Raw genomic sequence first — 55778 nt, 5'->3', positions numbered from 1 at the left:
ACTTCCGCCAGCGCGTGGGCGTGGGGCCTGCGCCGTCAGTGCAACCAGTGCCGGCCGTGACCACGCTGATGTTTTTGCAGGCCCGATGCCGTGCTATGGGCGACGGCTTCCTTATTCAGCGTCCGTGGACAGCGCCGCGACGAAGGCCTCCTGCGGCACCGAAACAGAACCGATGGACTTCATGCGCTTCTTACCGGCCTTCTGCTTCTCCAGCAGCTTGCGCTTACGGGAAATATCGCCGCCGTAGCACTTGGCCAACACGTCCTTGCGCATCGCTCGGATATTTTCACGCGCGATGATCTTCGAACCAATCGCCGCCTGGACGGGCACCTCGAATTGCTGGCGTGGGATGAGCTCCTTGAGCTTCTTCGTCATCTTATTGCCATACCATTGCGCGGAATCGCGGTGCACAATCGCAGAGAAGGCATCCACCGGATCACCGTTAAGCAGGATATCCACCTTCACCAGGTCCGCCAGCTGCTCGCCGGCCTCCTCATAGTTGAGGGAAGCATAGCCCTTGGTGCGGGACTTCAACATGTCGAAGAAGTCGAAGATGATTTCACCCAGCGGCATGGTGTAGCGCAGCTCCACGCGGTCCTCAGACAGGTAGTCCATGCCGCCCATTTGGCCGCGCTTGGACTGGCACAGCTCCATCGTCGAGCCCACAAATTCCTCCGGCACGATGATGGTCATCTTCACAATCGGCTCATAAACCTCACGCAGCTTGCCACTGGGCCAGTCCGACGGATTGTGCACCATGGACTCCTCGCCATCCTCCGCCACCACGCGGTAGGTCACCGACGGGGCGGTGGAAATCAAGTCCAAGCCAAACTCGCGCTCCAAACGGTCGCGCGTGATTTCCATGTGCAGCAGGCCTAAAAAGCCACAGCGGAAGCCGAAGCCTAGGGCGACGGAGGTCTCGGGCTCGAAGGTGAGGGAGGCGTCGTTAAGCTGCAGTTTCTCCAGCGCATCACGCAGGTCCGGGAAGTCTGCCTGGGAGATGGGGAACAGGCCGGAGTAGACCATAGGGTTCGGGTCGGCATAGCCCTTGAGCGGCTCGCTCGCGCCATTCGACGCCCACGTAATCGTGTCACCCACCTTGGTCTCACGCACGTTCTTCACGCCAGTAATCAGGTAGCCCACCTCACCCGGGCCCAGCCCCTTACACTTCTGCATGGTCGGGCTGACAATGCCCACCTCCAGCAGCTCATGGTTGGTACCCGTGGCCATCATGGTGACCTTCTGGCGCGGGGTCAGCTTGCCGTCCATCATGCGGATATAGGTCACCACGCCACGGTAGGTGTCGTAAACGGAGTCGAAGACCATCGCGCGGGCCGGGGCATCCTCGCCGAACTCGGACGTCGGTGCCGGGATAAGCTCCGCCACCTTATCCAGCAGCTCCGGCACGCCCTCGCCGGTCTTGCCGGAAACGCGCAACACCTCTTCCGGCTCACAGCCGATGATGTGGGCAATCTCCAGGGCGTACTTCTCCGGATCGGCTGCCGGCAGGTCAATCTTGTTGAGGACCGGGATGATCTCCAGGTCATTTTCCATGGCCAGGTAGAGGTTGGCCAGGGTTTGGGCTTCGATGCCTTGGGCGGCGTCGACAAGCAGGATGGCGCCCTCACAGGCTTCGAGCGCGCGCGAGACCTCGTAGGTAAAGTCCACGTGGCCGGGAGTGTCGATCATCTGCATGACGATCTCCTCCCCCTTCATGGCACCAGATTGAGGAATCCAGGGCAGGCGCACGTTCTGCGCCTTAATGGTGATGCCGCGCTCACGCTCGATATCCATGTTGTCGAGGTATTGGTCGCGCATGTCGCGCTCCTCCACCACCTGCGACAACTGCAGGATGCGATCAGCCAGCGTCGACTTGCCGTGGTCGATGTGGGCGATAATGCAAAAGTTTCGGATCTTGGACGGATCCGTAAACGTAGTGGCCGCGAAGTTTGTAGACATGTGTTTAGAATAGACGACATGTCTAGGTTGGCACGCATTCTCGGTATCGGAGGCCCTGAGCCTGTCGACGTCGGTCTCGAGCGCATCACCGAAGGCCTAGGACTAAACCAGAATGATTCCGTGACGGAACCCCGCAAAGCCGCCGACATTCGCGTCGAGTGTGCCGACGCCCACCCGCGCAGCGTCTTCTTCACCCCCGACATGGACGGGCAGGCAGACTCCGGGGAAGTCGTGTGGGTATGGGCGCCCTCGGATGGCAAGCAATCCCCGCCGCGCGAGCGCGCCGTGCTGATTGTCTCGCGCACGCGCACCACCGTGCTGGGCCTGCTCATCTCCTCCAACCCGGGCCACGCCAACAAGGAGGAATGGCTCGATATCGGCACCGGCGAATGGGACGAATCCGGCCGGCAGTGCTGGGTGCGGATGGACCGCGTGCTGGAAATCTCCGAGGAACAATGCCGCCGGCAAGGCACACTCTTCCCAGAACGCCGCTTCGAACGCATTGCCAACCGGCTACGCTCGCGTTATCACTGGGCCTGATTTGGGGATTCGGCCCGCGCCCTGCTAAATTTTTTGGGATGCCGGGGCACGCTGGCGGTCAGGACCTTGGGTCCGCCTTCCTCGGTTGCACATTCCTACGACTCTAAGAGGTATAAAGATGGCAAACATCAAGTCCAAGCAGAAGCGCATCCTAACCAACGAGAAGGCTCGTCAGCGCAACAAGTCCGTACGCTCCGCCGTGCGTACCGAGATCCGCAAGTTCCGTGAGGCCGTCGCCGCTGGCGACAAGGCTGCAGCCGAGAAGCAGCTGCGCGTTGCCTCCCGCGCACTGGACAAGTCCGTGTCTAAGGGCGTCTTCCACCGCAACACCGCGGCTAACAAGAAGTCCGGCATGGCCACCGCCTTCAACAAGATGGCCTAAATGAAACCGCTCCTGAAGTGGGTCGGGGGAAAGCGTCAACTGCTGCCCGTTATCCACTCCGTGCTGCCCGAGAGCTTCGACACTTATGTCGAGCCTTTCTTGGGCGGCGGAGCGGTCCTTTTTTCTTTGGCGCCCGAGCGCGCCCGGGTTAATGACCTGAACACCGAGCTCATCACCGTCTACGAGGTGGTCCGCGATAACGTGGACGAGCTCATCGCCCTGTTAAAGGGCTATCCGAATGATTCGGATTTCTTCTACGAGATGCGCGCCCGCGACCGTGAGCCGGGTTTTGCGCACTTAAGCCCTGTCGAACGGGCTGCCCGCACGATTTATTTGAATAAGACCTGCTACAACGGGCTTTACCGGGTGAATAACGCCGGCCAGTTCAATGCCCCGTTTGGCCGCTATGCCAACCCGAAGATTTGCGATGAGCCCAATCTGCGCGCAGTCTCGGAGTACTTGTCCACCCACGACGTGACGTTTTATAACGGCGACTACGCTGCGGTGGAGGCCAACGAGGGGGATTTCGTCTACTTCGATCCGCCCTATGATCCGGTCAACCCCACGAGTAATTTCACCGGCTACCAGTCGGGTGGTTTTGGCCGCGCGGACCAGATTCGGCTGAAGGAAACCTGCGACGACCTCAACGCCCGCGGGGTGAAGTTCCTGCTGTCGAATTCGGCGACGGACTTCATCAAGGAGTTGTACGCGGACTACCGCATCGACATTGTGGGTGCCACGCGCGCGGTCAATTCCGTGGCCTCGAAGCGCGGCAAGGTCGATGAGGTGCTCGTGCGCAATTATGCTTAACGACGCCGCTTGGGACCTCGTCTACCCTCACATCGCCGCCGACATCGCGGACCAGGGTTTCGCGATATTGCCCGCCGCGAAGATTAAGGAGCTATCGGGCCGCGAGCCACGGTTGATGGCCAAGCATGACTTTTCGGCAGCGCGCCCCGAGGTCTTTCGAGAGCACGGGTTATCCATGCTGCCAATTCGCCGCGATGCCTATCTCATTGGCCGCTTTGACCTGTACCAGCCTTTCCCGGAGCAAGCCGGGCCGCTGAAGTCAATGCCGGTTCCCCGCCACATTAAGTCCATTGACTTCGAGAACCTGACCTCGGAGGCCGCCGCACTCACCGCGGCGAGCTTAAGCGGCATGCTCGATGATTTTCTGGGCGGTGAGCTGGTGCCGACGGTCAGCGGGCGCATGTCGACGCTCACTCTGCCCATGCGTATCGGCGGGCGCGACGTGGTGGTGGACCGCGCCCAGATGGAGATTGATGCCGGCTTCGAGTCCGCCGAGCACCTCGTGCTCGTGGAGGCGAAGAACCACCTCTCCCCCGACTTCAACATCCGCCAGCTCTACTTCCCTTTCCGGCGCTTCTCGCTGGCCTTGGAGAAGGAAGTGGTGCCGGTCTACGTGGTCTACTCCAACGGCATCTTCCACTTCTACCGCTACGCGTTTAGGCAGCCGGAGGACTTCCGCAGCATCGAGCTGGTCAGCGCGGCGCGCTATGTTTTGGGCGAGTCTGGCGTAACTGAGGCGACGGTGCGCGCGGTGCTGGCGCGCACGCAGGTCGAGGGCACTCGCGTTCCTTTCCCGCAGGCGGACTCCTTCGCGCGGGTCATCAGCCTGCTGGAGAACCCAGTGGACAAAGCAGAGATGCCCGAGGAATTTGGTTTTACCCCGCGCCAGGCGGATTATTACACCAACGCCGCCCGCTACTTAGGCCTAAGCAAACTGAGCGGCACGCGCGATGAACGCAACCTCACCCTCATCGAGGCGCTGGCCTCCCGGCCGGTGCTCCGGGACATGGTGCAGCACGTCGTGACTACCCGCCGAGCGGTGAATAAAGAAGAGGCAATGGTCTTCATGCGCGCGGCTAATCTGGGGCTCAACGATACGACCCTGCGCCGCCGCTCCGGCACGGTCGCGGCGTGGTCGCAGTGGCTGGCGGAGCTCCTCAACCAGGCCTAGGCGGCCTGGATGCCGGCCCACACCAGGGCGCAGCCAGCCACCACGAAGAAAACGCCAGAGGCGATGTCGATCCACGGGCCTGCGACGAGGAGGCGGCGGCGAATCGCGCGGGTAGAAATGACCGTCGAGAGGAAGACGAAGAGCAGGTAGCTCGACAACGACAAGCTCAGCACCAGCGCCACCGATACCCACACCGGCGGGTGCGGCGGCAACAGCGGGGCGACCATAGCGGCGAGGAAGAGCACGATCTTGGGGTTGGACAGGTTGGTGGCCAACCCCGTGCGGAAGACCTTGCCCACCGAACCCAAGCGGGCGGCGGCCTCCTCCTCATCCACCGGCGGCTGCTTGCGCAGCTCCAGCCCGGAGCGAATGGACAGCACGCCCATGAAGACGAGGAAGCAACCGCCAATCACCTGAATCAGGGAGAGAACTCCCGGGAAGGCGGTCAGCAGGGCGGCCGCGCCAAACACGGTCAGCGTGCACCAGAACAGCACGCCGACTTGAATGCCCGTCGCCGCCGCGATGGCGTGGCGGCGCGAGCGCGTGGCATAGCGCGTGACCAGCACGATGTCGGGGCCGGGCGCTGCCGCACCGACGAGGTTCATCAAGAGGATGGCCGCAAACGCGGACCAGCTCATGACAGGCGCTCGAGAAGGTCCTCGCGGCCGAACATGCGGGCCGAGTCAAGGGCATTAGGCTGGCCGGCGGAGGGGTCGGCGCCGGCGTCGAGAAGCGCGTCGATCACCGCGTCCTCTTTCTTGAAAATCGCTCCGGCCAGTGGCGACTGGCCGCGATCGTTGAGGAGGTTGACGTCGGCCCCCGCTGCGGCGAGCTGGCGCACCAGCTCCGTATGGCCGTGGTAGGCGGCGAGCATGATGAAGGACTGCCCGTCCTGGTTCACCATGTCGACGTTGACGCCCTGCTTGATGTACTCGAGCAGCGTGGCATCGCCGTTGCGGGCAAAATCAAAAAGCTTGGTGGCAAAGTTCTGGATGTCATCCATGGAGGGTTAGTCTAGCGCGCCAGCTCCGCCACCCGCTTAACGGCCGCCTCGATGGCGAAGTCCTCGTCCCCGCCCTGGCCCTTAACCGCGGCATCCAGCTCCGACATGAGGATCACGGCCTTAGTGATATTCTCCCCCGACCAGCGCCGCGCCACCGGCTGGGTGAGCTTGATGGCATAGGGCGCCATGCCGGTTTGGGAGGCCAGGGAATACTGGTCCCCGCGCGCGGTATAGAGGCGTGCGATGTTGCCCACCTTGTTCGCCAGCGTCGAAGCGATGGCCACCGGGCTCGCCCCCAACTGCAGCGCGCGGCGGCACGTGGACACCGCCGCCTCCACGCGGCCGGCCACAGCAGCATCCGCAATATCCCAATTGGCCACCTCGGCCACGCCCACGTAGTACGCGTGCACCGCCTCGCGGGTCACCTTGCCGCCTGTGTCGAAGACCAGCTGCGAGATGGCGGAGGCGAGTTCGCGGAGGTCGGAGCCGACGCCGTCGAGAAGCGCCTGCACCACATCCGGGGTTGGGCGCACGCCGTGCGAGGCGAACTCACGCGTAGCCCACTGCGCGAGCTCATTCGGGTAAAGGGAAAAGACCTCGTGCACCTCGGCCGTCTTGCGCAGCGCCGCGATGAGCTCCGGCGGCTTCTTCTTTTTCTTCAGCGTCTTCGCCGTCACCGAATACAGCAGGATGAGCGTGATGCCGGGCATCGGGTTGGAGCAGGCGTCAAGGAGGATCTTCGTGACCTCTTTGCCGGCCCTCTCCACGTCGCTGATGACGATGACGCGGTCCTCCCCGAACAAGGAGGGGCTGGTGGCTTCCAGGATTTCGCCTTCGCTGACCTCGGAGGCCTTGAGCTTGGTTACCTCGCCGTGTTGGATACTCAGGCGGGCGCGCTCGGCCAGGAATTCATCATCGCCGAGAATGAGGTGCACGGGGGCTGAAGACATGCCTGTCATCTTAGCAACGCCGCAATGACCCACCCACAGAGAAGGAGCATCGCAATGGGCCCCGCCGCCACGGTGGTCACCGGCATGGAAGAGGCAACGAGGTGGATCCAATCCGCCAGCGGTTCGATGAGGATAACAAGCGGCCTGCCCAGCCCCACCTGCGCGAGCGCGGCGGCGATGAGACCCACGACGGTGATGACCGGCACGACAGGCGCCACCAGCACGTTAGCAATCACAGAAACCACCGAGACCCGCCCGGTCATCAACGCGATGAGCGGCATGGTCACGATATCCGCGGCAATGGCCACAGCGAAGGCTCGCGCAACGATGCCAGTCCCCAGTACCCGCAGCAACAGGGGGCTGAGCACCACGATGCCGGCGGTGGCCGCCACGGAAAGCGCGAAGCCGAAGCTGACGGCTAGGTCGCTATCCGCCGCCAGTAGGAAGAGCACCCCGAGGGACAGCGCGTGCAGCGGTTCCATCCTCGAAGAGTTCAGCACCGCTACTAGACCCGCCAGCCCGGCGACGGTGGCGCGTTGGACGGAGGGCTCCCACCCCACCAGCGCTACGAATAACGCCAACGCGCTTGCCGACGCCCCCACCCGCACCCGCTGCCCCGACACCACCAACGCGGCCGCGGTGCACACGATGGCAACGTTGGATCCGGACACGGCGCTCAAATGCGATAGCCCGGTATCGATGTAGAGCTGCTTGTCCTCGGGGCTTTGCAGGCTGGTATCGCCCAGCACCATGCCGGGGATGAGGCCGTTATCGCACACGGCGCGGAAGTTTTCTGCCACCGCTGCCGTCCAGCTATGGGCGTGCGCGGTGAGCTCGCCACTAAAGACGGTTGTACCCACGCCAACCTGATCCGAGGGGCCGGGGTGACCGTGCACCGTCACCAGCGAGCCGCCAAAGGCCTCCGGTTTTTCTTTGAGGAAGACCGGCAGCTGCGCCGGGTAGCCCGGCACGCGCAGGCGCACCATCCACCCGGATGCCGTCTGAACCGGATCGGCGGCAAGCTTTCCCGTCACCTCCGAGCCGAAGTGAAAGCCCGCGGCGCGCACCGAGCGCACATAAGCCAGGGCGGCGAAGATGACTCCGCTCGCCGCACATAAAATGCCCTGCCCGCGCCACTGACCGCGCGCGAAAGCGAAAAGCACGAGCCCGCACAACAGCCACGGGTGGCCGAAAAGCACTGAGAGCGTGGCCAACCACGCCACCACCGCGGCGGGCACGAGCCGCAGTTCTCTCACGGACGGACCTTATCCTTCAGCTGCGCAAACTTCGCCGGACCAATGCCGGAGACATCCATGAGCTGCTCCACCGTGGTGAAGCTGCCGACCTCCTCGCGATGCGCGATGATCGCCGCGGCCGTGGCCGGCCCCACCCCGGGAAGCTCGGTGAGCTCTTCGGCGGAAGCCGAGTTGAGGGAGATAGTGCCATCGTCAGCAGCACCCGGGGCAGCGGCAGGAGCACCGACGGTGAACTGTTCGCCGTCGTTAAGCTTCTGCGCCAGGTTGAGGTTATCGGTGGGCACGCGCGGGCGCGCCACCTCGAGGGCGTCGTTGATGCGCGCACCCGGCGCCAAGGTCACCAGGCCCGGCTGCTCTACCTCCCCCACGACAGAGACCACGATATCGGCCGCTACCTCGCTGCTCGGCGCGGCCACCTCATAGGGGTTCTCCGCACTACGGCTCATCCCCAGCCAGGCCAGGAGCGCAACGCCGGCCACGCCCGCCGCGACAAGCGCCAGCCAGGGTGGCACGCGCACGCGCGGGAAATCGACGTTGAGCAGTTCTTCTTCGCCGGTTGGGCGGGTGAGGTCACGGAGGCGATCAGCAATGGCATTCATGCCCGCGACGCTACGCAGCGCCCTCACCCCCGTCGAGGGCTTAAGCCGCAGCCTGTGGATAACTTGTTGAAGGCATCAACAACGTCTTTAGCTCGGCTCCGCCGTCAGCTAAAGACCGCGGAGACGCCGATGGCCCCAGGGCCGACGTGGACGGAGAGGACGTCGGTAAGCGGCACCAGCATGAAGGAAGAATCCGGCAGCGCCAAGCGCAGCAAGTCCTCCAGCCGGCGGGCCGAAACCTTATCCTCGTTGTACTGCACCGCGATGAACGCCGGATTGCCCTCCGCGCGGGAGGCCACCAGGTCCACGAGCTTGGTAAAGGCCTTAGTTTGGGTGCGGGTCTTGCCCACCATCTCCAGCTTGCCGCCTTGGATGGCCATGATGGGTTTGGTAGCGAGCAGCGCGGTGGACAGCATCGCCGTGGCCGCAGACATGCGCCCGGAACGGCGAAGCTCCTCCGTTGAGTTGAGATAGACCCAGGTGTGCCCGCGCTCAAGGGTATTGATGGCTGCGGCATAGCACTCGTCGAGTGAAGCGCCTTCCTGGGCAAGCTTGGCCGCCGCCATCGCAGCCGCGCCCATCGCCATGCCGGCGGTACCGGAATCGATAACACGCACGGTATCGGGGAAAACGCCGGAGGCAGTCACCGCCGCCGACCACGTCGAGGACAGCTCCTTCGAGAGGTGAATGGCCAGCACCCCGTCATCGCCGGAGCGCTCCATCTGACGGCCGTATAAAGCGGCCAATTCGAGGGCAGTCAGACCCGAGGTGGACAGCTCCGCGCCGTCCTTGCCGTGGCTTTCCATGACGTGCAAGTCGACGACGCAGATGCCGAGCTCCTCGACGATCTCCGCCGGCAGCCCTGCGGCAGAATCGGTGACGACGCGAATCACTAGACGTCCGCCCCTGCACCACCAACGACGGCACCGCCCATGTTCCAGCCGTCGAAGTACCACTGGGCGCGGGCGACGTTCTCCGGGGTGAATTGCAGCGGGGACAGCGGACGAGCGGCATCGAATTCGGGCCGCGCGGTCAGCTGCGACCAGTGGGTATTCTTCAACCCGGAGAGGATTCCATACTGGTGGTGCTCAAGGCCTAAAAGGTGGCAGGTCAGCGCGGAAATAGCACCGCCGTGCGCGACGACAAGCACCGCACCCTCATCCCACTGCGGATGTTTCTGCATGAGCTCATCAATAACGGGGCGCGCGCGGTTAGCCACGTCGACGCGGCTCTCACCCTGGGGCGGGGCCCAGGTGGGGTCGTGGCGCCACAGCGCACGTGCCCCGGGAAACTGCTCGTCCACTTCAGCCGATGTCATCCCCTGCCACTCACCCAGGTGGGTTTCGCGCAGGCGCTTATCGACGGACACCTCAAGCCCCAACTGACGAGCGATGATCTCCGCGGTGTCGCGGGCACGGATGAGATCCGAGGAGAGGATCGCGGTGATGTCTTTGCCCTCGAGCAGGTCAGCAGCCGCGCGCGCCTGCGAGTAGCCTACCTCTGATAGCTCGGTGTCCAAGTGCCCCTGCATCCGGCCGGTGGCGTTGTAGGTGGTCTGGCCGTGGCGGATGAGGAGGAGGCGGCGGGTCATAATTCGTCGTCTTCCGGCTCTGGCTGGGCCAGGGGAATCTCATCGATCGATTCAACATCGCGCGGGTTGACTTCATCAGACCACTCGCCGGGGCGTTCCGGGGTGTCCAGACCGGGGATGTCGAGAAGCGGGCAGTCGTGGTACAGGCGGTCTAGGCCGTAGAACTCGCGCTGATCGTTGCGCTGGACGTGGACCACGATGGGGCCGTAATCGAGCAGGACCCAACGGTTCTCACGATTGCCTTCGCGGCGCTTGGGTTCAAAGCCCTTCTTGGTCAGCTCGTCTTCAACTTCCTCCACGATGGACCCCACCTGGCGCTCGGTATCGGCGGAGGCCAAGACGAAGACCTCGGTAATCGCCAGCACGTCGGAAACGTCAATAGCGGCGATGTTGGTGGCCAGCTTTTCATCCGCAGCCAAGGCGGCGGTTTCCGCCATCTGGCGTGCTTCATCAGTAATCGACATGACAATCCCTACACAGTTACGTTTTCTTAAGAACTCTAGTCTTACACGACAAGGCTCATTTTCCTAGTCGAATTCCCCCTCAAGGACGCGCGGAGGCTACAGGGGCTTTTCCGGGTGCGGGCCATAAAGGTGGTTCTTGGCAATGTATTGCACTACCCCATCGGGTACGAGGTACCACACCGGCTGGCCCTGCTGGGCGCGGGCGCGGCAATCGGTGGAGGAAATGGCCATGGCGGGGATCTCAATCAGCTCGATGTCATCCTGCGAATCCTCCGGCAGCATGTCTTTGCGCAGCTCATAGCCGGGACGAGTAACGCCAACGAAATGGGCCATCTCCAGCATCTCTTCCCAGTTGCGCCAACTCATGATGGACGCCACCGAGTCGGCACCAGTAATGAAGAAGAGTTCGGCATCTGGGAAAATTCCGCGCAAATCACGCAACGTATCGATGGTGTACGTGGGCCCCTCGCGGTCAATGTCCACACGCGAGACGGTAAAACGCGGGTTCGACGCCGTGGCCACCATGGTCATCAGGTACCGGTGCTCGGTGGCGGTGACCTGCTTATCGGCCTTTTGCCAGGGCTGGCCGGTGGGCACGAAGACCACCGTGTCGAGGCGGAAGCGGTGGGCTACCTCGCTGGCGGCGACGAGGTGACCATTATGGATGGGGTCGAAGGTGCCACCCATGATGCCGATGCGTTGTGGACTAGTCATGGCTGGTGAGTATACCGGCCACCGCATCAATGACCTGCACGTCCTGCCCGGAAGGCTCCCCCAAGAAATAGGAGGCGTGACGCTCCGCTTTGGTGGCTAAAGCGCGGTTGGCGGCGTCGAGGGAAAAGTCGCACACGAAATCACCGTCTAGGCAGTAATCGACAAAGCGATTCCCTGGGAGCCCGGCGCGGTTTTTAGCCCACGGGACCTGGTGAAGCGGGTTGCCGAAGGTGAGCATGGCGTGCAGGCGCCCGGTTTCGGCCAAATAGCCCTCCACGCTCGTTGCAACAAGCGCTCCTTGCGAGTAGCCGGCAGCTACCCACTGTGGGCGGCAACCGGTGGTCGCCTCATAGTTGTCTACCACCTTCGGGGCATTGCGGGCACCAGTACGCAGACTATCGATGGCCCCCAGCGTCACCGAATACGCCATCTCCCCAAGAGAGTGCTGCTGAAGGATCCCGAGCGCCCGCTGCACCAGCTGAAGTGGGCTTAAATCCTCGCCCTCCTGTGCCAATGGCGGCAGGTTCATGGCCGCAGGGTATGCCTCCGGATCCAGCGCCAGCACGTACACGCCATCCATAGCGCCTGGATGACGCTGCTCGACCTGGTGAAACAGCGCAGCAAAGTTGCGCCCCTCAAAACCCGTGGATTCTGGCGCCTGCTCTGAGTAGCGCTGCGGGCCCACGTATTCGCCTTGTTCCTCGTTCTGGTCCGAACCGCGCGCGACGAGCACCACGGTCTCAGGGCAGGTTTCAACGCCACCCGCCGAGGCCGCGGGCGCACTCATCACCGAGGCTGCCGCGCCGAGCACGGTGGTGGCAATGGCAAGAGATAAGGAAAGAGACTTCACCCTTTCCTGTTTAGCGGAAACGAACGTCATCCACCATTCGGCCAATGGAATCGTAGACCTGGGTATCCCACTGGTGGTTGGTGAAGAAGTACTGGCCGTGGGAACCCCCGGTGGGCTGCGCGGCGTAAAGGGTGTTGGCGGAAAGATCGCACACGGCGTCGAGCGGCAAACAGTAGTCCACGCGGCTGACGTTGGCGCGCATCTGCGGGAAGTAGCCCATCGGGCCGCCCGCGCCCTGGGTCGCGCCGACAACGGCCGGATCCCCGGCGCGGGTCAGCGGGTTACCGAAGGTCACGACACCAGCAAGCTGGCCGCGGTGTGCCAACTCCAGCTCGTGGTTGGACAGGACCATGGCCCCTTGGGAGTAGCCGGAGAGGATGTATTGCGGATGGCAGCCTGTGGAAGCTTCGTAGTTATTGACCGCGCTGGTAACGCCGCGCCTGCCGGTCTGGACCGAGTACATGAACTGGTTGATGGCGGAGACCGCGGTGTTGATGACCGGGTTGGCGTACTGCGTGGCCAAGCGCACGAGGTCAGCCGCGGTGTTCGGAACCGACGCGTTCGGAACAGAGTATTCCGGGTACGTCGCCGGGTAGTATTGCGGCTCCAGCCCCAGCACGTAGACGTCCTTCATCAGCGAGTTGCCGCCGTGAGTGGCTTGGTAGCGCACCTCGGCACCCTGCAGCATGGCGCGGATGGATTCGCCCTCCCACCCATTGGAGGCTCGGCCACCCTGGTTGGAATACTGCGTGGGGTAGATTTGGCCGTTCTGGCCGGAGCCGCGCGCGGCGACGACCACCACGGCGGGGCACTGTTCGTCGGCATGCGCGGCGGGTGCAGAAATGGTGTGGGGGACGATGAGAGTGGCCGCGGCCACGACGGCGGCGGCGACGGAGGAAGCAATGCGGGACAGCATGAGAGGAAGGCACCAATCAGTTCTTTGCTATTACCGCGCTTTAGAGTACCCAGTCCTCCTTCGCCGCGCAGCACGAACCCTGCACAAGGCGAAACACTCTACTCGAAAAGTTTTCGAGTAAAGTGTTTTGTGCAGGTCAGACTCGAAAAATTCTTTTCGAGTAGCTTTCGAGTAGCTTTTTCGAGCTGGTTCTAGGGGCGGGTCTGGCCGGTGCCCTGCAGCACCCATTTGGTAGACGTCAGCTCCGGCAGTGCCATCGGGCCGCGCGCGTGCAGCTTCTGGGTGGAGATGCCGATTTCCGCTCCCATGCCGTAGACCTCGCCATCAGTAAAAGCAGTGGAGGCGTTAAGCATGACCGCTGCGGCATCCACCTCGTTGGCGAAGGTCAGCAGCACGTCAGCGTCCTGGGCCGCAATGGCTTCGGTATGGCCGGTGGTGTACTCAGCGATGTGCGCGATGGCGCCGTTGACACCATCGACCACCTTGGCGCAGATATCCATGGACAGGAATTCCTCGCGCCATTCCTCGTCGGTAGCCTCCACGGCGTCCTTAACTCCGAAGGCTTCGAGCTCCTTGACATCACCGTGGATGGTGACCCCTGCTTCTTGGAGGGAGGTGATGATGCGGAGTTTGGCAGCGGCGTCCAGCGCGGCGTCGATCAGCACGCCCTCCGTGGCATTGCACACCGAGGTGCGGCGGGTCTTGCCGTTGATCACCATGTCGATGGCCTTGTCCAGGTCCGCGGAGGCATCGACGTAGAAGTGGCAATTGCCGGTGCCGGTCTCGATGGCGGGGACGGTGGCGTTTTCCACCACGGCGTTGATAAGGCGCGCGCCGCCGCGCGGGATGACCAGGTCCACCAAGCCGCGGGCGGTGATGAGATCCTGCACGGAATCATGGGTCTCACAGGGCAGAAGCTGCACGCCTTCGCGCGGCAGATCGAACTCCACGAGGGTGTCTTGGAGTAGCTCCACGAGCTTGGCGTTGGAGTTCTTCGCGGACTTGGAACCGCGCAGCAGCGGCACGTTGCCGGACTTCAGCGCCAGGCCGAAGGCGTCAACGGTAACGTTCGGACGGGCCTCGTAGACCATGCCCATCACGCCGAGTGGGACGCGCACCTGCTTCATCTGGATGCCGTTATCCATGGTGCGGCCCTGCAGGATCTCCCCTACCGGGTCCTGGAGGGAGGCTACCTGGCGCAAGCCGCCGGCAATGCCCTCGATGCGGGTGGCGTCCAGCGACAGGCGGTCGATGAGGGACTCGGACATGCCATTGGCGCGGCCAGCCTCGATATCAAGCTTGTTAGCAGCGAGGATGTCCTCGGTGTGCGCAATCAGATTCTCAGCGGCGCGGTTGAGGATTTCATTCTTGCGCGGGGTGGGCAGCTGCGCGAACTGTGGCGCCACCGCCTTGGCGGCGCGGGCTTTGGACAGAACTTCTTCACGTTCGGTGTTGCTCATGCCATACCAGCGTACGGAAGGTCTGCCCGCTTGTCAGGGATTTTGTGCAGCTATGGGAGCGGATCGGCCTTGGGTTAGGCCTCGAGCTCGCGGCGGCGCTCGGCCGCGGCACGCAGGCGCTCGGCGCGCTTTTTCTTCTCGCCTTCGGAAAGCTCATCGAAGAGCTCTTCATCCGACTCGCTGAACTTCAGCACCCCGCGCGCAGCCCAGGAAGCGAAGAATGCAATGACGGGAGAGATCCAGAAATAGCTCCAGTCAAAGACGAAGAGGCCCAGGAAGAGCACGATCATCGCCACCGACCAGATGACGGAATCCACTATCTGCACCTTGCGTCCGCGGGAAAGCATATCCTCCAGCTCCGCCTCGTGGCGGCGTGCGGGTGTTGTGGCGCTGGGGGTGGAAAGCTCCGGCAGGTCCGCAAAGAGCTTTGCGACGTCCCCACGCGTGCGCGCTGCGGCGGCCTCGCCGGTACGCTGCTCAAACTCATCGGGGCCTAACGTGCCGTTGACGAAGTGCTGGCTCAGTTGTTCCAGGGCCGCGGAACGCTCAGCATCGCCAACGCGGATATCGGGGTTCTCCATTAATAACCTGCCTTTCGGTCAACCAGCGTGGGCAGCTCCTCCCCCGCCGCGAAGGCCTCGGCCACCTTGATGGTGTGCGCACCAATCTTCTCACGCACGGAGCGCTGCGTGTTAGCGATGTGCGGGGTAATAACCACGCGTTTGTCCTGCCACAGCGGGTGATCCTCTGGGAGCGGCTCTGGGTCGGTGACGTCGAGTGCCGCACCCGCGATCTCCCCTGCCTCCAGTGCCGCAACGAGGTCCTCGGTCTTGATGAGCGGGCCGCGGCCCACGTTAACCACCACCGCGTGATTCGGCATCTGCTGGAAAGCTTCCGCATCCACCATGTGGCGGGTCTCCGGGGTAAGCGGCGCGATGAGAACGAAGTAATCCGCTTTCGGCCAGACCTTGTCCACCTGGGAAATCGGGTAAGTCTCCTCCGCGCCCTCGACCGGGTTGCCGGAGCGGTTGACCGCGATGATGCGCGGCCCGAAACCGGAGAGCATGCTGATCAGACGCTTGCCAATGCCACCGGCACCAATAATGGCCACCGTCTTATCGTCGTAGAGGTAGGAGGTGTGAGCCTCCATCTCTGCATAGGAATCAAACGTGCCATTAACGCGGCGATGCGCGTGCAGCTGCGCCAGGAGCAGAGCGATGGTGGATTCCGCCACCGTGTTGTCATACACACCAGCCGCGTTCGACCACGGCACGGTGGTTGTCTTCATGGCATCCAAGACGTGATCCACGCCCGCAGAGGGAATCTGCACAAAACCGATGTTCTCCGGCAGCGGGTCCGGGAAATCAGTGCCATTACCGGTGTAGATGAGGAAGGAGGCCTCATCAAGCGGGGCGCGCTCAAAGCCCGCGGCATCGAGCACCTCGATGGTCTCCTCCCAAGGGTGTGGTTCGATGGCGTACTTCAAGAACATCCTCCTTGTTAGTATCCGGCGTCCGGGTCGACGCGCGTGGGCATTTCCTCGCCGCGCTCCCACGCGGCGGCGTTGGCATTGAAGATAGCACCCAAGTGGTACTGGGCCACGTGCTCCGAAGCCGCCATGTGCGGGGTCAGCGTGGCGTTGGGGAGCTCATAGAGCGGGTGGCCATCCGGAAGCGGCTCCGGGTCCATGACCTCGAGGCCCGCTCCGGCAATCTCGCCCGTGCGCAGTGCGTCCACAAGATCGTCAGTCACTACGGTGCTGCCGCGGCCGACGTTGATAAACACCGCCGAGTGCTTCATGGCGCGGAACACAGCGGCATCAAAGAGTGCTTCCGTGGCGGCCGTCGCCGGCAGGATGCTCACAACGAAATCCGCCTCGCCCCATGCTTCGTCGACGCGCTCAATCGGCAGTGTTACGTCCGCGCCGTCCACCGGGCGGCCCGAGCGGTTCATCGCGGTGATGTGCGCGCCGAAAGGCGCGAGATAGGCCATGAGCTGCTTCCCGATGCCTCCCGCGCCCACGATGAGCACGCGCGTTGGCCCCTGCTGGTCATAGAGCCAGGCTTGGGATTCATCGAGCTCGCGCGCCACCGACCACGACTTCGCCAGGGCGAAGGCCTTGTGGTGGTGTGCTTGGGAGAGCATCAGCCCCAGCGCGGATTCCGCCACGGGCTTGGCAAAAGCGCCGGCGGAGTTGCACCACGGGAGCCCGTCCCGCCGGATGAGTCCGGCATCAATATGGCGGTTGACCCCGGTGAAGCAGTATTGCACCCACTGGATATTCTCCGGAATCTCCGGGGTCTGCGCTGGATCCGAGGCGGTGTTGACAAAGACCTCCGCCTCCTCCAAGCTCCCGACGCGCTCGTGCCCAGCAGCGTCGATATCTGCCACGGTTGCTGCCCACACATCGGGGCCCATGAAATAACGCATCAAACTCGGGACGCGAAATTGGACAGGTAATCGGCGTGGACAACAGGACGGCGCATATCTTCCGGGAGCTCCTCGGTGTGCTTGCCCAGCAGGTTGCGCAGCGTGGCGGAGTCATAGCCCACTTCACCGCGGCCGATGACCTGGCCCTTGGGGCCCATGATGTCCACGATCTCACCGGCGCTGAACTCACCCTTGATATCCGTGATGCCCACGGCCAACAGGGAGTTTCCGCCACGGACCACGGCTTCCATGGCGCCCTCGTCGAGGCGCAAGGAGCCGCCAGTATCTGCACAATACAATGCCCAGAACTTCCATGCGGACAGGCGGCGCTCCTCACGGGTGTGGAAGACGGTGCCTACGGAGGCGTCGTCAAGCGCCTGCCCAATATTGTCCGCCGAGGTCAACAGCACCGGGATGCCGCCGCGCGTGGCCAGGCGAGCAGCGGAGACCTTCGTGGCCATACCGCCGGTGCCGACCTTGCCGCCGTCGCCAGCAACGACCGCCTTGAGGTCCTTGCCGGTGCGCACCTCCTCCACGAACTTGGCATCGGGCTCCGCGGGGTTCTTGTCGTAGAGACCGTCCACGTCGGAGAAAAGGAAGAGCGCGTCCGCGCCGACGAGGTTGGCCACGAGCGCGGAAAGGCGGTCGTTATCGCCGAAATGCATCTCGGACGTCGCAACGGTGTCATTCTCATTAACGATCGGCACCGTGCGCAACTGACGCAGGCGATCAATGGTGCGCTGAGCGTTGCGGGCGCGATCGCGCTTGCCGACGTCCGACGCGGTCAGCAGCACCTGCCCAATGGTGCGGTTATAGCGAGCAAAGGACACGCCCCACTCGTAGGCGAGGTGAACCTGGCCCACCGCGGCGGCAGCCTGCTTGGTGGCCAAATCGGTGGGGCGCGTGGTCAGGCCCAGCGGCCCCATGCCCGCGGCCACCGCACCGGAGGAGACAATGATGATGTCCGAGACGTTCATGCGTGCACAGACGGCGTCAACGATCTTGTCGATCTTCTCGGTCGAGGTCACGAAGTCATCGCGCGTCAGCGAGGATGAGCCGATCTTGATGACGATGCGCTTGGCCTGTGCGATCTGGTCGCGCAAAGGCGAGGAGAAGCCGCTGGATTTTTCCGACAGCGTGGTCGTCTCCGGATAGTCCATATCCGGGGTTGGCCCCTCGAAAGGTTCGAGGGGAAGAGGATAGTCGGTCTGGTTGTCGTGTTCGGATGACATACCGGCTCAGTATACCGGGCTAGCCCTGCCAGCGATCGCGGTTCGCGGACTCGCGCGTGACCTCACCATCAGTGCCAAAGTCAAACTCATCGACAAGACCGCGGCGCGCCTGGGAAGCGCGCTTGCGCTCGGCAGCGGAGACACGCTCGGTGCTCATGAGGCGGCCATCCTGTCCGCGGCCAGCATCGGTAGCACGGCCACCGGCCATGGGCTCGTACTCAAAGGTGATATCCCCGATGGTCACCGGGCAGCCTTCCTGCGCGCCTTGGCGGTGCAGCTCGTCTTCAACACCAGCCTTGGCCAGGCGGTCCGCGAGGTAGCCCACGGCCTCGTCGTTTTCGAAGTCGGTCTGGCGAATCCAGCGGTCGATCTTCTCGCCCTCAACGATGAAGCCGCCCTCCACCTCGGGGTCCGGGGTGACGGTGAAGTCGGCGAACCGGCCCTTCTTTTTCTTGCCTACGGACTTGGGCTGAATGATGGTGTGGTTCTTGTCCGCAGCGACCTTGGGCTGGGCCTTGCGGTGCTCGTTGACCATCTCCATGAGCTTGTACTTGAGTGGGTCAAGCCCCTTCCGGGCGACTGCGGAAATGATGAAGACCGGCCAGCCGTACTTTTCCTCGAGGTCGCCCTTGACAAATTCAGCTAGCTCTTCGGCCTCAGGAACGTCAGCCTTGTTGAGGATGATGACGCGCGGGCGCTCGCGCAGATCACCCAGGCCAGTGTCCTGCTCCAGCAGCTCTTGGTACTTGGCCAGCTCGGTTTCGAGGGCCTCGATATCCGAGAGCGGATCGCGGCCCGGCTCAATGGAGGCGGTGTCCACGACGTGTGCGAGCACCGCGGTGCGCTCGATATGACGCAAGAAGTCGAGGCCCAAACCTTTACCCTCGGCGGCCCCGGGGATTAGGCCCGGAACATCCGCCATGGTGAAGGACTCATGGCCCATATCCACCACGCCGAGGTTGGGCTGGAGGGTGGTGAAAGGATAGTCACCGATCTTCGGCTTGGCGGCCGAAAGGACCGAAATGAGCGAGGACTTGCCTGCGGAAGGGAATCCGACGAGGCCGACGTCTGCCATGGACTTCAGCTCCAGAATGAGATCGCGCGCCTCGCCCGGTTCTCCCTGCAGCGCAAAGCCCGGAGCCTTGCGGGCTGCGGAGGCCAGTGCGGCGTTGCCGAGTCCGCCGAATCCCCCCTCCGCGGCCACGAAGCGGGTTCCCGGGACCGTGAGGTCCGCGAGCATCTCCCCGTCCTCGGCGTAAACTACGGTGCCCGCCGGTACCTCGAGAATGAGATCCTTGCCGCGCGCACCGTTGCGCATATCGCCAGCACCATTGCCGCCGCGCTCGGACTTGATATGCGGGCGGTAGTGGAAGTCCATCAGTGTGTGGATTTGGGTTGAGACCTCCAGCAGGATGTCTCCGCCGTGGCCGCCGTTGCCGCCATCGGGCCCGCCGAGCGGCTTGAACTTTTCGCGGTGGACGGAGGCGCAGCCGTGTCCGCCGTCGCCTGCCTGTAGGTGCAAGACCACTCGGTCAATGAATCGTGCCATGCCCGCTAGTCTAACGGTTCCTTGCATGCCGTCCTAGTTGGCCACCGGCGTGAACCCGGCGCTAGTGCCCACTCATTTTCCTCCGCGCAGCTAAGCCGCACCAGCTGGCGCGAAAACGACAAAATCCCGAGCGACATGCTCGGGATTAGGCCAGTAAGCTCTTAAGCAGTTGCTTCTGCAGCAGCCTCTTCAGCCGGAACAATGTTGACCAGACGACGGCCACGCTTGACGCCGAACTCAACAGAACCTGCAGCGAGAGCGAACAGGGTATCGTCGCCGCCGCGACCAACGTTCTCACCCGGGTGGAACTTGGTGCCGCGCTGACGCACGATGATCTCGCCGGCCTTAACCTGCTGACCACCGAAGCGCTTGACGCCGAGACGCTTGGACTCGGAATCGCGACCGTTGCTGGAGCTGGAAGCACCCTTCTTAGTTGCCATGTGGTTTTCCCTCCTTCAGGGATGAATTAGAGCCGGTTAAGGCTTACTTGATACCGGTAATCTTCAGCGTGGTCACCGGCTGACGGTGACCAATGCGACGCTTGTAACCAGTCTTGTTCTTGTACTTGAGGATGTCGATCTTCGGGCCCTTGCCCTGCTCGACAATTTCAGCGGAGACGGAGACCTTCTCCAGGTCTGCAGCCTTCGACTTGACGGTTGCGCCATCGACGAGCAGAACCGGGGTGAGAGCAACGGAGGAACCCGGCTCACCCTCGATCTTCTCGACCTTGACGAGGTCACCTTCAGCAACCTTGTACTGCTTTCCGCCGGTCTTGACGATCGCGTACATAGAGGGCTACCCCTTATCTAAACTCGGCTCGCTAGCAGCTGGGTGGTGCCGCTAACGAATGGACATTGGACAATGGCGTTTAGAACATGAGCCGCGAGAGACGCGCGAAAACCGCGTTCGTCCCATCCAGCGCATTCATGGTCTAAACAGCGACTGTCAAAGACTACCCCGTGAGGGGGCGAAAAGGCAAAACGCCTTTTCTAGCGCAACCTGCGCCGTGTTACACGACGCCTCCCGCGCCCGCCCCTGCTTCTTGTCGACGCCGTAGTCCGTACGGAGGCCTCGCGCTCCTTAGCGTCGCTTCCCTGTTCGCGTTCATTCGATGCCGGGGCGGGCTGGCTCTGAGACATCTTACGCACCACCCGACGACGACCGCGACCACGGGTGGAGCGCACGCTCGTTGTCTCGCCCGACTCCGCGTTCTTTCGCTCAGCCTTATCCTGCTTCTTGGAGGTAGCCAGCTGGGCTTCCTTGGCCGGCGTTTCCTCCTGCACGAAGTCTTCGCGCTTCGGGCGAATATCCGAGCGGGAATTTCCGCGCGTGCGGCGCTTGCGGCGCGGCGAGTTCTCGAAGGCGGCGACGGCCTCCTCGTAGGTCTGCTCTGACCGCTGCGCGGAGGATTTCTCCGCTTCGGCGTGCTTGTCCTGCGCTTCCTGCACAGAAGCCGAGCCTTCGCTCGCATCCGCGCGCTGCGGCTCCCGGAAAGTACGCGTTGCCCGGCGCGGCTTGCGCGAGCGCTTCTGCTTTGACTTCGGCTTCGAACGCTTCGCTTCCAGGCTTTCGGCTACGGCGTAGCCAATGGACGCACTATCCGGCGTATCCGCTTCTTCCTCGTCGACGACGACCACGTTGGCCACGAGTTCTTCCAGAGAGGATTCCTCATCGCGCGTTTCCTCTACGTTTTCAGGCTCGGCGGGCTCGTGGTTCGCTGCAGCATCCCCGTCGTCGCGGTGCATGCGGACGGCGGCCGGGTGCTTCTTCGGATCGCGCTGCGGTGCGCGACGCTCCTTGCGGCCCCGGCGCTGCGGCTTCGAGTTATCCTCTTCCGTCTCCTCATCAACCGGGTAGTCGTGGATGATGATTCCGCGGCCATGGCAGGCCTCACACTCCGTGGAGAAAGTCTCGATGAGGCCGGTGCCCACGCGCTTGCGGGTCATCTGGACCAGACCGAGTGAGGTGACTTCGGATACCTGGTGGCGGGTGCGGTCGCGGCCCAACGCTTCTTTCAGGCGGCGCAGTACCAGGTCCTGGTTTTCCGGCAAGACCATGTCGATGAAGTCCACGACAATCATGCCGCCAATATCGCGCAGGCGCATCTGGCGCACGATCTCCTCGGCTGCTTCGAGGTTATTGCGCGTCACTGTTTCTTCTAGGTTGCCGCCGGAGCCGGTGAACTTGCCCGTGTTGACGTCGATGACCGTCATGGCCTCCGTGCGATCGATCACGAGCGTGCCGCCCGAGGGCAGCCACACCTTGCGGCCGAGGGCCTTCTGCAGCTGCTCATCGATGCGGTAGGCGCTAAAAGCATCCTCGCCATCATGCTCGCGCGCGTCATAGCGCACGACGCGATCGGCCAGGTCGTGTGCCATCGAGTCCACGTAGGCGCTGACCGTGTTGTAGGAACGCTTACCATCCACCACCAAGGTGCTGAAGTCCTCATTGAAGAGGTCACGCACCACCTTGATGAGCAGATCCGGCTCCTCGTACAAGGTCACCGGCTTGGCGCCCTTCGTTGCCTTTTCATGCGCGGCGCGGGCGCTGATGTCCTCCCACAGGGAGTGCAGACGGTTGACGTCGGAAGCGATGTCCTCCTCCGACACATTTTCTGCAGCGGTACGGATGATGGCGCCGCCATCCCCTGGGATGACGCGCTCCAGGATTCCCTTGAGGCGCTTGCGCTCCGGCGCTGGCAGCTTGCGGGAGATTCCCGCACTGCGCCCGCCCGGCACGTACACCAGGAAGCGACCGGCCAGGGAAATCTGGGTGGTCAAACGTGCGCCCTTATGACCGATGGGGTCCTTGGCCACCTGGACCAGCACCTGATCACCGGACTTCAACGCGTTTTCTACCTTGCGGCTGCGCCCACCAATCCCCAAGGCACGCCAGTCGATGTCGCCCGCATACAGCACGCCGTTTCGGCCTTGTCCGATATCCACGAAGGCCGCCTCCATCGAAGGCAAGACATTCTGCACACGGCCCAAGTAGATATTGCCTATCTGGGATGGGTGCGTTTCGGTCGTGACGAAGTGCTCTACCAAAAGGTCGTCTTCGAGCACGCCCACCTGCGTGATGACGCCCGCGCCGTCGGTGCGCTGCTTATCGCGCACCACCATAGTGCGCTCGACCGATTCGCGGCGCGCCAGGAACTCCGCTTGGGAGACAATGTGCTGGCGCTCCCGACCTTTCTCCCGCAGCTCCGCGCGGCGACGGCGCTGTGCCTCGATGCGGGTCGAGCCTTTAATCGCCTTCGGTTCTTCGATGTGCTCGACTTCCTCACGGGCGGACCCACGGCCTTCTGCCCCGCGGCCACGGGAGGTGCCGCGGCTGCCGCGCCGACGACCCCGCGGCTGGCTTACCGGCGCTGCATCCTCCTCGGATTCCTCCTCGTGCTCTTCTGGCTTCTGACGCTTGGACAGCGGCGTGATCTTCGGCGCCATGAAGACTGGCGCAAAGTCGTACACGTCCGGGTCTTCTTCAGCCATCGGGGTAATCAGTGGGGTGAGGTCGTCCCCCTCGTCGCTTTCACCGGCCTCGGCGAGCGCCTCGTGCAGCATTTCAGCATCGACCTTGTCGACGATCTGCGAAATCTCGTTATCAACGTTCTTACGCACGCGCTCGCGCAGCTTCTCCTCTTCCTCGCTCAGCTGCTCCGGTTGCGCGGCCTGCTCAGCATCCTGTGCCAGCGCGGCTTCCTGGGACTCCCCCGCGCTGTCCGGTTGCGCAGCAGACTCTTCCGGTGTGGGTTCCTCTGCCTGCTCCTTCGACTCAGCCTTCTTGCCTGCCTTGCTCACGCGTTTGACCGCGCGCTTGGCGCGCTTCTTCTTGACGGTCTTCGTGGGCTTATCCTCTGCCGAAACCTCCGGCTGGTCGGCATCCTCGGCCGCGACCTGGTTGTCCTCGGTTGCGGCCTGCTCGGGGGCTTCGGTTGCGGGTACGAGGGCGTCGATAAGCTGGCCCACCTCTTCCGGTGTCAGCGAAGACTGTGCGGACTTCTTAATTCCCATATGTGCGAACTGAGCCACCAGCTCCTTGGAGGCCACGCCCACCTGCTTAGCCAGGGCATAGAGGCGGGTTTTGGGGGCGAGCGCCTCGCGGTCGATCCCCGCTACCGCCGCGGCCAACGTCGATTCACTACGTGCTTCTTCTGTTTTCTTCTTGGATGCCATCAGTGGCTAATCTCCTGACGTCTGCTCACCCCGGGCGCAGGTTGCCGCCACACGGTAGTGAGTCTTTGAAAAATTCTCTTCGTCTTTATTAAGTTGTCAGCGCCTTCCATTCTGGCACAGAGCTCGACCGAGGCTCACATGTTAGTATCGCCGCTATGTCCGACAGCGCGCCCACGAACACACCGGCAGAACGGAAATTACCTAAACAGGCGCCACGCACCGTGGCGCAGGCGCGCGCCCGCAACGAGATTGCGCTGCGGGATATCATCACAGTTGCTGTACCGGCGGGCATCGCCTCCGGCCTTCGCGTCGTCGATTTTCCTTTCCCTTATGCGGTCCCTGTCTATGCGGTGCTCATCATGGTGATGCTTTACGGCGCCATCCGCATCATTCGCAGCAAGCCAAAGTTCGTCCAAGCTGCGCAAGAAGAGTACCGGGCGGGCGATTACCCTCTTCTCGCCTACTTTCTACCGGTGCTTGCTATCTTCTCCCCTCTCATCACTGAGGGAATTAAGTCCACCGGGATTATCGGCGATACCTCACCCAACCCCATCCTTATCGCCGCTGGACTTACCGCCTTCTCCATCCCCGCGTTCATCTTCGGCGGCCGTGCCTTCGGCACGACCTCTTTTCGCGTTGGCAAGCGCCGCATCGAGGCCATCACCGAACAAGGAAGCCTCGAAGGCGTCACTCAAGCGAGCATCACCGCAGTAGAAACTCACCCGGAAGTCCTCAGCGGGCTGGTCGCCGCCGGTGCAGTCACTGGCAATACCACCTCCATCTCTGAGCTGGGGCGGCTGATCGGCTACGAGGAGGGGCTCGAAGAAGAACTCCGTGAACTCGAAGCGGCCGGCGTGGTGAAGCTGCCTGGTCTCATCAAGTGGAGTGGTGAGCGGACCTTTAACATCACTCTGACCGAATCCGGCGTGCGCAGCATGGACGCTGCACGCACACGCTAGCGCGGAAGAGTGGCATCTCCCGGGAAGAGTTTCGGGCCAATCCACAGCATGAAATAAACCAGACCAACGAGGACTGGAATCTCAACAAGGGGACCAATCGTTCCGGCAAGGGCTTGAGCAGACATCGCTCCGAAGGTGCCGATGGATACTGCAATGGCTAGTTCAAAGTTATTTCCTGCTGCAGTAAACGCCACGCTGGCAGACTGCGCGTAATTCATGCCAACGGCCTTTGCCACTACCAGCGACAGCACAAACATGCCCACGAAGTAGATAACCAGCGGCACAGCCACGCGCGCTACCGTTGCTGGCTGCTCCACAATGTGCTCGCCCTGCAGGGAAAAGAGCAACACAATTGTGTACAACAGACCAATCATGGCCAGGGGCGATACGGCTGGGAGGAAGCGGTTCTCAAACCATTCCCGTCCTTTTACCTTTTCGCCCCACACGCGAGACAGCGCACCCAACAGGAACGGTATGCCCAAGAAGACAAGTACGGACTTAACAATGGCCCAGAAAGAAAAGTCAGCGCTCGTCGTGTCCAGGCCCAGCCATCCGGGGAGAACGCGAAGGTAGAACCAGCCCAGAACACCAAACATAGCGACCTGGAAGATGGAGTTCAGGGCGACAAGCACAGCCGTTGCCTCGCGGTCAGCGCACGAGAGGTCCGACCACACAAGCACCATGGCAATACAGCGCGCAAGCCCCACAATGATGAGGCCGGTCCGCAGCTCCGACTGGTCCGCCAAGAACAGCCACGCCAGAGTAAACATAAACGCCGACCCCACCAGCCAGTTGAGGACGAGCGATACTGCCATGAGGCGGCCATCCGTGGCAATTTCCTTGGTCTTCTCATAGCGAACCTTGGCCAAGGGTGGGTACATCATGACGAGGAGGCCAATGGCGATCGGGATGGAAATCCCGCCGACTTCAACGGCACCCAAGGCTTGGCCAATCCCGGGAATGAGGTGGCCAATGAGCAGTCCGGCGGCCATCGCCAGAATGATCCACACGGGTAGAAACCGATCAAGAAAAGACAACGTCGGGCGCTGCGGCACAGCCATGTCTCCCCCTCCTTCAACGTTGAACAGAGCACGATACAAACATGCAATGTACAGCACGTATTGATATGCGTCAATATAACGTAGGGCGCAAGAATAACCCCTATACTGATCGCATGGCTTCCTCTTCCACGCCCGAGACCAGCGCGCGCGGCACTGAGTGTTGCTCCTTAAGCACGGGCCCGCTCAACGACGCCGAGGCGAGGCATTTTTCGCAGCAATTCAAAGTGCTGGCAGACCCAGCACGCCTGCGTCTTTTGTCCATCCTGTGCGATGAAGGCTGTGGACCCATGAGCGTCACGGAACTCACCGAGCTCACTGCGCTGAGCCAGCCCACGGTCTCCCACCACCTAGCGCGCCTGCGGGAGGCCGGCTTGCTATCGAAGCAGCAACGCGGCCGCACCGTCACCCACCAGGTGCACAAAGACGCCTTTATGGCATTGCGCACGCTGCTCTCGTTCGACTAAGCCGCGCCCAGATTATCTGCACTCGAGCACACAGGACGGGTTCGGGCTAAGGGCCAGAAATGACAAAAGCCCGAGCAGTTCATTCATCTTTGTGAACTGCTCGGGCTTTATTGCGCGCTAGGCGCGGTGAACTTCTTTAGAGGTTCGGGAACCAGATGGAGATCTCACGCTCAGCGGACTCCGGGGAGTCGGAACCGTGGACGACGTTCTCGCCAACGGTCAGAGCGAAGTCACCGCGGATGGTGCCCGGGGTGGCCTTCTCCACCGGGTGGGTGCCACCGGCCAGCTGACGCCATGCGGCGATAGCGGACTCGCCCTCGACGATGCCAGCAACCAACGGTGCAGAGGTGATGAAGTCAACGAGCTCGCCGAAGAAAGGCTTGTCCTCGTGCTCGGCGTAGTGCTTCTTAGCGGTCTCCTCGTCGGCGACGCGCAGATCCATGGCGACGAGCTTCAGGCCCTTGCGCTCGATGCGAGAGATGATCTCGCCCACGTGGCCGTTCTTGACGCCATCCGGCTTGATGAGAATGAGTGTACGTTCAGTCATAGGGCACATAGTACAGAACAGGTGCTCCCGCGTCCTGACAGTGGGGCTAATTCTAAGCGTTACGTGAGGTGTTGCACGATTTCTTCCGCGCGCTCATGGCTCGTTCCGCGAAACCACAACTGCACTTGACGCACGGCCGTGCCGTATTGACCGCTCTCCAGCAGGCTTTTTAGCTCCTCGCGGTGCCACTCTTCCAGATCCGCAAACTCCACCGGCCGCTCATCGCGCTGCTGCTTGAGCATACCGACGACGAGGAAGACGAAGGCCGGAATCAGCAGTGCGAGCGGGAACGCGAAGCCACCGAAATACAGCTTGGCCACGAGCGCGGCGATGCACAGCAGTGCGGAAAGACCGTAGAGCAGAAAGAGCATGCCCGTTAGTCTAGCGCGTTGAGTGTCGACTGCAGCCAAACGCGAGAGCGCATGAGCAGGCGCTTTGCCGCCGCGGTATGGGGAGCCCACAACTCGAAGGCATGCACGCCGCCTTCTACAACCTCGCACTGTGTTGGCACACCAGCAGTTTTCAGGCGCTCGGCGTAATCCATAATCTCGCCGTAGAAAAGCTCGCTGCTACCCGCGTAGAGCCACGCCGGCGGTAGCCCCGACAGATCCGTGCGGCGGCCGGGCACGGCATAGGGTGCTTCCGGGTTGCCATCGACGTAGAAGCGCCACGCCTGCGCGTTGGAATCTACGTCCCAGATGGGGTTGCGGTCGGTGGATGCTGTGCGGTCATCGAGCATCGGACAAAATAGCCACTGCCCCGCTGGTTGAACCCCGCCTTCATCGTGGAGGCGCTGGCACAACGCGGCAGCCAGCCCTCCCCCGGCGCTTTGGCCGGCGATAACAATCCGATCCGGGCTGATTCCCAGCTCTTCCGCATGCGTGAGGAGCCAGTGGTGGGCCGCGTGGACGTCATCAAGCGCAGCCGGAAAAGGGTTCTCCGGGGCGAAGCGGTAATGCGGCGCGACGACGGTGACTCCAACCTCTGCGGCGGTCTCCTTGAGGTGCTTGACGTCCTGGCGCGGATGTCCCATGAGCAGACCGCCCCCGTGGATCCACAGCACCGCGCCGCGCGGGTTCTCCGGGCTATAGATGGTCGCGTGGATTTCGGTGTTCTTCACCCGCCGCGTGCGCACGCCCTGGATTAAAGGTGCCGGCCACAGCGCTGGCACGATGCGCCCGGCACGGCGGATGAGCGGATTAGTCGGATCGAAAAGCGACATGAACGCCGCGCCTGCGCGCAGCTCGGGCCGGATATACACCGCAGCGACCTACTTCTCAGTCAGGTGCTGCGTGGTGAGGTAACCGCGCTCCATGCGGGCGACGATCACCGAGCGCATATAGGCCGCGAGTGCCCAGAGCAGGGCGAAGATGATGAAAATGGTCGCCACAGACCAGTGGACCATAAAGCCGAGCACGATACCGATGACGTGGAGGACAATCTGTACCCCGACGATCCACGGCTTATTCATGAAGGGGAAAGACGCCAGGAGCAACACCATAAAACCAATGACCACGCCATAGTTGAACGGGGTCCACAGGGTGCCGTCATAAAGCTTGTATAGCATCGGCAGTGCGAGGACCAGGGTGATCAGCTCCATTGTGAGGGAGCTCGCCACCACCATGCCGCCGAATTGCTTGAGGGGATCCTTGGCCGGTGCCTGGCCCAAGCCAAGCGGACCAATCTCCTCCTCGGGGACGGGTTTACGGGGGCTCATGCGGGTTCCTTTCCAAAGAGTGCGCGGGCGTCACCGGCAGTGACGACCGAACCAGTAATCACGATGCCGGAACCGGACTGCACGTCGGCATCCTCCGCCAATTCAACGGCCTGAGTATAGGCACTAGGGAGGTCGGGCTCGACATACACGCGCTCTTCGCCGAAGATATCGCGGGCCAGCTCCGCCAGCTCATAGGCATCCCGGGCGCGCGGGGAGGTGTTCTGAGTAATGACGATCTCCGTGAGCACAGCCTCCAGGGCGGTGAGGATGCCGGTTGCATCCTTGTCCGTGAAGATGGACACCACGCCGATGAGGCGCGCGAAGTCGAAGTCGCGGTCGAGGGCTGCAGCCAAAGCCTTAGCGCCGTGTGGGTTGTGGCAGGCGTCAAGGAAGGTCGTGGGGCTGGTGCGCACGCGCTCCAGACGGCCGGGAGAAATGGCCTTGGCAAAGCCGGTGCGCACTGAAGCAATGTCGAGCGGGTGGCCTGCCGACGCCCCGAAGAAGGCCTCCACCGCGGCCAAAGCCACGGCCGCGTTCTTGGCTTGGTGCTCGCCGTGCAGCGGCAGGAAGATGTCTTCGTACATCCCACCCAGGCCCTGGATGGTCAGCTGCTGGCCGCCCACTGCGATGCGCGATTCCAGTGCAGCGAATTCGGAGCCCGCGCGGGCCACGCCGGCGCCGACGTCTACCGTGCGCTGCAGGATAACGCGCATCGCCTCGGGGTCTTGTTCAGCAACGATGGCGATGTTCTCCCCTGGCGTGAGCACGTCCTCGGCATCGTGCTCGCGGGCCTTGATGATGCCGGCCTTCTCACCAGCAATCTCCGTAATGGTATCCCCGAGGTAGTCCGTGTGGTCGAGGCCTACCGGCATGACCACGGCTACCTCTGCGTTGACCACGTTGGTGGCATCCCACGTGCCGCCGAGGCCGACCTCGACGACGGCGACGTCGATGGGGGCATCGGCAAAGGCTGCGTAAGAGATGGCAACAAGCACTTCGAAGGTGGACATAGGAATGTCGGAGCGGGAATCCACCATCTCCACATAGGGCTTGATTTCACGCCAGATGCGCACGAAGTCGCGCGGGTGGATGGGGTGGCCGTCGATGCCGATGCGCTCGGTGACCAGCTGCAGGTGCGGGCTGGTCACCAGGCCAACACGGCGGTGGAAGGCGCGCAGCAGCGAATCAATCATGCGGGCGGTCGAGGACTTACCGTTGGTGCCAGCGACCTGGATGACGTGGAAGGAACGCTCCGGGTTACCCAAGAGATCCATGAGCATCTCGATGCGCTCGAGGCTCGGCTCGATGATGGTCTCTGGGGCGCGGGCGTTGAGCTCCGCGGTGACCTCGGCCAGCTCCGCGAGCTCTTCCGGCGAAGCTTGCTCGGGGGCGGCCTCCTCGTAATCCTCCTCGCCACCGAGGTTGAGGGTCAGGCCGGAGTCGGTGATTTCCACCGGCCCACCATCGGTGCCCTCCGCGAGGGCATCAACGACCTCAAATTCCTCGCGGTTCTTCTCCTCCGCCACTACTTGAGTCCCTCCAGACGTGCGGTGATGCGCTCGACCTCCTCCTGGGCCACTTGCTGACGCACGCGGATCTTCTCCACGACTGCCTCCGGCGCCTTGGACAGGAAGGCCTCGTTACCCAGCTTCTTGCCGGTCTGGTCCAGTTCCTTCTGGGCCTTGGCCAGATCCTTCTCCAAGCGCTTGCGCTCAGCGGCGACGTCGACGGCACCGGAGGTATCCAAGGTGACCTCAACGGTGGCCTGGGACAGACGCACCTCGATGGAAGCAGACGCGGTGAAGTCCTCGCCCGGCTCCGTGGTATTGGCCAGGTTGCGGATGAGTCCCTCCTGCTCCTGCAGGTCAGCCGCGGCGAAGTCGAGGCGTCCCGGGACCTTCTGGGAAGGCTTGACGCCCTGATCGGAGCGGAAGCGGCGCAGCTCGGTGATGAGCTTGTCGGCATCCTGAATGCGGCGGGCAGCCACCTCATCCTTCTCCGCGCCACCGTTGGTGTGCTCCTGGGTAGGCCACTGCGCTGTGACGATGGTCTCCCCGCCAGTCAGAGCCTTCCACAGGACCTCGGTGACGAAAGGCATGGTCGGGTGCAGCAAACGCAGAACCAGGTCAAGCACGCGGCCCAAAACGATCTGGGTCGTGCGTCCGGTGGCCTGCTCCTCGGCGCTCGCCGCATCGAAGTCGCGCGGGATCTGGGTCTTGGCAATCTCCAGGTACCAGTCACATAGCTCATCCCACACGAAGTGGTAGAGCAGCTCATTGGCCTTGGCGAACTGGTAGTCATCCAGGTAGGCGTCGACCTTGGCGCGGACCTCCTCGGAACGGTCGAGGATCCAGCGGTCGGCGTCGGTCAGCGCGTCGCGTGCCGGCAGCTCCGCCACGCCCGCGCCGTTCATGAGCGCGAACTTGGTGGCGTTAAAGAGCTTGGTGGCGAAGTTACGTCCGGCGGCGGCAGCGTCGACTGCCAGCGGCAGGTCCACGCCCGGGTTGGCACCGCGGGCCAGGGTGAAACGCAGCGCGTCCGCACCATAGTCGCGCACCCAATCCATCGGGTCGATGCCGTTGCCCAGGGACTTCGACATCTTGCGGCCCTGCTCATCGCGCACGAGACCATGGAGGTAAATATCCGTGAACGGCACCTGCGGGCGGCCATCCTTGCCTTCGCCGAGCAGCTCCGGGGTGTGCGCGCCGGCAAAGGTGCCGAACATCATCATGCGTGCGACCCAGAAGAAGAGGATGTCATAGGCGGTAACCAGCACGTTCGTGGGGAAGAACTTCTCCAGATCGGCGGTCTTTTCCGGCCAGCCCATCGTGGAGAAAGGCCACAGCGCAGAGGAGAACCAGGTGTCCAGAACGTCCGGGTCCTGGACGTAGCCTTCCGGCGCTTCCTCGTCGGGACCAAGGCAGATGATGTCGCGCTGGCCGTCCTCGCCCTCTGGCCCGTACCAAATGGGGATGCGGTGACCCCACCACAGCTGGCGGGAGATGCACCAATCGTGCATGTCATCGACCCACTCGAAGTAGCGCGGCTCCAGGGACTTCGGGTGGATGGTGGTATCGCCCTCGCGGACGGCGTCGCCGGACATCTTCGCCATCTTCTCCACGGCCACAAACCACTGCAGGCTCAGGCGCGGCTCAATCGGCTCGCCGGAGCGCTCCGAGTGGCCCACGGAGTGGACGTAGGGGCGGATCTCCTTGACAATGCGGCCCTGTTCGCGCAGCGCCTCACGGATCTCTACGCGGGCCTCTTCGCGGGCCAGGCCGTCAAACTTCGTGCCGGTATTCGCGATGTGTCCGGTGGTGTCCATGATGGTGGGCATGTCCAGGTCATGGCGCAGGCCCATGGCATAGTCATTCGGATCGTGTGCCGGCGTGATCTTCACTGCACCAGTACCGAATTCCATGTCCACGTAGTCATCGGCAATGATCTTCAGGCTCAGGTCATCGCGGAAGGGGTGTGGCAGTTCCTGGCCCACCAGGTGGGCGTAGCGCTCGTCCTCGGGGTGGACGGCAATGGCGACGTCGCCCAGCATCGTCTCCACACGGGTGGTGGCCACAATGAGGTGGGGTTCATCGTCGTTCAGCGAGCCATAGCGAATGGAGACAAGCTCACCCTCGACGTCCTTGTACACCACCTCGATGTCGGAGACGGCGGTCTCCAGGACCGGGGACCAGTTGACCAGGCGGTTGGCCTGGTAGATCAGGTCCTCGTCGTAGAGGGTCTTGAAGATGGTCTGGACGGCGCGGGAGAGGCCATCATCCAGCGTGAAGCGCTCGCGGGACCAATCCACCGAGTCACCGATGGCACGCATCTGGTTTTGGATGGTGCCGCCGAACTCTTCCTTCCACTCCCAGACCTTGTTGATGAATTCTTCGCGCTCATAATCCCAGCGCTTCTTGCCCTCCTGCTCACGCAGGCGGGCCTCCACCTTGGTCTGGGTAGCGATACCGGCGTGGTCAGCACCCGGCAGCCACAGGGTGGCATAGCCCTGCATGCGCTTGCGGCGAATGATGGAATCGATCAGAGTGTGGTCCAACGCGTGGCCCATGTGCAGCTGGCCGGTGACGTTCGGCGGCGGCAGCACGATGGAATAGGGCTCGGCCTCCGAGGACGCGTCCGGGGTGAAGTAACCGGCGTTTACCCAGCCTTCGTAGAGGTCTTTCTCTACTGCCTGCGGCTCCCAGGACTTGGGAAGCTGGTCCGCGCGGTTGGTGCCAACGAGTTGCTCTTTATTCTGATCAGTCACCTGGCCAACTCTACCCTGTACGTCAACTGGCACTAGCGCCCTGTCTAGAGTAAGAGCATGTCTCACAATCCTGGCCACCGCGCCCGTCTCCGCACCCGCTTCTTTGCTCAAGCCAAAGAGAACTCTCAGGCCTTTGCGTGCCTGACGAGCTATGACTGCATGACCGCCGAAATCTTCGATGAAGCCGGGGTGGATCTCCTGCTCGTCGGCGATTCCCTGGCCAATGTGGTCCTGGGCCGCGAAACCACGCTCTCGCTTACCCTCGATGAAATGATTCCGCTGGCCCGCGCCGTGGTTTCAGCTACCTCCCGCGCCTTCGTGGTGGTGGACTTGCCCTTCGGTTCCTATGAGGCCGGCCCCGCCCAGGCACTGGAGTCTGCCGTGCGCGTCATGAAGGAAACCGGCGCGCAGGCCGTGAAGCTCGAGGGCGGTGCCGAGCGCGCACCGATTGTTGCCGCGCTTGTCGCCGCCGGCATCCCCGTCTGCGCCCACATCGGATTCACGCCCCAACAGGTTCACGCCTTGGGCGGCTTCGTGGTCCAGGGCCGCGGTGCCGGTGCGGAGAAGCTGCACACGGACGCCCGCGCGCTTGCCGACGCCGGTGCCTTCGCCGTGGTACTGGAGATGGTCCCGGCTGCGTTGGCTGAGGAGGTGACCAAGGAACTGCCCATCCCCACCATCGGCATCGGTGCCGGCGCGCAGACCGACGGCCAGATCCTGGTGTGGACCGATGCCTTCGGGCTGGGCGGACCCAAGGCGCCGCGTTTCGTGCGCCGCTATGCGGACTTGCGCGGCGCGTTGCTGGAGGGTGCGAAGAATTACGTGGCCGATGTGGGCGAGCGCTCCTTCCCCAACGCCGAGGAATCCTTCGAGGACTAAGGTTTGGGCCATGCAAATCTTCAAAACTAAATCTGAACTCCGCGCCTTCCGCGCGGCCGCATCCGGCACCGTGGGATTGGTGCCCACGATGGGCGCGCTTCACGAAGGCCACGCTTCACTCGTGCGCCGCGCCCGCGAGGAGAATGACACCGTGGTGTGCTCGGTCTTTGTCAATCCCCTCCAATTCACCGACCTCGGCGATTGCGAGGACTACCGCGCCTACCCGCGCGACCTCGACGCGGATGCCGCGCTGCTGGACTCATTGGGAGTCGATGCGGTCTTCGCCCCCAGCGTGGAGGAGATGTACCCGGGTGGCACCCCGCGGGTGTGGGTGCGCACGGGTGAGATGGGCTCGGTCTTGGAAGGCGCTTCGCGCCCCGGCCACTTCGACGGCGTAGCCACTGTGGTGAGCAAGCTATTCACTCTCGTGCGCCCCGACCGCGCCTACTTCGGGCAGAAGGATGCCCAGCAGGTGGCCATTATTCGGCGCTTAGTGGCGGACCTCGACCTGCCACTCGACATCATCAGCGCGCCCATCGTCCGCGCGGCGGACGGCGTGGCCGAGTCCAGCCGCAACTCTCGCCTGAGCCCTCTCGAGCGAGAGCAAGCCGTGGCGCTGTCCCAGGCGCTCTTTGCGCTGCGGGAGGGTGCATCCCTCGACGAGGCGAGCGCGCAGCTCGCCTCCTCCCCCGGCGTGACGGTGGACTACCTCACCGTGGTGGATCCAGCCACGCTCGAGCCCATTGATGCACAACACCGGTCCGCCCTGGCGCTGGTTGCGGCGCAGGTGGGGCCGGTGCGGCTCATCGATAACTTAGTGCTTGAGTCTTAGTCCTTGAGCAGGTGGGCTACGGCCTCGCGCTCCTCACGCAGCTCTTGAACCGAGGCCTCGATGCGTTCCTTCTGGAAATCGTTGAGCTCGAGGCCTTGCACGATTTCCCACTTGCCGTCGCGGGCGACGGTGGGGAAACCTGAGACGAGGCCCTCGTCCACGCCATAGGAGCCATCGGAGACGACGGCTGCGGTACGCCAGTCCTCGGTGCCGTGGATCCAATCGTGCATGTGATCCACCGCGGCAGAGGCTGCGGAGGCAGCTGAAGACTTACCGCGTACGGCGATGATCTCGGCGCCGCGCTTGGCCACCTTCGGAATCATCTCTTCCTTGTACCAATCCTCATCCACCTCGGCGTTGGAGAAGGTCAGGTCCGGGAACTGGGAGGCAGAGTGATTGCCCCACACGGCAACTTTGGTCAGCTCCGCGGTAGGCACTCCCGTCTTGAGGGAGACTTGGCTCTGGGTGCGGTTGTGGTCCAGGCGCATGAGCGCGGTGAACTGGCTCGGGTCCAGGTCCGGTGCGCTGTTCGCCGCAATATAAGCATTGGTGTTGGCCGGGTTGCCCACGACGAGGACGCGGACATCGCGCGCAGCGACGTCGTTCAGCGCCTTGCCCTGGACCGTGAAAATGGCACCGTTGGCTTCCAGCAGGTCGGCGCGCTCCATGCCCTTGCTGCGCGGGCGGGAACCGACGAGGAAAGCAGCCTTGGTGTCCTTGAAGGCCACGTTCGGATCATCGGTGACGGTAATGCCGCGCAGGAGGGGGAAAGCAGAGTCATTGAGCTCCATGGCCACGCCTTCAGCGGCGCCCACGGCGTCCGGGATTTCCAGCAAAGCCAGCTCCACCGGGGTGTCCTTGCCATAGACATCACCCGCAGCGATGCGCCACAGCAGAGAGTAGGCGATGTTGCCGGCGGCGCCGGTCACGGTGATCTTGACGGGTTTCGATGCAGTCATGTGCGAGTCCTTTCGGCTGGGTATTCACCTTCCCACCCTAGTCCCGTTTTTCGCCCCCGTGGGGTGTGATTTTACCCCCGAAAGATGCGAGTTCTTTGTACTTGAGCTCCACGGCCGTCTTTTTTCGGCATAGTGGACAACTGTACGCATATCCATCGACTAGACGGGACCTTCCATGAGCACTGAGACTTCATCGGTCGACTCCGGCTCTGTTGAGCACGTGATCGATGTTGCGATATCGGAGTTTTCGGAGCATGGTTATGCCGAAACCAAGCTCGAGACCGTATCGAAGCTGTCTGGGATGTCCAAGCGCATGATCCACTACTACTTCGGGGATAAGAAGGGGCTCTACCAGCAAGCCTTGGCAGCGGCAGCGCGGCGCCTCAACCCGCCAGAGGGCAGCCTCGAGATCAATTCTGCTGTCCCAGTCGAGGGCGTGCGCACCTTGGTGGATTGGTTGTTCCGCCAACATGTGAATAACCCCGAAGCCATCCGGATGCTAACGATGGAATCCTCCCACAGTGTGCTGGAGTCCTCGCAGGCGCTTGTCGACGTGTCCGAGATCTCCCTCCACCTCGACAGGCTGCTCATGCTGGGCCAAGATTCCGGCGCGTTCCGCCCGGGAATTTCCGCCAACGATATTTTCACGCTGATTTCTGCGCTCTCGATGTACCGGGTGACGAATCACGCGATGATGAGCAACCTGCTCGACATCAACATGTACACCCACAACAACACTGAGGGGTTGCACCGCATGGCGGTCGATGCTGTGCTGGCTTTCCTTACGGCGAACATCCCGGACATCGGCTTCGAGTCCTACCTCACCCAGAACGAAACCGAGCTCGATGCTGAGTCCGCGCCCTTGGATGTCTACTCCACCGAGGACGAGGGCGACGCGTCAGCGAGCCTCTACGAATGACGCGCCGGCGGGGACTCTCCGATTAGAGCCCTCTCCCCAGCATCGCGCGAGCAAAGAAACCAAAGTAAAGGAACCATCTGCGCGCCGGCCTGAGCACAAGCCCAGGTCACAATCTCACTCCACAGCTACATGGTCCCATTCATCTGGTTCCTTTGCCCCAACAGGCAGATGGCATCTGACAGAAGGCGTTTTTAGACCTGAAAACGCCATGTAGACAGCACAAAAGGCATCTTCAGCCTTGAAGATGCCTTTTAAGAGATGCCGTTTAGGCGGATTCCTTCGCCTCATCCGAGTACACGAACTCCGGCTCGCCGCCGTCGGTCACGCAGTCCTGCGTGATGTGGACGCTGGCGATGTCCTCGCGGTCTGGGAGGTCATACATGATGGGCACGAGCAGCTCCTCCATGATGGCACGCAGGCCGCGGGCACCGGTCTTGCGCTCGAGCGCGAGCTCGGCGATTGCCTCCAGCGCCTCATCCTCGAAGTGCAGCTCCGCACCATCCATGCTGAACAGGCGCTGGTATTGCTTGACCAGCGAGTTCTTCGGCTCCACGAGCACCTTAACTAGCGATTCGCGGTCCAGGTTATCCACCGTGGCAACCACCGGCAGGCGGCCGATGAACTCGGGGATGAGGCCGAACTTCACCAGGTCCTCCGGACGCACCTGGGAGAAGAAGTCGACTGATTCCTTCTCATCCTTAGTTTCCAGCTTGGCGCCAAAGCCTACGCCCTTCTTGCCCACGCGCTCCGAAATCACCTTATCCAAGCCCGCAAAAGCACCGGCGACGATGAAGAGGATGTTCGTCGTATCCAGCTGGATGAATTCTTGGTTCGGGTGCTTGCGCCCACCCTGCGGCGGGATCGCCGCCACGGTTCCTTCAAGGATCTTCAGCAGCGCCTGCTGGACGCCCTCACCGGACACATCCCGGGTAATCGATGGATTCTCCGACTTGCGGGAGATCTTGTCCACCTCATCGACGTAGATGATGCCGTGCTGCGCGCGCTCCACATCAAAGTCCGCTGCCTGCAGCAGCTTGAGCAGGATGTTCTCGACGTCCTCGCCCACGTAGCCAGCCTCGGTCAGGCTCGTGGCATCCGCGATGGCGAAGGGGACGTCCAACAAACGCGCCAAGGTCTGCGCCAAGTAGGTTTTACCGGATCCCGTCGGGCCCAGCATCAGGATGTTGGACTTAGAAATCTCAACTTCTTCATCCTGCGCCTTCTTCCGGCGGCCCTCCAGGCCCGCGGCCTCCTCAGCCTTGATGCGCTTGTAGTGGTTGTACACAGCCACCGACAACACGCGCTTGGCCTGGTCCTGGCCAATGACGTACTTATCCAGAAAAGCCGAAATCTCCGAAGGACGCGGAAGGCGCATCTCCTTCTCTTCGTCCGCCTCGGCCTGAGCCGCGCCGAGCTCCTCCTCGATGATTTCGTTGCAGAGCTCGATGCACTCGTCACAGATGTAGACGCCGCCGCCGGCGATAAGCTTCTTCACCTGCTTCTGACTCTTTCCACAGAAGGAACACTTGAGCAGGTCAGCGCTTTCTTGCATACGTGCCATGAAGGCCTTTCAACTCTTTTCTCTGGGGTTATGGTGGGGCGATTTTACCGCAGTTTGTTCCACTCTAGTAAACCACTCAGACTCGAGCGCTATTCCTCACTCAGCGGCGCGCCCTTGAATTTAAAACGGCAGTTAGTGGACATAGACAGAGCGGTTCACTAACTTACATCGAAACCGCTCTATCAGCAGAAAGATTTTCATGGACATCCGCGAACTCATCGACCGCTCCCCCATGGGCGCACGCCAATGGCTCATCATCGCCATTGCCCTCTTCCTCAATGCACTCGACGGCTATGACATGGTGGCCATGGCCTTCGGCGCCGGCACCGTCAGCGAAGAGTTCGCGCTGTCCGATTCTTCCCTTGGCTGGCTCCTGTCCTCCGCCCTCATCGGCATCGGCCTTGGCTCGCTCTTCCTCGCCCCGTTGGCTGACCGCCTTGGACGCACCACCCTCATCACGGTCTCGCTCGTCATTGACCTCGTCGGCCTCGTGCTCACCGCCCTCGCGCCTACATTTAGCCTGCTGTTGCTGTGCCGCCTCATCACCGGCATTGGCGTCGGCGGCGTCCTTGTCTGTGTCACCGTGCTCGTCAGCGAGTACTCCAACCTGCGCTTCCGCGGCCTGGCCGTCGCCATCTACGCCTCCGGCTATGGCCTCGGTGCCTCCTTCTGCGGCGTTGTCGCCTCCTCCTTCGATACCTGGCAGCCCATATTCTGGGTTGGCGCAGCACTCACAGTTGTCGCCCTTATCCTCACGGTTGCTTTCGTCCCCGAGTCCGCAGACTTCCTCGCCGCCCGTGGCCGCATGGACACGGTGCGCACCATCACCGCCAAACTCGGCCTCACGGGAGACGTCAGCGTCCGCCCGCGCACCAGCCACAAGGCCTCCTACAAGGACCTCGTCTCGCCGCAGTTCCTGCGCACCTCCATCAAGCTCTGGCTGGCCTTCAGCTTCATCATGTTTGCCTACAACTTCACCTCGCAGTGGACCCCGAAGCTTCTTACCGCCGAGGGCCTTACCGCCCAGCAGGGCATCATCGGCGGCATCATGCTTTCCTTCGGCGGTGCTATCGGCGCCATCCTCTTCGGCCTGTTCACCACGCGCATCGACGCCCGCCCCCTGCTCATCGTCTTCTGTCTTATCTCCTCCGTCGTCCTCGTCGGCTTCATTAACTCCACCGCCGTGCCTTCCCTCATGTTTGCCCTCGGAGTCGGCGTAGGCCTTACCCTCAACGCCTGCATCTCCGGCCTTTACACCGTCACCCCGGAGGCTTACCCTTCGGCGCTGCGCACCACGGGTACGGGCGCTGCCATCGGCATCGCTCGCGTGGGCGCTACCCTCGCTCCCATCCTGGCGGGCTATCTGCTCGAAAGCGGCTGGACCCCAACGGGGCTCTACACCCTCGCCGGCGCTACCGCTGTGTTGGCCGCAATCTCCCTCATCGGTGTGCGCGCCTACACGGCAACCACCAAGCAGACAGCACCCCAGACCGTGGCGGCCTAGGCTGGAGGGGGCACACAGCCCCAACCGCTTAGGAGCAGTACATGTTTAATCTTCAGGACCACGTTGCCATCGTCACCGGCGGCGCCGCCGGAATCGGCCGCGGCATCGTCAGCGCTCTACGCGAAGCCGGCGCGACCGTCGTCATCGCTGACCTCAACCTCGAGGCCGCGCAGAAGACTGCCGAAGAACTCGGGGCGGACGCCCTGCTTGTCGACGTCACCTCGCGCGACTCCGTCCGCAACCTCTACAGGGACGTCGTCAAGCGCTATGGCCGCATCGACATCGTCTGTTCCAACGCCGGTGTCTTCCCCAACTGCCCGCTCGAGGACATAACCGACGAGCAATGGGACGCCATGTTCGCCATCAACACGCACGGCACGTTCACCGTGGTGCAGGAAGCACTGCCCTACATGAAGAAAGCGGGCTACGGGCGCATCGTCATCACGACGTCTATCACCGGCTCGCACACCGGCTACCCAGGCTGGGCGCACTACGGCGCTTCGAAGGCCGCACAACAAGGCTTCATGCGCTCCGCGGCACTGGAAGTTGCCCGTGATGGCATCACCATCAATGGTGTTCTGCCAGGCAACATCCTCACCGAGGGTTTGGAGGGCCAGGGTCAGGAGTACCTCGACCAAATGGCACGCTCCGTCCCTATGCACCGCTTAGGTTCCCCGCGCGATATCGGCAACGCCGCGGCCTTCCTCGCCTCCCGCGAAGCAGGCTACATAACGGGCCAGACCATCATCATTGACGGCGGCCAGATCCTCCCCGAGTCCCCCGAGGCCATCCTGCCGCCCTACGAAGCCTAAGCATGGCCGAAGCCCCGCTATCTACTAGACAGCGGGGCTTTAAGCTTGATTACTTAGGCGTTGAGCTTGCGGTAATCAAAGACGGTATCGATGAGACCGTAGTCAACGGCTTCCTGCGCGGTAAGAATCTTGTCGCGGTCAGTATCGATGCGCACCTGCTCCGCAGTGCGGCCGGTGTGCTCAGCCAGGGTCTCCTCCATGAGGCGGCGCATGCGCTCGATCTCGTTGGCCTCGATCTCAAGGTCCGACACCTGGCCCTGCGTGCCCTGCGTACGCGGCTGGTGAATCAACACACGAGAGTTCGGCAGCGCAGCGCGCTTGCCCGGAGCACCGGCGGCCAACAGAACAGCCGCTGCGGATGCGGCCTGGCCCAGACACACGGTCTGCACGTCCGGACGGACGTAGCGCATGGTGTCGTAGATAGCCATCAGCGCGGTAAACGAGCCACCCGGGGAGTTGATGTACATCGTGATGTCGCGGTCCGGATCCTGGGACTCCAAGACCAGCAGCTGCGCCATGATGTCGTTGGCGGAGGTGTCATCGACCTGGGTGCCCAGGAAGATGATGCGCTCTTCAAAGAGCTTGGAATACGGGTTGGTGGTCTTCGATCCCTGTGCGTTCTGCTCAATGAACTCCGGCAGAACGTAGCGGGAAGAAGGCATCTGAAGGTTAGACATAGTGATAAAGCTCCTTGTTCCCTAGTTGGTGATAGGACCGTTGACGGACTCGATGACGTGGTCGACGATGCCGTATTCCTTGGCCTGCTGGGCGGTGAACCAGCGGTCGCGGTCCGAATCCTTGGTGATTTGCTCGAAGGTCTGGCCGGTGTGCTCAGCGATGAGCTCAGCCATCTCGCGCTTGGTCTGCGCGAACTGCTCGGCCTGGATGGCGATATCTGCGGCGGTACCACCCACACCAGCGGAAGGCTGGTGCATCATGATGCGGGCGTGCGGCAGCGCGTAGCGCTTGCCCTTGGTGCCGCCGGAGAGCAGGAACTGGCCCATCGAAGCGGCCAGGCCCATGCCATACGTAGCCACGTCGCACGGCGAGTACTTCATCGTGTCGTAGATGGCCATGCCCGCGGTGACCGAGCCACCCGGGGAATTGATGTAAAGCGAAATATCGCGCGTGGGGTCCTCTGCGGACAGCAGGAGGATCTGGGCGCACAGTTTGTTGGCAATCTCATCATCCACCTGGGTTCCCAGGAAGATAATGCGCTCGCGCAGCAGGCGCTCATACACGCTATCGCTCAGATTCATACCCGTAGACGACGAGTTCATTGAAATCTTCTCAGACATTAATGGTTCTCCTTCAAGTGAAGAATGCTTTAACTGGCCCCACCTTACCGGCATTCCTCTCAAACTTGGCCTCTGTTCGCTATGAGCGTTGGGGCGCAGCACCAAAGGCGCATACGGAAGCTGGGTTAACATTTGCTCATGTCTGTTTCCGAGCTATCCACCAGTACCCAGAACTATTTGAAAGCAATCTGGGGGCTAAAGGAATGGTCGTCCGAGCCCGTTACCGCCACACTTATAGCGAAACAGTTGGGACTCAAGCTCTCCTCGGTTTCCGATGCAGTGCGCAAAATGTCGAAGCAAGGGCTCGTGTCACACACGCCCTATGGCTCTGTGGAGTTAACCGAACTTGGCAGGCAGTACGCATTGGTCATGGTGCGCCGCCACCGATTGCTTGAGTCTTTTTTGGTTCAAGCATTGGACTACACGTGGGACGAAGTCCATAATGAAGCCGAAAATCTCGAACACGCGGTGTCCGACATGCTCATAGAACGTGTAGATAAGTTCCTTAATTACCCCACTAGGGATCCGCACGGCGATCCTATCCCTACGGTTGATGGACAGATCACAATCCCCAGTGCGCACCGTCTCACCGACAGCGGTGCACAACCGCAAGTGACCGTGGAACGCATTTCTGATTCCGACCCACAACTGCTGAAGTTCCTTGAAGAGCGCGGCATTGTCACAGGGGCTGTTCTTAGCACGCGCGAGGGAGCGCCCTTTTCAGATTCTCTCGAAATACAGGTGGCCGGCAGCACTCAGTGGGTAGTGCTTGGACGCCCAGCTACCGACGCAGTGTTTGTAGCACACCACAGCCGTTAGACCTTCCCCTTTGCATTAATCCTACTCTCACCTGCCCTTTTCAAAACTACGTTGGGCCGTAGTTGCAACTACGCCATTGCGTAGTTAGTCTTTTCGAATATCACCTATCCCACTTATGGCTAAGGCCAGGATGAGCAGGATTGCTATGTCAGACTCACCAGATTTGGTGTATTTTTCTAGCGTTTCAGAAAACACAAAAAGATTCGTCGAACGCTTAGATAGACCCGCGGTGCGCATTCCGCTGCGCCCCAAGAAAACCGGGATGATCCAGGTTTCACACCCGTACGTACTCATCGTTCCCACCTACGGCGGAGGCTCGCTCAAACGCGCAGTCCCCAAACAGGTCATCGACTTCCTCAATGACCCAATCAACCGCTCCTTTATCCGGGGCGTTATTACCTCAGGGAATACCAACTTCGGAAGTGCTTACTGCGTCGCCGGACGCATCATTTCCGCCAAGTGCCACGTACCGGAGCTGTATCACTTCGAGCTTCTCGGCACCCAGAAGGACATTGCCGCCGTAAAGCAGGGCCTTCAAAAGTTTTGGGAGCAGCAAAAGCAGCTAACGATGACACCCCATTAATCCCCCACAAGATGAAGAACACATCCGCATCACACAGATTGGACAACACAATGTGGTCTCTTGATGCCACCCCCACACAGACTATTGGCGCTACGCCCCGCACTGCTTCAGCAGACAATGCCGGCGGTGTCGGCAAGCGCAAAAGCTACCACGCACTCAACGCGCAGCTGAACTTGTTCGACGCTTTTGGAAAAATCCAGTTTGACAAGGACATTCAGGCAGCACAAGACTATGTCACGCACCATGTCGCTCCCCGCATGCATCAGTTCGATTCCACCAAGCAACGCTTGGAATGGTTGGTTGATAACGAGTACTACGAGCGGGATTTCCTTGAGCTTTATGATGACGCCTTTCTGTGCGCCATGTACGACAGAGCACATCAAGCTAAGCACCAGTTCCGCACCTTCCTCGGCGCATTTAAGTTCTTTACTTCATATGCACTGAAAACCTTTGATGGCTCCCGATTCCTAGAAGGCTACGAAGAACGTGTCGCCACCACAGCTTTATACCTTGCACAGGGCGACGAAGAGCTCGCAGAAAAGCTGGTGGATGACATCATGACCGGACGCTTCCAGCCCGCCACCCCTACTTTTCTCAACGCAGGCAAAGCCCAGCGCGGCGAAATGGTCTCCTGCTTCCTTCTGCGAATCGAAGACAATCTGGAGAGCATTGGCCGCAGCGTGAACTCTGCACTGCAACTATCAAAGCGCGGTGGTGGAGTGGCCTTGTTGCTGAGCAATCTGCGCGAATCCGGAGCCCCGATCAAAAAGATTGAGAACCAGGCTTCCGGCGTAGTCCCAGTCATGAAAATTCTCGAAGATAGCTTCAGCTATGCCAACCAATTGGGCGCCCGGCAGGGCGCTGGAGCCGTCTACCTGCATGCGCACCATCCAGATATTCTTCGCTTCCTGGATACCAAGCGGGAAAATGCCGATGAGAAAGTCCGCATCAAGACTCTTTCGCTGGGGGTTGTTATTCCAGATATAACCTTCCGGCTGGCCAAAGAGAACAAGGATATGCATCTTTTTAGCCCGTATGACATCGCTCGCGAGTACGGCGTAGCCATGTCTGACATGTCCATCACCGAGTACTACGACGAGTTGGTTGCCAATCCGCGAATTTCTCACACGACCATTAAAGCCCGCGAGTTTTTCACCACGCTGGCTGAGCTTCAGTTTGAATCCGGATACCCCTACATCCTCTTTGAGGATACGGTCAACCGCGCTAATCCCCTCAAAGGACATATCAATATGTCCAACCTGTGTAGTGAAATCCTCCAGGTCAACACGCCCTCGACCTACGGAGCTTCGGGTGACTACACCACCGTCGGCCAGGATATTTCCTGCAATCTAGGCTCCCTCAACATAGCGAAGGCTTTTGAATCACCGAACTTCGGGGAGACCGTCGAAACCGCGGTGCGTGCCCTCACGAAAGTTTCAGACCTGACGAATATCGAAGCTGTTCCTTCCATCGCTCACGGAAATGCTTCCATGCATGCCATTGGTCTGGGCCAAATGAATCTCCACGGCTTCCTTGCTTCACAGCGTATTCCTTATGGCTGCGCCGAGGCACTGGACTTTACAAATATCTATTTCCTCACGGTGACCTACCATGCGCTCCGCGCATCCCATGCACTCGCGGTTGAAAAAGGTCAACGATTCACAGGCTTCGAAGAATCCACCTATGCCACTGGCGCCTACTTTGACAAATACATCGACCAAGACTGGGTGCCAGCCACTGAACACGTAAAACAGCTCTTCCATGAAGCAGGCGTGCAGATTCCTCAACGCGAGGATTGGCTACGGCTCAAGAAACAAGTGATGCAAGACGGCATCTACAACGCCTACTTGCAGGCAGTTCCACCCACTGGATCAATTTCCTACATCAATGACTCCACCGCGTCCATCCACCCGATTGCCTCCAAAATTGAAATACGCAAGGAAGGCCGCTTGGGGCGCGTGTACTACCCCGCGCCGGAAATGACCAACGACAACCTGGAGTATTTCGATGACTCCTACGCCGTGGGATACAAAAAAATCATCGACACCTACGCCATGGCCACCCAACACGTGGACCAAGGACTTTCCCTGACCTTGTTCTTTACCGCTGATACGACCACGCGAGACATCAACAAGGCACAAATCTATGCCTGGAAAGCCGGAATCAAGACCCTCTACTACATCCGTTTACGCCAATCCGCGCTCCAAGGAACCGAGGTCGAAGGCTGCGTCTCCTGTGCTTTGTAGGAGCACGGTCCTCCCCTTGTCTACAACCATTCACTCAGAAAGAAGGAAGCTATGTCTTCAACATCGAACAGTGCTGAACTAACCAGCATTTCAGTTACCCCGCCGAGCTACCGGCATGATCCTTCAGCCCGCATCCGCGCCATCAATTGGAACCGGGTGAGCGATGACAAGGATCTTGAAGTGTGGAACCGTCTCACCGCCAATTTTTGGTTGCCAGAGAAGGTCCCGCTTTCTAATGATCTCCCGGCGTGGCAGAAGATGACGCCCGAGGAACGCAACCTCACCATGCGGGTGTTCACGGGACTCACCACCCTGGATACTGTCCAGGCCACTGTGGGAGAAATCTGTCAGATTCAAGATGCCCGCACCGAACACGAGGAGGCCGTGTATACCAACATCGCCTTCATGCAGTCAGTCCATGCCCGTTCATACTCTTCAGTGTTTTCTACCCTGAGCAGTACAAAGGAAATTGATGAAGCATACCGCTGGGCGGTGAATAACGACCTTCTCCAGGCACGCGCCAAGAAAGTGCTCGCGCACTATTTTGGGCCGGATCCACTCAAACGCAAGGTGTCATCGACGCTCCTTTCCTCATTGCTTCTCTACGCGGGTTTCTATCTTCCCTTGCACTTTTCTGTCCACGCCACCCTGACAAATACGGCAGACATGATTCGCCTCATTCTGCGTGACAAGGCAGTGCACGGCTACTACTCGGGCTACAAGTATCAGCGCGGTTTGGAATCCACGACCCCGCTACGGCAGAAGGAAATGCATGATTTCACCATTTCTTTGCTCGAAGAGCTTTATGCACTAGAGCTGGACTATTCCGGCGAGCTATATGAGCCTTTGGGACTCATGGATGATGTAGCCGTGTTCGTTCGCTATAACGCCAATAAGGCACTCATGAATTTGGGCTACCCGGACTATTTCCCGCCCGAAGAAACGGAAGTGAACCCAGAAATCCTCGCGGCCCTAGCCCCCGGAGCAGATGAGAACCATGACTTCTTCTCCGGATCTGGTTCCTCCTATGTCATTGGTACTGCTGAAGAAACGAGTGATGATGACTGGGATTTCTAAACCTTTTCCGCGACCGGACCAAGGAAGCTGGCTTGAGACCATCGCGCTGTTTGAAGCCATCCGCGAAGGAAACCAACCCGCAGCCATGCGGCTGTTGAATACATCCGCCGCACGAGAGGCCGTCCTCGGGGGTCTTCTAGGGCTCATCGAACTGTACTTCCGCCATGAAGAAGGAGACAAAGTAGATGGCTTCCTCACCGCCGCCCACGCTGCCGGCCCACCACCGGCCTTTGGCTGCAAGCCTTTTCTCCCTTGACCACGTCTCCCTACACCCAACTAAGAAAGAAGGTTTACCATGACCACCCCACGTATCAGCGTTATCGTCGGCAGCCTGCGCCGAGAGTCATTTGCACGCAAGATTGCACACGAGGTGCTCACGATGATCCCTGAAGACTACGAGGCAAACATCGTGGAAATCCGTGACTTGCCGCTCTATGACTTCGACTACGATGACCCCGCCGTCACGGACAAGCCCACTCCGGCTGAGTACACCACCTTTCGCGAGACCATCAAGAACTCGAGCGGGATCCTCTTCATTACGCCAGAGAACAACCGCACTATCCCTGCCTGCCTCAAGAACGCAGTGGACATCGGCTCTAAGCCCAACTCAGATGTGGCGTGGAAGAACCTTCCCGCAGGTATCATTAGCCACTCTGTAGGCCGCATGGGCGGCTACAGTTCACAGAAGAACCTTCGCCTCGCCCTGTCCTACTTCGATATGCCGCTCCCTGGTCAGCCCGAAGTATTTCTGGGCCAATCCCCCACCCTTTTCGAAGAGTCCGGACATCTCAATCAACGCACCGCAGACTTTGTCAAGGATTACGTTATGCGCTTCCTGCAGTTGACCGACGAGGCCTTTAGAGCCACGAACGGCTAGCGGTATCCCCAGCCAACACCCATCGCGCCCTCTACGAAGTACTCAAAGACTCCTAGAGGGCGTTCACAATGACACAAACCCCGGATTCAGGCTCATCCTTGAGTTACCTGAATCCGGGGTTTCATGCGCGCTCGCCACCACACATGTGGCAGCAGCGCGTTACAAGCGGGAGATTACTTCTCCTCGGAAGCTTCAGCAGCGTCCGCTTCTTCGATTTCACCGAAGTACTGGTCAACGTCAACCTTGTTGCCCTCTTCATCGGTGACCTCGGCACGGCAGATGGCCATTGCCAGGGCCTTGCCACGGCGAACGTCAGAGAACAGGTTACCCAGCTGGTTGCTGGACTGCAGCTGCTGGATGAACTGGTTCGGGTCCATGCCGTAAGACTGCGCGGTGAACAGGATGTGGTCGGTCAGCTCCTGCTGGGACACCTCCGGCTCCTCGATCTCAGCCAGGGCGTCGAGGAAGAGCTGGGTGCGGACGGATTCCTCAGCGGACTTGCGAGCATCAGCGTCGAACTCCTCGCGGGTCGTGCCCTGTGCCTCAAGCAGCTGGGCCAGAGCCTTCTCGTCGTGAGCCAGCTGGCCCATGACCTGGTGCAGCTGAGCGTGAACCTGCTCATCAACGATGGAGGACGGCAGCTCGAAGGAAACCTCTGCCAGAGCGGCCTTCAGGACCTCATCGCGGATGGCAGCAGCCTGCTCGGACTTCTTGGACTCTTCGACGCGGGACTTGGTGTCCTCTCGCAGCTCGTCGATGGTGTCGAACTCGGAGGCCATCTGCGCGAACTCGTCGTCGAGATCCGGCAGCTTGCGCTCCTTAGTCTGCTGGACGTGGACCTTCACGGTGGCCTCTTCGCCCTCGTGCTCACCGGACTGGATGGTGGTGGTGAACTCGTTGTCCTCATCGGTCTTCATGCCACGCAGTGCGGTATCGAGACCCTTAATCAGGTTGTCGTCACCGATGCGGTAGGTCATACCCTCGTGGGAAGCCTCATCTAGCTTGGTGCCATCAACTTCGGTGGTGATGTCGACGATAGCGAAATCACCGGTCTTCATCTTGCGCTTGGTGTCCTTGAGCTCACCGAAGCGGGAAGCCAGGTCCTCGAGCGCCTTGTCGACGTCCTCTTCGGAAGTCTCCAGCGCCGGCACCTTGACGGAAATCTTGGAGAAGTCCGGCACCTCAAACTCGGGACGAACGTCTACCTCAGCGGTGAACTCGACGAAGTCGTTGTCCTCCAGCTTGGCAATGTCAATCTCCGGCTGACCAATAACCTTGAGATCGTTTTCTTCAACGGCCTGCTCGTAGCGGGACGGCAGCATGTCGTTGACGACCTGCTCGAGGATGGGGCCACGACCAAAGCGGGCGTCGATAAGCTGGCGCGGAGCCTTGCCCTTACGGAAACCCGGGATGGAAACCTGCTGCGCGATCGCCGCGTAGGCCTGATCGATTTCCTTGTCCAGCTCAGCAAACGGAACGTTGACGGTGAGCTTGACGCGGGTATCGCTCAGCTTGTCTACGGTGGTCTTCACGAGAAACTCTCCTGATTGTGATCGTTCAAAGATGAAATTAGGGGGCCTGGATGAGTGTCCAGGCCCCCATACGTCGGGGCGACAGGATTTGAACCTGCGACCCCCTGCTCCCAAAGCAGGTGCGCTACCAAGCTGCGCCACGCCCCGTATGGAAAGCCTCTGCGCCCGGAAGTTCCGCACGCAGCTGCGCTTCATACTGGGGCTAGTGTACCGATAGCTGCTTGACTATCCCAACACCGGCCCCAATTAAACTTTGTTTCCCCACGTCAGGGGCAGCTTTAGCGCTAGAAGTCGAAGTCGAAATCAAACATTCCGCCATCGCCCCCGTCGCCACCAAACAGGCCGTCGAAAAAGCCGCCCTCCTCGCCTCCCCCGGCGTCACCGGCACCATCCATGGCACCGGGGTCCATGCCGTCGGCGCCGCCCGTGTCTCCGCCCCAGTCACCGTTTTCTGCGGCTGCGGCGGAGTAGCCAACGCCGGACATACCCGCGAACATCGCATTGAACATCATGGAGTAGCCCACCATCCACACACCGGTGGTCAGCGCATCAGCCCACCACGGACGCGAGTACCAACCGGCCGGGACCGGGCGTCCAGCCACGACACCACCCGGGTAGTAGTTGGGGGTTTCTGCAGATGCGCTTGGCGACGCCGTCAGCGTCTCCCCGTTAGCCTCCACCGTGCGGGTCTCCGTCACCTTGCCGGCCTGGCGCTGGCCCTCCAGCGGTGGCAGCTCCGGGCCCGGATCCATGCCCATAATCTCACGCGCGGCCGCCACATAATAGAGCCCCTCCAGTGCGGACTCGCGCGCTAGGTGCGCTTGCTTGACGGTTGTGGCGCGGGAAATTGCCGAATTGGCCGCGGTAAAACGCTCAGAGGCATCCGCCATAGCCTGCTGGGAGGCGGTATCCGTACCGCTCAAGTTCATCACCTGGCCACCCAAACGCTCAGTCCAGCGGCGCGCATCCGCCATCGCATCCTCAAAACGTTGGGATTCTCGCAGCTCTTGCTGTTTCTTCCCGTTGCGCGAAGAAAGGAACCAGGCGCCGCCGCCGACGATGAGGATAAGGAGCAATAACGAGCTCACGAAAGCACCACTTTCACTAAAGAGTCGAATTGTGTGTTGTTGGGATTATGTACCTATCCAAAATAACGTCCTTTACCCCTTTCTAGTTCCCATTTTCTTTTCAGCGCCCGTATGCGCTAAAGTAGTGCGCACGCCGAATCAATGGCTTTCAAAGTCGAGGCTTTGAAAGCTGGAGATCGTCGGTTGTGGGAATGTCGTATAGTGGCTAATACCTCAGCCTTCCAAGCTGAAGACGCGGGTTCGATTCCCGTCATTCCCTCCACAAAAGCTGCACTGAGCACCTATTTTAGCTAGCCGGTGCGGCTTTAGTCGTTTTTGATTCTGTGGCGCTACTCCACACTCGGGGCACTCCGGTGATTCGCGTAGGCCATAACTTTCCTTTTCTGCGCGGGTGACCAAGCTCTGCGTAGAGTGGGCCGCATGACAGTACCGAATATTGAACTCAACGACGGCAACACCATCCCCCAGCTCGGCTACGGCGTCTTTAAGGTTGACCCCAATAAAACCGAGGAGCTGGTCCTCGAAGCCCTCAAGGTGGGCTATCGCCACATTGACACCGCTGCTATCTACGGCAACGAGGAAGGCGTGGGCCGCGCTATCGCCAAGTCCGGCATTCCGCGCGAAGAACTATTTATCACCACGAAGCTGTGGAATGACCGCCAGACTGACGCGGCCGCTGCTCTCGACGAGTCCTTGGAAAAGCTGGGCCTCGATTACGTGGACCTCTACCTCATCCACTGGCCCTGCCCGGATAATGGCACTTATGTCGAAGCCTGGAGGCAGCTCATCGAGCTGAAAAAGGCCGGCAAGGCCAAGTCCATTGGTGTTTCTAACTTCGAACTGGAGCACCTGGACCAGCTGGAAACCCAGACTGATGAAACCCCCGTGGTCAACCAGGTAGAGCTGCACCCTTACCTGCAGCGCTGGCGCGAGCTCGATGCCTTCCGCGCCCACCAGGTGCACATCGAGGCCTGGGGTCCACTAGGTCAGGGTAAGACGGATCTCTTCGAGCAGCCGGAAATCACCGAGCCCGCCGAGAAATATGGCGTTTCCCCCGCTCAGGTGATCATCCGCTGGCACCTACAAAATGGCGTCATCGTGTTCCCGAAGTCCGAAAACCCGGAGCGCATCGCGCAGAACTTCGATGTCTTCGGTTTCGAGCTGGATGATTCCGAGATGGCTGCGATTACTGATCTTGACCTTGGGGAAGAGGGCCGTGGCGGCACTCACCCCAAGGAAATGAACTAAGCCTCCGGAAGCTCCGGCGGAATGTTGGTGCGCTCGTACTCGGCAAGAATGTCGATGCGACGCTGGTGGCGCTCAGCACGGGACCATTCCTGATCAAGGAAGGCATCCACGATGGCGAGTGCCTCCTCCTCGGAGTGCATGCGGCCACCGATGCCGATGAGCTGGGCATTGTTGTGCTCACGAGCCAAGCGGGCGGTCTCGGGGGACCACGCCAGGGCGCAGCGCGCGCCCTTCACCTTATTCGCGGCAATCTGCTCACCGTTGCCGGAACCGCCCAACACGATGCCGAGTGAGCCCGGATCGTTGACGGTCCGCAGCGCGGCCTCGATGCAAAATGCCGGGTAATCATCCTCGGCGTCGTACTCGTGGGCACCGCAGTCAATGACGTCGTGGCCCTGCTTCTCCAGGTGTTCAGCGATGACGTTCTTCGTCTCGAACCCTGCGTGGTCTGCTCCTAAATAAACGCGCATGGCCCACATCTTAGCGGGCAGCACGACTCCCCGCTGAGCCCTGCCATTAATAGCGTGCGCTTGCTACGCTTGGGGCCACTCACGCACAAGAGGAGGTTGGCATACCCATGACCAGACGCGTCGCCGCCCTATACCTCGTAGCTTTTCTCATCGGCGCCGGTTTGTTCGCCGCAGGTTTCTTCACGGAACGCGGCTTCCTCCGGCCCCTGGTCATGGCGATCGTGATGACCGTGGCTCACCTCGGGGTGGGCGCTTGGTGGATAGCACAGAAGCCACACCGTGCAGCTGGGATCACCGCCGGTGTGCTTGCTCTCCTCGCAGGCGCTTCATGGGCTACGTGGGTAGTCGCCGCGTGGGAGGAATTTCGAGCGCAAGCCTCCCTCCCAATCATCAACATTGCCGGGCTGCCCGCCTTCGCGCTTAGCCCGGTGGTCCTCATCTGCGTCGTCGTCGCAGCGACGCAGAATCGAACTCGCTAAACCTGCGGGGCTTCCGTGCGGGAGCGCTTGAGCTCGAAGAAGTAGGGGAACTGGGCGAGGCGCACGGAGGCGTCGAAAAGCTCGCCGGCTTCCTCGCCGGTGGGAACGCGCGTGATGACTGGGCCGAAGAAGGCGGTATCGCCGAACTTCACCACTGGGGTACCGACCTCGTCGCCAACTTCGGAGATGCCGCAGTTGTGGAACTCGATGAGCTTGTCATCCATCTCTTCGGTGTTGGCCACGGAGGCGAAGTCGGCGGGGAGGGAGGCGTCGTCAAGCGCCTGCTTAATGATGTCATCGTAGGCACCGTAACCCTTCTTACCGCCCTGGCCCTCCGTGTGGATGCGGGTGCCCATGGCGGTGTAGAAGGCATCGACCTTGTCCGGGGCTTCCACGGCAATCTTGGCCGCTACGCGGGCAGGGCCCCAGTTGGCCTCCATCATCTTCATGTACTCCGGATCCAGGTCGCGGCCCTTGTTGAGCACGGACAGGGACATCGGCTGGAAGGTGACCTCAATATCGCGGACCTTCTCCACTTCCTTAATCCAACGCGAGGTCAACCACGCGAAGGGGCATGAGCAGTCGAACCAGAACGTCACTTGTTGAGCCACAATAATTCTCCTTTGCTTGTGCGGTCTATGGCACCCCACCCTAGGCGTGTGACTACGCTGGTGCAGAGACTAAAGGTACCGAGAAAGAGGAGAGACAGTACATGACCTCGATTAACCTCACCCGCGAGGAAGCCCAGCAGCGTTCCGACATGGTGGAGGTAAGCCACTACGACGTCGCCCTCGACCTCACCGGGGAAGAGTTCTTCACCTCCACCACGGTGGTGAAATTCCGGGTGAAGGAAGCTGGTTCGACGTTCATTGATTTGCGCGGTGACGAGCTTCTCGAGGTCCGCCTCAATGGTGCGCCGTTGCCCACCAGCGCTTATGACCCGACGTACGGCATCCCACTCTCGGGTTTGCAGGTGGCGGAGTATGAGCTCAAGGTCGTGGCGAAGATTCGCTACTCCCGCACCGGTGAAGGTCTGCACTGCTTCGTTGACCCGGTGGATGGTGAGGCCTACCTCTACACACAGTTCGAGACTGCCGACGCCAAGCGTGTCTTCGCCTGCTTTGACCAGCCGGACTTGAAGGCTACGTACTCGCTGACTTTTGAGGTCCCAGAGCACTGGGCGGTCATTACCAACTCCCCCATCACGCGTTCGGGCAATACCGTGCGCGCTGCGGTGGACTACCCGCTGTCGACCTACCTGATTGCGCTGTGCGCGGGCCCGTACGTTGGTGTGACGGATACGTGGACCGGCACTTTGGCGGAGCATTCCGAGGGCTCGCCGGCACAAACCGTTGAGGTGCCGCTGGGGATTTACTGCCGCCCGTCACTGCTGGATTCACTCGACGCGGAGCGCCTCTTCACCGAGACTAAGCAGGGCTTTGATTTCTATCACCGCAACTTCGGCTTTGCCTACCCCTTTGGCAAATATGACCAAATCTTCGTGCCGGAGTTTAACGCCGGTGCGATGGAGAACGCCGGCTGCGTGACCATCCGTGACGAGTACGTCTTTACGTCTCAGGCCTCGCACTACAAGTACGAGCGCCGCGCGGACACCATCCTGCACGAGCTGGCGCACATGTGGTTCGGTGACCTGGTGACCATGCAGTGGTGGGATGACCTGTGGCTCAACGAATCTTTTGCTACCTGGTCAGCGGCGATTTCCCAGGCGGAGGAGACCCAATACGATACCGCATGGGTGACCTTTGCCAACGTGGAGAAGGCCTGGGCCTACCAGCAGGATCAGCTGCCCACGACGCACCCGATTTCCACGGATGCTTCTGACATTGAGACCGTGGAGCAGAACTTCGACGGCATCACCTACGCCAAGGGGGCGTCGGTGCTCAAGCAGCTGCAGGCCTATGTGGGCCGTGAGAACTTCTTCGCCGGCGTGCGCCGCCATTTCCAGGAACACCAGTGGTCGAACGCCACCTTCGGGGATCTGCTGCGCCACTTGGAGGAGGCCTCAGGGCGTGACCTGTCCTTCTGGGCACAGCAGTGGCTCAAGACCACGGGCGTAAACACGCTGGGCGTGGCGTTGGGTACGGACGAGTCCGGCATCATCACGCAGGCCTACCTCACCCAGCGTGGTGATACCCTGCGCACGCACCGCGTCGCTGTCGGCGTCTATGCCTTGCAGGGTGAGAAGGTGGTGCGCACCGAGCGCATCGAGATGGATATCGACGGCTCCTCCACTGAGATTCCGGAGCTTGTGGGCCGCGCGCTTTCCGACGTCCCCTTCGTCCTTCCCAACGACGATGACCTGACCTACTGCCTCATCGATCTGGATGCGGGTTCTTTGCAGTTCCTGCTGGAGAATGTCGACAAATTCGAGGACCCCATGGCCCGCACCCTGTGCTGGTCCACCGCGTGGGAGATGACCCGTGCAGGTACCATGCGCGCCCGCGATTTCGTCGCGCTCGTCGCCCGCGGTGCGGCGGCGGAGACTGAGCTCGCCGTGCTCGAGCGCATCCTCGCCCAGGCCGCTTTGGCCCAGTCCACCTATGCCGACCCGGAGTGGGCTAAGGAGGACACGCAGCTTGCCGACGCCCTCCTGGCCGGCGCCCGCTCCGACGACGCCGAGCGCTCCATCGTCTTCACCCAGGCGCTGGCCGGCATCAAGCTTCACGACGCCTCCCGCACCTTCTTCCAGGACCTTCTTGAGACCTCCTCGGATGCGGGCCTGCGCTGGAAGGCGCTCACCGCGCTCATTGCTGATGGCTCGCTTGCCGACGTCACCGGGCCCGAAGCCGCCGGCGCCGCCCTGACGGCGGTGGCTGAGGAACTCAAGCGCGATAACACCGCGACGGGCTACCAGGCCTCGCTTAAGGCGTTGGCTGCGGTTAATACCGAGGACAACAAGCGCGCGGTGTGGGACGAGATTGTCGCCGGTGAACTGGGCAACCGCGACTTGGAATCCAAGCTAGCGGGCCTGGCGTTCGTAGGCTCCGACGAGCTCCTGCCGAGCGCTGAGTTCTTTGACGTGGCGGAAAAGATCTGGTCCGCGCAATCCAACGAGATTGCCCTGACCACGGTAACCGGGTTGTTCCCGCGCTGGGATGTCAGCCAGGAGACCCTCGACCGCGCCGACGAGTTCCTCTCCCGCGACTTGGCCGGCGGCTTGCGCCGCGCAGTCACCGAGCAGCGCGACCGCCTCGCCCGCGCTCTGCGCAACCGCGCCGTCGACCGCGGCTAGTCCCCAGAGCATACGCATCAAGCCCCTCACCTGAGGGGCTTGTGCTCCAGTTCCTCCTCCCCCTGTCCGCCGCCACCGTTCACCCAGCCAATCCCTGTCCGCAGCCACCATTCACCCAGCCAATCCCGTTCCCTACCGTTTGTCAGCGTTAGCCACGCCTGTGGCCAACCTTCCTCCCGTTACCCGTGACGCACCCCTCTATCCAGGAATTTTCTTCCTCCGGTTGCGGGGTTGCTAGTGCTGTTTTAGTCTCTGTGCTCATGGGGGATATCGAAACCT

The 55778-nt window shown here is 61.5% G+C and carries 56 protein-coding genes and 2 tRNA genes; 21 read left to right on the top strand and 37 right to left on the bottom strand.

Annotated elements, in window-relative coordinates; genetic code table 11:
• Positions 1-111: 111 nt before the first annotated feature.
• Complete coding sequence (lepA, locus tag QP363_RS09920) at positions 112-1959, bottom strand: translation elongation factor 4 (protein WP_070645325.1); 1848 nt, start codon at positions 1957-1959, stop codon at positions 112-114.
• Between the two features lie 18 nt (positions 1960-1977).
• Here lepA and QP363_RS09915 point away from each other — a divergent pair, with 18 nt between their 5' ends.
• From QP363_RS09915 to QP363_RS09900, 4 genes are all read left to right on the top strand, one after another.
• Positions 1978-2499 carry a type II toxin-antitoxin system PemK/MazF family toxin gene (locus QP363_RS09915; RefSeq protein WP_070447893.1) on the top strand — a complete coding sequence of 174 codons (522 nt, stop codon included), beginning with the start codon at positions 1978-1980 and terminating at the stop codon, positions 2497-2499.
• A 118-nt stretch (positions 2500-2617) separates the two neighbouring features.
• Complete coding sequence (gene rpsT, locus QP363_RS09910; RefSeq protein ID WP_070447890.1) at positions 2618-2881, top strand: 30S ribosomal protein S20; 264 nt, start codon at positions 2618-2620, stop codon at positions 2879-2881.
• The gene (locus QP363_RS09905; protein ID WP_070645329.1) at positions 2882-3691 is read left to right on the top strand and encodes a DNA adenine methylase; all 810 of its coding nucleotides are present in this window, start codon (positions 2882-2884) and stop codon (positions 3689-3691) included.
• Complete coding sequence (locus QP363_RS09900; protein WP_246815781.1) at positions 3684-4862, top strand: hypothetical protein; 1179 nt, start codon at positions 3684-3686, stop codon at positions 4860-4862. Before QP363_RS09905 ends, QP363_RS09900 begins: the two co-directional genes overlap by 8 nt.
• Here QP363_RS09900 and QP363_RS09895 read toward each other — a convergent pair.
• From QP363_RS09895 to QP363_RS09800, 20 genes are all read right to left on the bottom strand, one after another.
• The gene (locus tag QP363_RS09895; RefSeq protein WP_070719562.1) at positions 4859-5500 is read right to left on the bottom strand and encodes a LysE family translocator; all 642 of its coding nucleotides are present in this window, start codon (positions 5498-5500) and stop codon (positions 4859-4861) included. The two genes, QP363_RS09900 and QP363_RS09895, sit on opposite strands and share 4 nt — an antisense overlap.
• Complete coding sequence (locus tag QP363_RS09890; RefSeq protein WP_284764393.1) at positions 5497-5865, bottom strand: ankyrin repeat domain-containing protein; 369 nt, start codon at positions 5863-5865, stop codon at positions 5497-5499. The genes QP363_RS09895 and QP363_RS09890 overlap by 4 nt, the downstream gene beginning before the upstream one ends.
• An 11-nt stretch (positions 5866-5876) precedes the next feature.
• Positions 5877-6824, bottom strand: a complete 948-nt coding sequence (gene holA, locus QP363_RS09885) for a DNA polymerase III subunit delta (RefSeq protein ID WP_284764392.1) — start codon at positions 6822-6824, stop codon at positions 5877-5879.
• Positions 6821-8071, bottom strand: coding sequence for a ComEC/Rec2 family competence protein (locus QP363_RS09880; protein WP_284764390.1), 1251 nt, complete (start codon positions 8069-8071; stop codon positions 6821-6823). Before QP363_RS09880 ends, holA begins: the two co-directional genes overlap by 4 nt.
• Positions 8068-8670, bottom strand: a complete 603-nt coding sequence (locus QP363_RS09875; protein ID WP_284764389.1) for a ComEA family DNA-binding protein — start codon at positions 8668-8670, stop codon at positions 8068-8070. Before QP363_RS09875 ends, QP363_RS09880 begins: the two co-directional genes overlap by 4 nt.
• Before the next feature lie 104 nt (positions 8671-8774).
• The gene (locus QP363_RS09870; RefSeq protein ID WP_070711107.1) at positions 8775-9563 is read right to left on the bottom strand and encodes a DegV family protein; all 789 of its coding nucleotides are present in this window, start codon (positions 9561-9563) and stop codon (positions 8775-8777) included.
• Positions 9563-10261, bottom strand: a complete 699-nt coding sequence (locus tag QP363_RS09865) for a histidine phosphatase family protein (protein WP_070447867.1) — start codon at positions 10259-10261, stop codon at positions 9563-9565. The genes QP363_RS09870 and QP363_RS09865 overlap by 1 nt, the downstream gene beginning before the upstream one ends.
• Complete coding sequence (gene rsfS / locus QP363_RS09860; RefSeq protein ID WP_070447864.1) at positions 10258-10725, bottom strand: ribosome silencing factor; 468 nt, start codon at positions 10723-10725, stop codon at positions 10258-10260. Before rsfS ends, QP363_RS09865 begins: the two co-directional genes overlap by 4 nt.
• A gap of 96 nt (positions 10726-10821) precedes the next feature.
• Complete coding sequence (gene nadD / locus QP363_RS09855; RefSeq protein WP_284764385.1) at positions 10822-11439, bottom strand: nicotinate-nucleotide adenylyltransferase; 618 nt, start codon at positions 11437-11439, stop codon at positions 10822-10824.
• Entirely contained in the window at positions 11432-12289 is an 858-nt protein-coding gene (locus QP363_RS09850) for a cutinase family protein (RefSeq protein WP_070447862.1), read from the bottom strand. Before QP363_RS09850 ends, nadD begins: the two co-directional genes overlap by 8 nt.
• A 10-nt stretch (positions 12290-12299) precedes the next feature.
• Positions 12300-13205, bottom strand: coding sequence for a cutinase family protein (locus QP363_RS09845; protein ID WP_070447858.1), 906 nt, complete (start codon positions 13203-13205; stop codon positions 12300-12302).
• Between the two features lie 191 nt (positions 13206-13396).
• The gene (locus QP363_RS09840; RefSeq protein ID WP_284764381.1) at positions 13397-14665 is read right to left on the bottom strand and encodes a glutamate-5-semialdehyde dehydrogenase; all 1269 of its coding nucleotides are present in this window, start codon (positions 14663-14665) and stop codon (positions 13397-13399) included.
• Positions 14666-14739: 74 nt separating this feature from the next.
• Complete coding sequence (locus tag QP363_RS09835; protein WP_284764379.1) at positions 14740-15246, bottom strand: DUF1707 domain-containing protein; 507 nt, start codon at positions 15244-15246, stop codon at positions 14740-14742.
• A complete protein-coding gene (locus tag QP363_RS09830) occupies positions 15246-16151 on the bottom strand; it encodes a D-isomer specific 2-hydroxyacid dehydrogenase family protein (protein ID WP_284764400.1) in 906 nt (301 codons plus the stop codon). Before QP363_RS09830 ends, QP363_RS09835 begins: the two co-directional genes overlap by 1 nt.
• Before the next feature lie 14 nt (positions 16152-16165).
• Entirely contained in the window at positions 16166-17095 is a 930-nt protein-coding gene (locus QP363_RS09825) for a D-isomer specific 2-hydroxyacid dehydrogenase family protein (RefSeq protein ID WP_284764377.1), read from the bottom strand.
• Positions 17095-18255 (bottom strand): glutamate 5-kinase, encoded by a 1161-nt coding sequence (gene proB, locus QP363_RS09820; RefSeq protein WP_284764398.1) that lies wholly within the window; start codon positions 18253-18255, stop codon positions 17095-17097. The genes QP363_RS09825 and proB overlap by 1 nt, the downstream gene beginning before the upstream one ends.
• Positions 18256-18346: 91 nt before the next feature.
• Positions 18347-19876 carry a GTPase ObgE gene (gene obgE / locus QP363_RS09815; protein ID WP_284764375.1) on the bottom strand — a complete coding sequence of 510 codons (1530 nt, stop codon included), beginning with the start codon at positions 19874-19876 and terminating at the stop codon, positions 18347-18349.
• Between the two features lie 161 nt (positions 19877-20037).
• A complete protein-coding gene (gene rpmA, locus QP363_RS09810; RefSeq protein WP_070447838.1) occupies positions 20038-20316 on the bottom strand; it encodes a 50S ribosomal protein L27 in 279 nt (92 codons plus the stop codon).
• A 43-nt stretch (positions 20317-20359) separates the two neighbouring features.
• On the bottom strand, positions 20360-20665 hold the full coding sequence (rplU, locus tag QP363_RS09805; RefSeq protein WP_070447835.1) for a 50S ribosomal protein L21: 306 nt from the start codon (positions 20663-20665) through the stop codon (positions 20360-20362).
• Positions 20666-20865: 200 nt separating this feature from the next.
• Complete coding sequence (locus QP363_RS09800) at positions 20866-24051, bottom strand: translation initiation factor IF-2 N-terminal domain-containing protein (protein ID WP_284764371.1); 3186 nt, start codon at positions 24049-24051, stop codon at positions 20866-20868.
• A gap of 155 nt (positions 24052-24206) precedes the next feature.
• Here QP363_RS09800 and QP363_RS09795 point away from each other — a divergent pair, with 155 nt between their 5' ends.
• Positions 24207-25010 carry a hypothetical protein gene (locus QP363_RS09795; protein ID WP_070711116.1) on the top strand — a complete coding sequence of 268 codons (804 nt, stop codon included), beginning with the start codon at positions 24207-24209 and terminating at the stop codon, positions 25008-25010.
• Here the strand turns inward: QP363_RS09795 and arsB are convergent.
• Positions 25007-26071: an ACR3 family arsenite efflux transporter gene (arsB, locus tag QP363_RS09790; RefSeq protein WP_284764369.1), complete on the bottom strand. Its 1065-nt coding sequence runs from the start codon at positions 26069-26071 to the stop codon at positions 25007-25009. The genes QP363_RS09795 and arsB overlap by 4 nt on opposite strands.
• Positions 26072-26184: 113 nt before the next feature.
• Here arsB and QP363_RS09785 point away from each other — a divergent pair, with 113 nt between their 5' ends.
• On the top strand, positions 26185-26535 hold the full coding sequence (locus QP363_RS09785; protein WP_070447901.1) for a metalloregulator ArsR/SmtB family transcription factor: 351 nt from the start codon (positions 26185-26187) through the stop codon (positions 26533-26535).
• 136 nt (positions 26536-26671) lie between these two features.
• On the opposite strand, the gene ndk is transcribed toward QP363_RS09785, so the two are convergent.
• From ndk to QP363_RS09755, 6 genes are read right to left on the bottom strand one after another with little or no spacing between them, the layout of a single operon-like run.
• Complete coding sequence (gene ndk, locus QP363_RS09780) at positions 26672-27082, bottom strand: nucleoside-diphosphate kinase (protein WP_039676402.1); 411 nt, start codon at positions 27080-27082, stop codon at positions 26672-26674.
• Between the two features lie 59 nt (positions 27083-27141).
• On the bottom strand, positions 27142-27453 hold the full coding sequence (locus tag QP363_RS09775; protein ID WP_070711118.1) for a hypothetical protein: 312 nt from the start codon (positions 27451-27453) through the stop codon (positions 27142-27144).
• 5 nt (positions 27454-27458) lie between these two features.
• Positions 27459-28304: an alpha/beta hydrolase gene (locus QP363_RS09770; RefSeq protein WP_070730865.1), complete on the bottom strand. Its 846-nt coding sequence runs from the start codon at positions 28302-28304 to the stop codon at positions 27459-27461.
• 48 nt (positions 28305-28352) lie between these two features.
• On the bottom strand, positions 28353-28799 hold the full coding sequence (locus QP363_RS09765; RefSeq protein WP_070447819.1) for a DUF4233 domain-containing protein: 447 nt from the start codon (positions 28797-28799) through the stop codon (positions 28353-28355).
• Entirely contained in the window at positions 28796-30325 is a 1530-nt protein-coding gene (locus QP363_RS09760; RefSeq protein WP_070447816.1) for a folylpolyglutamate synthase/dihydrofolate synthase family protein, read from the bottom strand. The genes QP363_RS09765 and QP363_RS09760 overlap by 4 nt, the downstream gene beginning before the upstream one ends.
• On the bottom strand, positions 30325-33063 hold the full coding sequence (locus QP363_RS09755; RefSeq protein ID WP_284764357.1) for a valine--tRNA ligase: 2739 nt from the start codon (positions 33061-33063) through the stop codon (positions 30325-30327). The genes QP363_RS09760 and QP363_RS09755 overlap by 1 nt, the downstream gene beginning before the upstream one ends.
• A gap of 57 nt (positions 33064-33120) precedes the next feature.
• Here QP363_RS09755 and panB point away from each other — a divergent pair, with 57 nt between their 5' ends.
• Both panB and panC read left to right on the top strand, forming a co-directional pair.
• Positions 33121-33942: a 3-methyl-2-oxobutanoate hydroxymethyltransferase gene (panB, locus tag QP363_RS09750; protein WP_216380673.1), complete on the top strand. Its 822-nt coding sequence runs from the start codon at positions 33121-33123 to the stop codon at positions 33940-33942.
• Positions 33943-33952: 10 nt separating this feature from the next.
• Positions 33953-34774 carry a pantoate--beta-alanine ligase gene (gene panC, locus QP363_RS09745; RefSeq protein ID WP_284764355.1) on the top strand — a complete coding sequence of 274 codons (822 nt, stop codon included), beginning with the start codon at positions 33953-33955 and terminating at the stop codon, positions 34772-34774.
• Here the strand turns inward: panC and QP363_RS09740 are convergent.
• Positions 34771-35733: a malate dehydrogenase gene (locus QP363_RS09740; protein ID WP_070447804.1), complete on the bottom strand. Its 963-nt coding sequence runs from the start codon at positions 35731-35733 to the stop codon at positions 34771-34773. The genes panC and QP363_RS09740 overlap by 4 nt on opposite strands.
• Positions 35734-35908: 175 nt before the next feature.
• On the opposite strand from QP363_RS09740, the gene QP363_RS09735 reads away from it, so the two are divergent.
• A complete protein-coding gene (locus QP363_RS09735) occupies positions 35909-36652 on the top strand; it encodes a TetR/AcrR family transcriptional regulator (protein ID WP_070447801.1) in 744 nt (247 codons plus the stop codon).
• Between the two features lie 265 nt (positions 36653-36917).
• Here QP363_RS09735 and clpX read toward each other — a convergent pair whose 3' ends face one another.
• Positions 36918-38213 carry an ATP-dependent Clp protease ATP-binding subunit ClpX gene (gene clpX / locus QP363_RS09730; RefSeq protein ID WP_010190911.1) on the bottom strand — a complete coding sequence of 432 codons (1296 nt, stop codon included), beginning with the start codon at positions 38211-38213 and terminating at the stop codon, positions 36918-36920.
• A gap of 199 nt (positions 38214-38412) precedes the next feature.
• Between clpX and QP363_RS09725 the strand changes: the two genes are divergently transcribed.
• Together QP363_RS09725 and fabG are read left to right on the top strand one after the other, a co-directional pair.
• Positions 38413-39717 (top strand): MFS transporter, encoded by a 1305-nt coding sequence (locus tag QP363_RS09725; protein ID WP_284764351.1) that lies wholly within the window; start codon positions 38413-38415, stop codon positions 39715-39717.
• Positions 39718-39758: 41 nt separating this feature from the next.
• Positions 39759-40529, top strand: coding sequence for a 3-oxoacyl-ACP reductase FabG (fabG, locus tag QP363_RS09720; protein ID WP_070525688.1), 771 nt, complete (start codon positions 39759-39761; stop codon positions 40527-40529).
• A 53-nt stretch (positions 40530-40582) separates the two neighbouring features.
• On the opposite strand, the gene QP363_RS09715 is transcribed toward fabG, so the two are convergent.
• Positions 40583-41206 (bottom strand): ATP-dependent Clp protease proteolytic subunit, encoded by a 624-nt coding sequence (locus QP363_RS09715; RefSeq protein ID WP_010190916.1) that lies wholly within the window; start codon positions 41204-41206, stop codon positions 40583-40585.
• Between the two features lie 21 nt (positions 41207-41227).
• Positions 41228-41827 carry an ATP-dependent Clp protease proteolytic subunit gene (locus QP363_RS09710; RefSeq protein WP_010190917.1) on the bottom strand — a complete coding sequence of 200 codons (600 nt, stop codon included), beginning with the start codon at positions 41825-41827 and terminating at the stop codon, positions 41228-41230.
• A 138-nt stretch (positions 41828-41965) separates the two neighbouring features.
• On the opposite strand from QP363_RS09710, the gene QP363_RS09705 reads away from it, so the two are divergent.
• The 6 genes from QP363_RS09705 (at position 41966) to QP363_RS09680 (ending at position 47429) form a co-directional block, all read left to right on the top strand.
• On the top strand, positions 41966-42646 hold the full coding sequence (locus QP363_RS09705; protein ID WP_010190918.1) for a metal-dependent transcriptional regulator: 681 nt from the start codon (positions 41966-41968) through the stop codon (positions 42644-42646).
• 115 nt (positions 42647-42761) lie between these two features.
• Positions 42762-43229 (top strand): class Ib ribonucleoside-diphosphate reductase assembly flavoprotein NrdI, encoded by a 468-nt coding sequence (gene nrdI, locus QP363_RS09700; protein ID WP_005324049.1) that lies wholly within the window; start codon positions 42762-42764, stop codon positions 43227-43229.
• A 50-nt stretch (positions 43230-43279) separates the two neighbouring features.
• On the top strand, positions 43280-45475 hold the full coding sequence (nrdE, locus tag QP363_RS09695) for a class 1b ribonucleoside-diphosphate reductase subunit alpha (RefSeq protein WP_070447783.1): 2196 nt from the start codon (positions 43280-43282) through the stop codon (positions 45473-45475).
• 51 nt (positions 45476-45526) lie between these two features.
• The gene (gene nrdF, locus QP363_RS09690; protein ID WP_023020918.1) at positions 45527-46552 is read left to right on the top strand and encodes a class 1b ribonucleoside-diphosphate reductase subunit beta; all 1026 of its coding nucleotides are present in this window, start codon (positions 45527-45529) and stop codon (positions 46550-46552) included.
• Entirely contained in the window at positions 46533-46808 is a 276-nt protein-coding gene (locus QP363_RS09685; RefSeq protein WP_070564615.1) for a hypothetical protein, read from the top strand. Before nrdF ends, QP363_RS09685 begins: the two co-directional genes overlap by 20 nt.
• 39 nt (positions 46809-46847) lie before the next feature.
• A complete protein-coding gene (locus tag QP363_RS09680; protein ID WP_070447780.1) occupies positions 46848-47429 on the top strand; it encodes an NADPH-dependent FMN reductase in 582 nt (193 codons plus the stop codon).
• Positions 47430-47602: 173 nt separating this feature from the next.
• Here the strand turns inward: QP363_RS09680 and tig are convergent, their stop codons facing one another.
• From tig to QP363_RS09665, 3 genes are all read right to left on the bottom strand, one after another.
• Positions 47603-48961, bottom strand: a complete 1359-nt coding sequence (gene tig, locus QP363_RS09675) for a trigger factor (RefSeq protein WP_070711126.1) — start codon at positions 48959-48961, stop codon at positions 47603-47605.
• Between the two features lie 73 nt (positions 48962-49034).
• Positions 49035-49108: transfer RNA gene (locus QP363_RS09670), tRNA-Pro, on the bottom strand.
• Positions 49109-49245: 137 nt separating this feature from the next.
• Complete coding sequence (locus QP363_RS09665; protein WP_284764334.1) at positions 49246-50049, bottom strand: DUF1542 domain-containing protein; 804 nt, start codon at positions 50047-50049, stop codon at positions 49246-49248.
• Between the two features lie 187 nt (positions 50050-50236).
• On the opposite strand from QP363_RS09665, the gene QP363_RS09660 reads away from it, so the two are divergent.
• A tRNA-Gly gene (locus QP363_RS09660) sits at positions 50237-50311 on the top strand.
• A gap of 158 nt (positions 50312-50469) precedes the next feature.
• Entirely contained in the window at positions 50470-51297 is an 828-nt protein-coding gene (locus QP363_RS09655; protein ID WP_284764332.1) for an aldo/keto reductase, read from the top strand.
• Here QP363_RS09655 and QP363_RS09650 read toward each other — a convergent pair.
• Positions 51294-51767 (bottom strand): ribose-5-phosphate isomerase, encoded by a 474-nt coding sequence (locus QP363_RS09650; RefSeq protein ID WP_070447768.1) that lies wholly within the window; start codon positions 51765-51767, stop codon positions 51294-51296. The two genes, QP363_RS09655 and QP363_RS09650, sit on opposite strands and share 4 nt — an antisense overlap.
• A gap of 107 nt (positions 51768-51874) precedes the next feature.
• On the opposite strand from QP363_RS09650, the gene QP363_RS09645 reads away from it, so the two are divergent.
• A complete protein-coding gene (locus QP363_RS09645; protein ID WP_070730839.1) occupies positions 51875-52246 on the top strand; it encodes a hypothetical protein in 372 nt (123 codons plus the stop codon).
• On the opposite strand, the gene QP363_RS09640 is transcribed toward QP363_RS09645, so the two are convergent.
• On the bottom strand, positions 52243-52857 hold the full coding sequence (locus QP363_RS09640) for a DsbA family protein (protein ID WP_284764328.1): 615 nt from the start codon (positions 52855-52857) through the stop codon (positions 52243-52245). The two genes, QP363_RS09645 and QP363_RS09640, sit on opposite strands and share 4 nt — an antisense overlap.
• Positions 52858-52958: 101 nt before the next feature.
• Between QP363_RS09640 and pepN the strand changes: the two genes are divergently transcribed.
• The gene (pepN, locus tag QP363_RS09635; RefSeq protein ID WP_284764327.1) at positions 52959-55499 is read left to right on the top strand and encodes an aminopeptidase N; all 2541 of its coding nucleotides are present in this window, start codon (positions 52959-52961) and stop codon (positions 55497-55499) included.
• The last annotated feature ends 279 nt before the right edge of the window (positions 55500-55778 follow it).

Origin of the sequence: Corynebacterium sp. UMB6689, from assembly GCF_030215295.1 — a bacterium.
GTDB lineage: Bacteria > Actinomycetota > Actinomycetes > Mycobacteriales > Mycobacteriaceae > Corynebacterium > Corynebacterium aurimucosum.
The sequence above is the reverse complement of the archived record's forward strand: the minus strand, read 5'-3'. Positions and strand labels throughout refer to the sequence as shown.

What these genes read in the sequence shown, in the direction of transcription:
- fabG (WP_070525688.1), top strand. Translation starts at nt 39,759, where the DNA reads ATGTTTAATCTTCAGGACCACGTTGCCATCGTCACCGGCGGCGCCGCC.
- QP363_RS09875 (WP_284764389.1), bottom strand. Translation starts at nt 8,670, where the DNA reads ATGAATGCCATTGCTGATCGCCTCCGTGACCTCACCCGCCCAACCGGC.
- QP363_RS09890 (WP_284764393.1), bottom strand. Translation starts at nt 5,865, where the DNA reads ATGGATGACATCCAGAACTTTGCCACCAAGCTTTTTGATTTTGCCCGC.
- nrdE (WP_070447783.1), top strand. Translation starts at nt 43,280, where the DNA reads ATGTGGTCTCTTGATGCCACCCCCACACAGACTATTGGCGCTACGCCC.
- QP363_RS09905 (WP_070645329.1), top strand. Translation starts at nt 2,882, where the DNA reads ATGAAACCGCTCCTGAAGTGGGTCGGGGGAAAGCGTCAACTGCTGCCC.
- QP363_RS09845 (WP_070447858.1), bottom strand. Translation starts at nt 13,205, where the DNA reads ATGCTGTCCCGCATTGCTTCCTCCGTCGCCGCCGCCGTCGTGGCCGCG.
- QP363_RS09655 (WP_284764332.1), top strand. Translation starts at nt 50,470, where the DNA reads ATGACAGTACCGAATATTGAACTCAACGACGGCAACACCATCCCCCAG.
- QP363_RS09825 (WP_284764377.1), bottom strand. Translation starts at nt 17,095, where the DNA reads ATGCGTTATTTCATGGGCCCCGATGTGTGGGCAGCAACCGTGGCAGAT.
- QP363_RS09765 (WP_070447819.1), bottom strand. Translation starts at nt 28,799, where the DNA reads ATGAGCCCCCGTAAACCCGTCCCCGAGGAGGAGATTGGTCCGCTTGGC.
- QP363_RS09685 (WP_070564615.1), top strand. Translation starts at nt 46,533, where the DNA reads ATGATGACTGGGATTTCTAAACCTTTTCCGCGACCGGACCAAGGAAGC.
- QP363_RS09915 (WP_070447893.1), top strand. Translation starts at nt 1,978, where the DNA reads ATGTCTAGGTTGGCACGCATTCTCGGTATCGGAGGCCCTGAGCCTGTC.
- holA (WP_284764392.1), bottom strand. Translation starts at nt 6,824, where the DNA reads ATGACAGGCATGTCTTCAGCCCCCGTGCACCTCATTCTCGGCGATGAT.
- QP363_RS09835 (WP_284764379.1), bottom strand. Translation starts at nt 15,246, where the DNA reads ATGGAGAACCCCGATATCCGCGTTGGCGATGCTGAGCGTTCCGCGGCC.
- QP363_RS09785 (WP_070447901.1), top strand. Translation starts at nt 26,185, where the DNA reads ATGGCTTCCTCTTCCACGCCCGAGACCAGCGCGCGCGGCACTGAGTGT.
- obgE (WP_284764375.1), bottom strand. Translation starts at nt 19,876, where the DNA reads ATGGCACGATTCATTGACCGAGTGGTCTTGCACCTACAGGCAGGCGAC.
- rpsT (WP_070447890.1), top strand. Translation starts at nt 2,618, where the DNA reads ATGGCAAACATCAAGTCCAAGCAGAAGCGCATCCTAACCAACGAGAAG.
- nrdF (WP_023020918.1), top strand. Translation starts at nt 45,527, where the DNA reads ATGTCTTCAACATCGAACAGTGCTGAACTAACCAGCATTTCAGTTACC.
- pepN (WP_284764327.1), top strand. Translation starts at nt 52,959, where the DNA reads ATGACCTCGATTAACCTCACCCGCGAGGAAGCCCAGCAGCGTTCCGAC.
- nrdI (WP_005324049.1), top strand. Translation starts at nt 42,762, where the DNA reads ATGGCTAAGGCCAGGATGAGCAGGATTGCTATGTCAGACTCACCAGAT.
- rsfS (WP_070447864.1), bottom strand. Translation starts at nt 10,725, where the DNA reads ATGTCGATTACTGATGAAGCACGCCAGATGGCGGAAACCGCCGCCTTG.
- QP363_RS09770 (WP_070730865.1), bottom strand. Translation starts at nt 28,304, where the DNA reads ATGTCGCTTTTCGATCCGACTAATCCGCTCATCCGCCGTGCCGGGCGC.
- QP363_RS09725 (WP_284764351.1), top strand. Translation starts at nt 38,413, where the DNA reads ATGGACATCCGCGAACTCATCGACCGCTCCCCCATGGGCGCACGCCAA.
- panC (WP_284764355.1), top strand. Translation starts at nt 33,953, where the DNA reads ATGCAAATCTTCAAAACTAAATCTGAACTCCGCGCCTTCCGCGCGGCC.
- QP363_RS09710 (WP_010190917.1), bottom strand. Translation starts at nt 41,827, where the DNA reads ATGTCTGAGAAGATTTCAATGAACTCGTCGTCTACGGGTATGAATCTG.
- nadD (WP_284764385.1), bottom strand. Translation starts at nt 11,439, where the DNA reads ATGACTAGTCCACAACGCATCGGCATCATGGGTGGCACCTTCGACCCC.
- QP363_RS09840 (WP_284764381.1), bottom strand. Translation starts at nt 14,665, where the DNA reads ATGAGCAACACCGAACGTGAAGAAGTTCTGTCCAAAGCCCGCGCCGCC.
- QP363_RS09865 (WP_070447867.1), bottom strand. Translation starts at nt 10,261, where the DNA reads ATGACCCGCCGCCTCCTCCTCATCCGCCACGGCCAGACCACCTACAAC.
- QP363_RS09645 (WP_070730839.1), top strand. Translation starts at nt 51,875, where the DNA reads ATGACCAGACGCGTCGCCGCCCTATACCTCGTAGCTTTTCTCATCGGC.
- QP363_RS09800 (WP_284764371.1), bottom strand. Translation starts at nt 24,051, where the DNA reads ATGGCATCCAAGAAGAAAACAGAAGAAGCACGTAGTGAATCGACGTTG.
- QP363_RS09795 (WP_070711116.1), top strand. Translation starts at nt 24,207, where the DNA reads ATGTCCGACAGCGCGCCCACGAACACACCGGCAGAACGGAAATTACCT.
- QP363_RS09705 (WP_010190918.1), top strand. Translation starts at nt 41,966, where the DNA reads ATGTCTGTTTCCGAGCTATCCACCAGTACCCAGAACTATTTGAAAGCA.
- QP363_RS09740 (WP_070447804.1), bottom strand. Translation starts at nt 35,733, where the DNA reads ATGACTGCATCGAAACCCGTCAAGATCACCGTGACCGGCGCCGCCGGC.
- clpX (WP_010190911.1), bottom strand. Translation starts at nt 38,213, where the DNA reads ATGGCACGTATGCAAGAAAGCGCTGACCTGCTCAAGTGTTCCTTCTGT.
- panB (WP_216380673.1), top strand. Translation starts at nt 33,121, where the DNA reads ATGTCTCACAATCCTGGCCACCGCGCCCGTCTCCGCACCCGCTTCTTT.
- rplU (WP_070447835.1), bottom strand. Translation starts at nt 20,665, where the DNA reads ATGTACGCGATCGTCAAGACCGGCGGAAAGCAGTACAAGGTTGCTGAA.
- QP363_RS09775 (WP_070711118.1), bottom strand. Translation starts at nt 27,453, where the DNA reads ATGCTCTTTCTGCTCTACGGTCTTTCCGCACTGCTGTGCATCGCCGCG.
- ndk (WP_039676402.1), bottom strand. Translation starts at nt 27,082, where the DNA reads ATGACTGAACGTACACTCATTCTCATCAAGCCGGATGGCGTCAAGAAC.
- rpmA (WP_070447838.1), bottom strand. Translation starts at nt 20,316, where the DNA reads ATGGCAACTAAGAAGGGTGCTTCCAGCTCCAGCAACGGTCGCGATTCC.
- arsB (WP_284764369.1), bottom strand. Translation starts at nt 26,071, where the DNA reads ATGGCTGTGCCGCAGCGCCCGACGTTGTCTTTTCTTGATCGGTTTCTA.
- lepA (WP_070645325.1), bottom strand. Translation starts at nt 1,959, where the DNA reads ATGTCTACAAACTTCGCGGCCACTACGTTTACGGATCCGTCCAAGATC.
- QP363_RS09680 (WP_070447780.1), top strand. Translation starts at nt 46,848, where the DNA reads ATGACCACCCCACGTATCAGCGTTATCGTCGGCAGCCTGCGCCGAGAG.
- proB (WP_284764398.1), bottom strand. Translation starts at nt 18,255, where the DNA reads ATGGACTATCCGGAGACGACCACGCTGTCGGAAAAATCCAGCGGCTTC.
- QP363_RS09715 (WP_010190916.1), bottom strand. Translation starts at nt 41,206, where the DNA reads ATGTCTAACCTTCAGATGCCTTCTTCCCGCTACGTTCTGCCGGAGTTC.
- QP363_RS09895 (WP_070719562.1), bottom strand. Translation starts at nt 5,500, where the DNA reads ATGAGCTGGTCCGCGTTTGCGGCCATCCTCTTGATGAACCTCGTCGGT.
- QP363_RS09900 (WP_246815781.1), top strand. Translation starts at nt 3,684, where the DNA reads ATGCTTAACGACGCCGCTTGGGACCTCGTCTACCCTCACATCGCCGCC.
- QP363_RS09735 (WP_070447801.1), top strand. Translation starts at nt 35,909, where the DNA reads ATGAGCACTGAGACTTCATCGGTCGACTCCGGCTCTGTTGAGCACGTG.
- QP363_RS09650 (WP_070447768.1), bottom strand. Translation starts at nt 51,767, where the DNA reads ATGCGCGTTTATTTAGGAGCAGACCACGCAGGGTTCGAGACGAAGAAC.